The organism is [Limnothrix rosea] IAM M-220 (assembly GCF_001904615.1).
Taxonomy (GTDB): Bacteria; Cyanobacteriota; Cyanobacteriia; order Cyanobacteriales; family MRBY01; genus MRBY01.
Genome location: NZ_CM007612.1, coordinates 1 through 57,671 on the forward strand (window position 1 = coordinate 1; position 57,671 = coordinate 57,671).

At 45.2% G+C, this 57,671-nt stretch carries 45 protein-coding genes and 1 pseudogene (1 of these 46 running past the window's edge); 18 read left to right on the top strand and 28 right to left on the bottom strand.

Translation table 11 applies throughout. The annotated features are described in order from the left end of the window. Nucleotides 1-343: 343 nt before the first annotated feature. Both NIES208_RS00005 and NIES208_RS00010 read left to right on the top strand, forming a co-directional pair. Entirely contained in the window at nt 344-1,045 is a 702-nt protein-coding gene (locus NIES208_RS00005; protein ID WP_075888441.1) for a recombinase family protein, read from the top strand. A gap of 121 nt (nt 1,046-1,166) precedes the next feature. Then, nucleotides 1,167-1,454: a type II toxin-antitoxin system Phd/YefM family antitoxin gene (locus NIES208_RS00010; RefSeq protein ID WP_075888443.1), complete on the top strand. Its 288-nt coding sequence runs from the start codon at nt 1,167-1,169 to the stop codon at nt 1,452-1,454. 289 nt (nt 1,455-1,743) lie between these two features. Here the strand turns inward: NIES208_RS00010 and NIES208_RS00020 are convergent. The 6 genes and pseudogenes from NIES208_RS00020 to NIES208_RS00045 all read right to left on the bottom strand — a co-directional run bounded on the left by NIES208_RS00020 (nt 1,744) and on the right by NIES208_RS00045 (nt 4,548). Next, nucleotides 1,744-2,165, bottom strand: a pseudogene (locus NIES208_RS00020) (hypothetical protein). Further along, complete coding sequence (locus NIES208_RS00025; protein WP_075888530.1) at nt 2,158-2,373, bottom strand: hypothetical protein; 216 nt, start codon at nt 2,371-2,373, stop codon at nt 2,158-2,160. Before NIES208_RS00025 ends, NIES208_RS00020 begins: the two are co-directional and overlap by 8 nt. A 94-nt stretch (nt 2,374-2,467) precedes the next feature. Continuing rightward, entirely contained in the window at nt 2,468-2,677 is a 210-nt protein-coding gene (locus NIES208_RS00030) for a hypothetical protein (protein ID WP_075888445.1), read from the bottom strand. After that, nucleotides 2,677-3,174 carry a hypothetical protein gene (locus tag NIES208_RS00035; protein ID WP_075888447.1) on the bottom strand — a complete coding sequence of 166 codons (498 nt, stop codon included), beginning with the start codon at nt 3,172-3,174 and terminating at the stop codon, nt 2,677-2,679. Before NIES208_RS00035 ends, NIES208_RS00030 begins: the two co-directional genes overlap by 1 nt. Before the next feature lie 13 nt (nt 3,175-3,187). Further along, a complete protein-coding gene (locus NIES208_RS00040) occupies nt 3,188-3,547 on the bottom strand; it encodes a hypothetical protein (protein WP_075888449.1) in 360 nt (119 codons plus the stop codon). An 11-nt stretch (nt 3,548-3,558) separates the two neighbouring features. Next, complete coding sequence (locus NIES208_RS00045; RefSeq protein WP_075888451.1) at nt 3,559-4,548, bottom strand: ParM/StbA family protein; 990 nt, start codon at nt 4,546-4,548, stop codon at nt 3,559-3,561. Nucleotides 4,549-5,078: 530 nt separating this feature from the next. On the opposite strand from NIES208_RS00045, the gene mobF reads away from it, so the two are divergent. The 3 genes from mobF (at nt 5,079) to NIES208_RS00060 (ending at nt 10,657) form a co-directional block, all read left to right on the top strand. Beyond that, nucleotides 5,079-8,846, top strand: coding sequence for a MobF family relaxase (gene mobF / locus NIES208_RS00050; RefSeq protein WP_225875211.1), 3,768 nt, complete (start codon nt 5,079-5,081; stop codon nt 8,844-8,846). 138 nt (nt 8,847-8,984) lie between these two features. Then, the gene (locus tag NIES208_RS00055) at nt 8,985-9,695 is read left to right on the top strand and encodes a DUF6088 family protein (RefSeq protein WP_075888534.1); all 711 of its coding nucleotides are present in this window, start codon (nt 8,985-8,987) and stop codon (nt 9,693-9,695) included. Continuing rightward, complete coding sequence (locus NIES208_RS00060; RefSeq protein ID WP_225875212.1) at nt 9,680-10,657, top strand: nucleotidyl transferase AbiEii/AbiGii toxin family protein; 978 nt, start codon at nt 9,680-9,682, stop codon at nt 10,655-10,657. The genes NIES208_RS00055 and NIES208_RS00060 overlap by 16 nt, the downstream gene beginning before the upstream one ends. A 59-nt stretch (nt 10,658-10,716) precedes the next feature. On the opposite strand, the gene NIES208_RS19555 is transcribed toward NIES208_RS00060, so the two are convergent. From NIES208_RS19555 to NIES208_RS00120, 12 genes are all read right to left on the bottom strand, one after another. Beyond that, nucleotides 10,717-10,851 carry a hypothetical protein gene (locus NIES208_RS19555; protein WP_282956252.1) on the bottom strand — a complete coding sequence of 45 codons (135 nt, stop codon included), beginning with the start codon at nt 10,849-10,851 and terminating at the stop codon, nt 10,717-10,719. A 97-nt stretch (nt 10,852-10,948) separates the two neighbouring features. Then, nucleotides 10,949-11,140: a hypothetical protein gene (locus NIES208_RS00065; RefSeq protein WP_075888455.1), complete on the bottom strand. Its 192-nt coding sequence runs from the start codon at nt 11,138-11,140 to the stop codon at nt 10,949-10,951. Between the two features lie 2 nt (nt 11,141-11,142). Beyond that, nucleotides 11,143-12,264 carry a hypothetical protein gene (locus NIES208_RS00070; RefSeq protein ID WP_075888457.1) on the bottom strand — a complete coding sequence of 374 codons (1,122 nt, stop codon included), beginning with the start codon at nt 12,262-12,264 and terminating at the stop codon, nt 11,143-11,145. A 38-nt stretch (nt 12,265-12,302) separates the two neighbouring features. Beyond that, entirely contained in the window at nt 12,303-12,698 is a 396-nt protein-coding gene (locus NIES208_RS00075) for a hypothetical protein (RefSeq protein ID WP_075888459.1), read from the bottom strand. A gap of 115 nt (nt 12,699-12,813) precedes the next feature. Further along, complete coding sequence (locus NIES208_RS00080; RefSeq protein WP_075888461.1) at nt 12,814-14,661, bottom strand: type IV secretory system conjugative DNA transfer family protein; 1,848 nt, start codon at nt 14,659-14,661, stop codon at nt 12,814-12,816. Then, the gene (locus NIES208_RS00085; protein WP_139324939.1) at nt 14,627-15,184 is read right to left on the bottom strand and encodes a hypothetical protein; all 558 of its coding nucleotides are present in this window, start codon (nt 15,182-15,184) and stop codon (nt 14,627-14,629) included. The genes NIES208_RS00080 and NIES208_RS00085 overlap by 35 nt, the downstream gene beginning before the upstream one ends. After that, on the bottom strand, nt 15,132-17,096 hold the full coding sequence (locus NIES208_RS18325) for a M23 family metallopeptidase (RefSeq protein WP_084176463.1): 1,965 nt from the start codon (nt 17,094-17,096) through the stop codon (nt 15,132-15,134). The genes NIES208_RS00085 and NIES208_RS18325 overlap by 53 nt, the downstream gene beginning before the upstream one ends. Beyond that, nucleotides 17,093-18,043: a hypothetical protein gene (locus tag NIES208_RS00100; RefSeq protein WP_225875213.1), complete on the bottom strand. Its 951-nt coding sequence runs from the start codon at nt 18,041-18,043 to the stop codon at nt 17,093-17,095. Before NIES208_RS00100 ends, NIES208_RS18325 begins: the two co-directional genes overlap by 4 nt. An 11-nt stretch (nt 18,044-18,054) precedes the next feature. Next, nucleotides 18,055-19,422, bottom strand: a complete 1,368-nt coding sequence (locus NIES208_RS19285; RefSeq protein WP_225875214.1) for a hypothetical protein — start codon at nt 19,420-19,422, stop codon at nt 18,055-18,057. 2 nt (nt 19,423-19,424) lie between these two features. After that, nucleotides 19,425-20,174 (bottom strand): hypothetical protein, encoded by a 750-nt coding sequence (locus NIES208_RS00110; RefSeq protein ID WP_075888465.1) that lies wholly within the window; start codon nt 20,172-20,174, stop codon nt 19,425-19,427. Continuing rightward, entirely contained in the window at nt 20,171-21,358 is a 1,188-nt protein-coding gene (locus NIES208_RS00115) for a hypothetical protein (protein WP_075888467.1), read from the bottom strand. The genes NIES208_RS00110 and NIES208_RS00115 overlap by 4 nt, the downstream gene beginning before the upstream one ends. 81 nt (nt 21,359-21,439) lie before the next feature. Beyond that, nucleotides 21,440-22,678 carry a sigma-70 RNA polymerase sigma factor region 4 domain-containing protein gene (locus NIES208_RS00120; RefSeq protein ID WP_139324940.1) on the bottom strand — a complete coding sequence of 413 codons (1,239 nt, stop codon included), beginning with the start codon at nt 22,676-22,678 and terminating at the stop codon, nt 21,440-21,442. A gap of 1,035 nt (nt 22,679-23,713) precedes the next feature. On the opposite strand from NIES208_RS00120, the gene NIES208_RS00125 reads away from it, so the two are divergent. The 4 genes from NIES208_RS00125 to NIES208_RS00140 all read left to right on the top strand — a co-directional run bounded on the left by NIES208_RS00125 (nt 23,714) and on the right by NIES208_RS00140 (nt 32,835). Then, complete coding sequence (locus NIES208_RS00125; RefSeq protein ID WP_139324941.1) at nt 23,714-25,624, top strand: hypothetical protein; 1,911 nt, start codon at nt 23,714-23,716, stop codon at nt 25,622-25,624. A gap of 67 nt (nt 25,625-25,691) precedes the next feature. Continuing rightward, on the top strand, nt 25,692-31,937 hold the full coding sequence (locus tag NIES208_RS00130) for a strawberry notch C-terminal domain-containing protein (protein ID WP_225875215.1): 6,246 nt from the start codon (nt 25,692-25,694) through the stop codon (nt 31,935-31,937). A gap of 17 nt (nt 31,938-31,954) precedes the next feature. Further along, the gene (locus tag NIES208_RS00135) at nt 31,955-32,269 is read left to right on the top strand and encodes a hypothetical protein (RefSeq protein ID WP_075888473.1); all 315 of its coding nucleotides are present in this window, start codon (nt 31,955-31,957) and stop codon (nt 32,267-32,269) included. A 56-nt stretch (nt 32,270-32,325) separates the two neighbouring features. Next, nucleotides 32,326-32,835, top strand: a complete 510-nt coding sequence (locus NIES208_RS00140) for a hypothetical protein (protein ID WP_075888475.1) — start codon at nt 32,326-32,328, stop codon at nt 32,833-32,835. A 194-nt stretch (nt 32,836-33,029) separates the two neighbouring features. Here NIES208_RS00140 and NIES208_RS00145 read toward each other — a convergent pair whose 3' ends face one another. The 3 genes from NIES208_RS00145 to NIES208_RS00155 form a co-directional block, all read right to left on the bottom strand. After that, nucleotides 33,030-34,235 (bottom strand): MFS transporter, encoded by a 1,206-nt coding sequence (locus NIES208_RS00145; protein ID WP_084176464.1) that lies wholly within the window; start codon nt 34,233-34,235, stop codon nt 33,030-33,032. A 103-nt stretch (nt 34,236-34,338) separates the two neighbouring features. Beyond that, nucleotides 34,339-37,506: an efflux RND transporter permease subunit gene (locus NIES208_RS00150; RefSeq protein ID WP_075888477.1), complete on the bottom strand. Its 3,168-nt coding sequence runs from the start codon at nt 37,504-37,506 to the stop codon at nt 34,339-34,341. Nucleotides 37,507-37,521: 15 nt separating this feature from the next. Next, nucleotides 37,522-38,073, bottom strand: a complete 552-nt coding sequence (locus tag NIES208_RS00155) for a permuted SH3 domain-containing protein (RefSeq protein WP_225875210.1) — start codon at nt 38,071-38,073, stop codon at nt 37,522-37,524. Nucleotides 38,074-38,291: 218 nt separating this feature from the next. Between NIES208_RS00155 and rppA (NIES208_RS00160) the strand changes: the two genes are divergently transcribed. Both rppA (NIES208_RS00160) and rppB (NIES208_RS00165) read left to right on the top strand, forming a co-directional pair. Further along, the gene (gene rppA, locus NIES208_RS00160) at nt 38,292-38,981 is read left to right on the top strand and encodes a two-component system response regulator RppA (protein WP_075888481.1); all 690 of its coding nucleotides are present in this window, start codon (nt 38,292-38,294) and stop codon (nt 38,979-38,981) included. A gap of 186 nt (nt 38,982-39,167) precedes the next feature. Further along, nucleotides 39,168-40,517 carry a two-component system sensor histidine kinase RppB gene (rppB, locus tag NIES208_RS00165; protein ID WP_075888483.1) on the top strand — a complete coding sequence of 450 codons (1,350 nt, stop codon included), beginning with the start codon at nt 39,168-39,170 and terminating at the stop codon, nt 40,515-40,517. 854 nt (nt 40,518-41,371) lie between these two features. Here the strand turns inward: rppB (NIES208_RS00165) and rppB (NIES208_RS00170) are convergent. Next, nucleotides 41,372-42,724, bottom strand: coding sequence for a two-component system sensor histidine kinase RppB (rppB, locus tag NIES208_RS00170; protein WP_075888485.1), 1,353 nt, complete (start codon nt 42,722-42,724; stop codon nt 41,372-41,374). Then, nucleotides 42,721-43,410, bottom strand: a complete 690-nt coding sequence (gene rppA / locus NIES208_RS00175; protein ID WP_075888487.1) for a two-component system response regulator RppA — start codon at nt 43,408-43,410, stop codon at nt 42,721-42,723. Before rppA (NIES208_RS00175) ends, rppB (NIES208_RS00170) begins: the two co-directional genes overlap by 4 nt. 207 nt (nt 43,411-43,617) lie before the next feature. Between rppA (NIES208_RS00175) and NIES208_RS00180 the strand changes: the two genes are divergently transcribed. The 6 genes from NIES208_RS00180 (at nt 43,618) to NIES208_RS00205 (ending at nt 49,424) form a co-directional block, all read left to right on the top strand. Beyond that, nucleotides 43,618-45,327, top strand: coding sequence for a copper resistance system multicopper oxidase (locus tag NIES208_RS00180; RefSeq protein WP_075888489.1), 1,710 nt, complete (start codon nt 43,618-43,620; stop codon nt 45,325-45,327). A gap of 108 nt (nt 45,328-45,435) precedes the next feature. Beyond that, entirely contained in the window at nt 45,436-46,293 is an 858-nt protein-coding gene (locus NIES208_RS00185) for a copper resistance protein B (protein ID WP_084176466.1), read from the top strand. Nucleotides 46,294-46,615: 322 nt separating this feature from the next. Continuing rightward, nucleotides 46,616-46,762, top strand: coding sequence for a hypothetical protein (locus NIES208_RS18755; RefSeq protein WP_171971677.1), 147 nt, complete (start codon nt 46,616-46,618; stop codon nt 46,760-46,762). Nucleotides 46,763-46,825: 63 nt separating this feature from the next. Continuing rightward, nucleotides 46,826-47,107 (top strand): hypothetical protein, encoded by a 282-nt coding sequence (locus tag NIES208_RS00195; protein WP_075888493.1) that lies wholly within the window; start codon nt 46,826-46,828, stop codon nt 47,105-47,107. A 6-nt stretch (nt 47,108-47,113) separates the two neighbouring features. Next, a complete protein-coding gene (locus NIES208_RS00200; protein ID WP_075888495.1) occupies nt 47,114-47,395 on the top strand; it encodes a hypothetical protein in 282 nt (93 codons plus the stop codon). Nucleotides 47,396-47,414: 19 nt separating this feature from the next. Beyond that, a complete protein-coding gene (locus tag NIES208_RS00205; RefSeq protein ID WP_084176467.1) occupies nt 47,415-49,424 on the top strand; it encodes a heavy metal translocating P-type ATPase in 2,010 nt (669 codons plus the stop codon). Between the two features lie 61 nt (nt 49,425-49,485). Here NIES208_RS00205 and NIES208_RS00210 read toward each other — a convergent pair whose 3' ends face one another. Beyond that, nucleotides 49,486-50,052 (bottom strand): recombinase family protein, encoded by a 567-nt coding sequence (locus tag NIES208_RS00210; protein ID WP_075888499.1) that lies wholly within the window; start codon nt 50,050-50,052, stop codon nt 49,486-49,488. A 153-nt stretch (nt 50,053-50,205) separates the two neighbouring features. On the opposite strand from NIES208_RS00210, the gene NIES208_RS00215 reads away from it, so the two are divergent. Then, entirely contained in the window at nt 50,206-53,271 is a 3,066-nt protein-coding gene (locus NIES208_RS00215; protein ID WP_075888544.1) for a Tn3 family transposase, read from the top strand. A gap of 414 nt (nt 53,272-53,685) precedes the next feature. Here NIES208_RS00215 and NIES208_RS00220 read toward each other — a convergent pair whose 3' ends face one another. The 4 genes in view from NIES208_RS00220 to NIES208_RS00235 are tightly spaced (at most 6 nt apart) and all read right to left on the bottom strand, a layout consistent with a single transcriptional unit that may run on beyond the window. After that, nucleotides 53,686-54,402 (bottom strand): hypothetical protein, encoded by a 717-nt coding sequence (locus tag NIES208_RS00220; RefSeq protein ID WP_075888502.1) that lies wholly within the window; start codon nt 54,400-54,402, stop codon nt 53,686-53,688. Between the two features lie 2 nt (nt 54,403-54,404). Beyond that, on the bottom strand, nt 54,405-57,170 hold the full coding sequence (locus NIES208_RS00225) for a hypothetical protein (protein ID WP_075888505.1): 2,766 nt from the start codon (nt 57,168-57,170) through the stop codon (nt 54,405-54,407). A gap of 2 nt (nt 57,171-57,172) precedes the next feature. Continuing rightward, complete coding sequence (locus NIES208_RS00230; protein WP_075888507.1) at nt 57,173-57,511, bottom strand: hypothetical protein; 339 nt, start codon at nt 57,509-57,511, stop codon at nt 57,173-57,175. Between the two features lie 6 nt (nt 57,512-57,517). Then, nucleotides 57,518-57,671, bottom strand: the final stretch of a protein-coding gene (locus tag NIES208_RS00235) for a hypothetical protein (RefSeq protein WP_075888509.1). 368 nt of this gene lie beyond the right edge of the window; 154 of the gene's 522 nt are visible here — the last part of the coding sequence; its start codon lies off the right edge, out of view — the gene reads right to left on this strand; the stop codon is at nt 57,518-57,520.

Consider the following 57,671-nt stretch of genomic DNA (forward strand, 5'->3'; position numbering starts at 1 on the left):
TTGAAGCTTAGCACGATTATTGAAAACCAGTATTGTTGTCTGGTTATAAAGCTAACAAGTTGACAAGCTAACTTGGTTTGAAGCTTAGCACGATTATTGAAAACCAGTATTGTTGTCTGGTTATAAAGCTAACAAGTTGACAAGCTATAAAGTTTAGTTGACGGCGATCACCTCCCAGCACATTTTGGAAAAGCTTTATTTCTGACCTATTTCAAGCTCGTAAGTCAATAGTTTCGCAATGAATCGTGATGCTTTGGGGCATTGTCAATAATGAGGGCGTACAAGTTATTTGAATAATCTGTACTGTAGAATGCTGTTATTACAGATTGAGTAAATATTTCAAGTGAAATTGGTTGGCTATGTGCGGGTGAGCTCGGAGGGCCAGCGGGAAAATACCTCTCTTCCGGAGCAGATGAGACGGATTCAGGCTTATTGTGATGCCTATGGTCATGAGCTAGTGCATCTGTATCAAGAAGTAGGTAGTGGCAAAAATACAGAGGATCGTCCGCAATTTCTCGCGGCGATGGATCATGTCGCAATGGATGCAGATGGGATTATTGCGATTAAGTTGGATCGGATTGCGCGGAACTGTCGGGATGTGTTGACTCTTGTGGAAGATATTTTGCAGCCGAATAATAAGGTTTTGGTATTGCTGGATCTGAATGTGGATACGTCAACTTCGATGGGAAAGATGGTGTTGACAATGATGGCGGCGGTGGCAGAATTAGAACGTTCTCAAATTAGTGAACGGACGCAAGGTGGGCGAAAAGCGAAGGCAGAAAAAGGTGGATATGCTTATGGTGCGCCTGCGTTTGGATTTAAATCTGTGGATGGAGAGTTAGTAATTAAATCGGATGAAATAGAAGTAATTGATGTGATTCGTCGGCACCATAAATCGGGTAAAAGTTTGCGGGCGATCGCTGATTATCTGAATCAACAAGGTTATAAACCAAAGCGTGGAGATAAGTGGCAGCACACGAGTGTGAAATGTGTTTTAGATCGACTTTATTCCAGATATAAAGACCACAAAAAATTCAGGAAATAGAGTGATGTAATTTAAATTGAAGGTAATTTCTAGTAAAAATGGAGCCTTTTAGCAAAAAAAGTGTCCGAATCATTCATAATAGCAATAGCATAGAATTAAATGTGTATTGAATGTTTAAATTATGCTTGATCTAACCCAAGATATCCGCTCCCTGACTGAGTTCAAGCGCAACACCAGTGAACTCGTTGACAATCTCAAACGTACAAAACATCCCCTAGTGCTGACTGTGAATGGCAAAGCCGAGCTAGTTGTTCAAGATGCCGAATCCTACCAAGCCTTATTAAATGCTGCGGAACTGCTCGAAACTCTGAAGGGAATTAAGCGTGGTCTAGAGCAAATGCAAGCAGGACAGGGTAGACCTGCCGAAGACTTTTTCGCTGAAATATTCGAGCAATTGGATGATGTTTGATGGGCGAAAAATATTAAGTTATTATCCAGTCGGAGACAGAAATTCGGCAGCTTCTCTATGGCAAAGGGAAAAACGCCTATCGCATACTTTTCATCGTCGCCGAGCAAACGGTACAGGTTATCTATGTGCGACATGCAGCGCAAGAGCCTTTAGTTCCTGAAGAGGAAGAAGAGTAATTTGGTTGCGGACATCGAATGGAGGGGCGATCGCCTTTCTCTTTTCTCTTTCATGATGATGTGATTTCTTGCAAAGTAAAAAAGGGCAAGGAACATTAGGCGATCGCCAAGTTTTATGTCGTTTCTTTGGGTCGAATTGAGAACCGTTTTTGAGAGCGATAGAAACAGACATCGAACTCTAGAAAAAAGTTGACCTGTCCTAGAATTAGCGGTACTTGTGGAGCCTGTGTCCATGCCCAAATTAGATTTACTGGAGCAAATTCGCTGATGATTGTCGAGGTCATCACAACACGAGCTTCATACTGTGCAAGATTGCCGGTTAATTGGACAGTCGTTGTTTCGTTATTCCACTGTAAACCCAATATCAAGCCAGCTTCGTATGGCAAAACATTCACACTAGTCCGGTGTCGAGTAATCCGACTGTTTCGGTAGCTTGTTCGCCATAGATTAGTGTTAGGGGAAGAGAGGGGCGTAAGCTAGCTTCACCCAAATTTGAATCAACAGGGATGAAGGGAAAGGTTACATCATTATTCATGGTTTACTCCCTTAGCTGCGTCCAAAATTTGCAGCATTGTTGCAGCGGCTTCGGTTGCATTGTAAGGAGACCATACAGGATAGGCTTGATCTGCTGGAATAAGCTCTGGCTCTGATTCGGCAAGTTCGGCGATTAGGGTTTGAATAATCTGAAACTTATCGGCGCGAGGCAGATTTAGCAGGGTGGACATCAGCTTGGTAGTAACCATTGAAATCTTTTGTTCGTAGGATTCTTGTTCCATTTTACGAGAGAGACAATCAGAATTAGACTTTTTGCTTTAGGGCGATCGCCCTACTCATCCATCAAGACAAAAATAACTGTGTCGAGAAGATGCCGAGAACAAAGGCAATCGTCACCAAAACCAGCACCGAAAAAACAGAGCCAAACAAGCGATCAAATTCCCGCCGTTTGCGCCGCCGAAACGAGATGACCTGTTCAATCTTTGCCTGTTGAATGGCAAGTTGTTTTTCCTTGAGGGCGATCGCCCGTTCATGTTCCCGACAAAAATCCATCAAGTATCGGAGGAGGAACTCTCTGGCAGCGCAGGCGACTCCCCCGGCAAAATCTGCGCCTCAAGGGAATCCGCCCCCAAAACCCGCTCAAATGCCCGTTGCATCTCCCCCGAAGCCACTAAACCATTCAACTTTTCCCAATATTTGCGGACAATGTACCGCCTCACCTGCTCCTGTTGTTGCTTGATAATGTAGGGTGCTTCCCCCGCAAACCGTTGGGCGATCGCCGCCAACTGTTGATCAATTAGACTTGTGAGCTGCGGATCTAAATCCATATCCACTGCATCCATGCAATCAGCCGACGGATTTTTGATGAGGGCGATCGCCTCTTGGTAAGTCTTCTTTTCCTGTCGAACCAAATGCCAAATTTGATCAAGAATCTGGATTTGCTCAGGAGAAAATTCCTCCGTATCGATATCAATATCTAAAGCTCGGAGAACTTCATTAACCTTAGTGATCGAAGTGCTGTATTTCTCGACAATGTTCTGCTTATTCATGAGTTAATTACCTCTAAAAAGTATTTTTTGCGAATAATTGGGGTGTAAAAAAAGGCTTAGACTCAGCATCATCCATATCAAGATCTGTCTGCTCTTCCCCTGAATCTAGAATTGAAGATGTAGAAGAAACAGAATTAATTAGAGCCGTTAAATGAGTGATCTCTTGATGTAAACGTCGGATAGAAATTTCAGCTTGGCGACAAACCTGTTCAGATGAAGCCCCTTGTTTATGCAAGAGATGGGGATAATACAAAATGAGTAAGGTATCCTCCAATTCCTTTTGGAAACTTCGACCCTCACTTTGTTTGATGTCCTCCAAAATTTGTTGTAAAGGACTATTCTCTTCACTGCGAAAAAAATGTTTTTTAGTCATACTTATTTCCTCTATAAACTTTGCAGTAGTCCATAACAGTCGGCGAGGCGACGTGCCATCACCCGATCTTTAAGACCCGATTTCAAGACTGCACGAGATAAATGATTTGCCCAGCTAACTTTCCCCGACAAATGAGCAATAATTTTGTCTTCGAGGAGTATCGCTGCACCCCCACCACAGACCGCATAATCAATGGGTTGTTGCTCATCCAAAAACAGTTGAATTTGCTGCCAATAGAGAGGTAAACAAACCTGAACTGCCCGTTGAATATCTGCATGGAGATGTTCACCAGAGAAAATCATTTCCGCTAAAGCAATCTCATCCTTATGCCCAGTGCGTTGGCGTACCTCTTGGACTAACCAGCGAAAGCCGAGATTATTCGTCACCGATTCCGCCAGAGCCGGAGAACCATTTTCCGTGACGAGCCAAGATGCATTGCGATGACCGATTACCAACACCGCAACCCGTGCCGATTGTCGGTCAATTTTTGGTGGTAAACCTTGCAGAAAAAGCCCCGCCCCTTCCGGACAGATGGTGATCTCGTTAATCTCCAAAGAGAGCGATCGCCCACAATATTGGACAAGATCCTGAGCCAGCATTAACGCCTCTTCCAGCTGATCTTTCGTGACGTATTCATCAAAAGGCAGCAGAATACCCAGATCAATCGGGCGTTTTTCCCGCGTAATAGTCGTCTGTATATGGGCTAAAACCCCCAATATTTTGTAGAGAGCCTTCACATGTTTCAGCTCATCGTTCCGAATAGCAGAACCCTGAAATTTTTTGGCGATCGCCCCAAGGAGATAACAAGAATCAGCATGACTAACCCAAGCATTCTCAATATGAGTGGAGCCAATGCCCCATGAAGAAGAGCGCGGATAGTCAGGTGGTACAGCCGCACAATAGGGAGACATCGAGAAACATTGCGTGGAGCCATCATCCACTTGATAAGCCACTTTAGTCGCACTACTGCCGGGGTCAATCACAATTTTGAGTTTGGACATAAATTTTCCTCCTGAGTGTTAAGAGGAAAAACCCCGAAAAAAACAGATAAAGAGCCGCCAAGTTGTGACGCAAGTTTCCAAAGAGTTCTCCGATCAGACCGTCATCCCCATGAACTAACCTTGCCTTCCGGTAAAAACTTTGGCTCAAAAATTTTCGACATTGCGAAAAAAAATCACATCATAGGATCAAGTCTTGAGAAGTATATTTGTATTGCCGTTAGAACTGGTGGCTAAGTGCCGGCTGTTTGCCGCTCGTTTGGTCGTGATTTGCTAAAACTCAAGCAGATAAAAAATTTCTATTCGCAGTAAAGGCCAAATTATGTTGGCTTATTGAGAAAACCGACCAAATAAAGAGCAAATCATTACCAAATAATCACCAAATAGCTACCAATCAACAACCATTCACTACCCATTACTTACTAGTCATCCAGAGAAAATTTCCCCACACATTACGCACCTCTGGAAGTCCTTTTTTGAAATATCCGAATTTTCCATCAGATTTGCCCTAGAAAATTAGGACAGAAATTTTGATGATGCTAACAATTGCGACGATGACACCAGCAAAAGCTGGCAGTTACTACAAAGAAAATTATTACGAAGAAGAAGACCAAGTTGAATTTTCTGAGTGGTGGGGAAAAGGTGCAGAGTCGCTGGGGCTGTCAGGTCAGATCAACGATCCGAAAGTCTTTCGTCATATGTTGCAGGGTTTGACAGCAGATGGTCAGACAAAACTACGGGCAGCTCCACCGAGAGGAAAAGAAGCAAGGGCAGGCACTGATTTAACATTTTCAGCACCGAAATCAATCTCAATAGCCGCTTTGGTAAATGGAGAAAGGCAATTACTCGAAGCCCATAATCGAGTGGTAGACCGAATGTTGAACCTGATTCAAGAACGATATGCAGAAACTCGCGTCAAAAAACAGCATCAAAAAATTGATAATTTGTGCGTTGCTAAATTCCTGCATGATACGAACCGGGAGCTAGAACCGAATTTGCATACCCATTGTCTGGTGATGAATATCGCCCAAGATGAGTCAGGAGTATGGCGTTCCGCAGCTAATCGAAAGCTATATCGACACAGAATATTGTTGGGGAGAATGTATCAAAATGAGTTGGCATATGAAGTGCAAAAGCTGGGCTATGAGATTGAAATCAGAAGGGATGGTTATTTTGAACTGAAAGGCTACACGCGAGAACAGATAGAAGGATTCAGCGATCGCCACCAGCAGATCCTCGACTATCTCGAAACAGAAGGGTTAGAAGATACCACCGAGAACCGCATTACAGCCCTATTTGCCACCCGTAAAACCAAGCAAAAAAATGTAGATCGCCGAGAACTCCAGCAGCAATGGCAAGCCGAAGCGCAAAAATTAGACATCACACATCCCACCCCAAAACCATCACCTCAAAAAGTCGAAAGCAATGTGCCGGAGTTGGTGGCCCAAGCCATCCGCCATAACGAAGAACGCACCGCCATCTTCACGAGCGAAGATCTTGAAAGCTTTGTGGTGAGCCAACCTACAGGTCAATCCTTCGATGAAATAGAGACGGCGATCAAAGCTAATCCCCGACTCATTCGCCGAGGAGATCGCCCAGCTAAATTTGCAACAGAGGAAAGCCTAGAGCGCGAAAAAATGACCGTTGCAATCATGCTAGACGGTCAAAACCGACTGCCGCCAATACTCCAAAATCAGGAAATCCATCTTCCTGAAAACCTCACAATCTCCCAAACCGTTGCCATTAACCATGCCCTGAAGAGCCAAGACCGTATTGTGGGCTGGGTGGGAGTTGCCGGAGCCGGAAAAACCTTCACCCTGAAAACCTTGGTAAATATTGCCAAAAATCAAGGAATTGAAATATCCGGCTTTGCCCCCGATGCCAGTAGTGCCGAAGTATTAGGCGATGAAATCAACATCACGACCAATACTGTCGCGTACCATCTCCTCGAAAACAGTGAACCCTCAACCAAACGAAAACTGTGGATTATTGACGAAGCTGGAAAACTGTCCGCCCAAGAAGCCTATGACTTACTACAAAAATCCAGATTTTATAATGCCCAATTATTATTAGTCGGAGATCCCAAACAACTAACCGCCGTCAATGCTGGTGCACCCTTTAAATCCCTCATTGATAACGGTTTAAGCAGTAGCCAATTAAAAGATTTTCTCCGACAAAAAGACCCCATTTTGGCGCGGGCAGTCCAACTCACTTATTACAACCTTGGCGCAGAATCCATTGTCTGGCTAAACAAACATGACAAAATCACCGAAAGCGAATCCCTCGAAGCAAGAGCCGAACAAATTGCCGCGACTTATTTAGACCTTACAGAAACAGAACGGAGTCAAACCCTAGTCTTGTCAGGTACTCACCGCGAACGTCACGCCATCACTTCACGAATTCGGCAAGGATTAAAACAAGAAAAAAAGCTTACCGACCAAGACTTCATCATAAATATTCTCAGCCGTAAAAATATGACTGAAGAGCAGAAACAACATGCCCGATTTTATGAAGTGGGCGATGTCCTGATTCCTTTAAAAAATCATAATTGCTTGAAACGTTCCCAGCGTTATCAAATCACTAAAATCGAAGCCGAAAACATCACCTTAGATGACCGCATTACCCTAAACTTCAAAGGCTTCAAATATCCACTCTCAACCGAAGTTTTCACCCAACACCACCTGAATATCGCTGAGGGCGATCGCCTGAAATGGACGAGAAATAACCGCAAAGATAAACGCTTCAACGGGCGGGAATTCACCATTCAAGCCATTGACCCAGAAACAAGAATAGCAAAAGTTACCTACGATTCAGGTCGCCAAGATCAATTCTCCCTCGATGATTGCAACCATGTAGATCACGCCATTGTGGGCACAGTCTACTCTAGCCAAGGCAAAACCACAGACCGAGTTTTAGTCAGTTTTGGCAATGATCCGACCGTCAACCGCGAAAGCGTTTTAGTTGCCCTATCCCGCGCTAAATATGACGCACAAATCTGGACACCCAACGCCCAGAAATTAGCAGAACTAGCCGATATTTCCTATAACCAAACCAACCCATCCGAACTGCTCAAAGAACAGGGCATCAAATTACCGCCCCCACCTGCCCCTCTGCACATTGAAGAAAAACATTGGTTGGAGCGAGTCGAAGCCTCCGGCATTGCCCCAGAAGTTGCCGCATTAAATGCCATTTCCCTAAAAGAAATGGATGTCTACGAACACTTGCTAGATAAGCATTTAGCCACCTTGGGCAGTGGACAGTTTGTGACCCAACGAATGAAGCGGGTGATGGATAAATATGCCACCGTTGCCGAGGGAGGCGTTTGGGCAGATGGCGGCATCGATGCGACAAAACTCCCCCATTTGCAACCCGGACAAGTTCCCCCCGAAAAAGAATTTGGAGAGTTTAAAGCCGACCAGCCCCGTTTAGATGAATATAAAACCCAGAAAAAAGGCAGTGACCAGTACCGCAAATATGAAGCACCGAGAGGCATTCCTAAGGGAATTAGTTTCCCGAAAGTGCCCGATATTTTTGCCGAGAAAATCTATGAACGTTACGGTGTGAATCCCAGTGCTGAAGAGCGAAAGAGCGGTTTTTGGGCTTGCGTGTATTGGCATCCAGAAATAGCGATTATTCCGGTGGAAGGCAAGAAAAAAGCTGAGGCACTCATCAGTCAGGGCTATGGGGCGATCGCCTTACCGAGCGTGACAGGTGGATATCGCTCAAAGGAAGATGGGGTAGAACTACCAAAACGCAGACTCCATCCAGAATTAGAGGTCTTCGCAACAAGCGGACGACAACTCCTGATGGCATTCGATCAAGACACCAAACAAAGCACCGTGCAAAATGTGCGGCGAGATTTAGTGCGAACCGGAGAATTATTAGCCGAAGCAGGCTGTGAAGTATCTGTTCTCAAATGGCAGTCCCACGAAGGCAAGGGCATCGATGATTTGCTGGTGAATCAAGGCGTTGAGCGATTAACCGAGGTCATTAAGCACAGTATTCCCCTCGCGTGGGAAGCCGAAAAACATTATCGCAACGAGTATTTGAAGCTGCGAAATTATCTACTGAAAACCCAAGGGCAAGGGCGCAAACTTACTGAACTGATGATCGATACGGCGATCGCCTACATTGCGAAACCCCAAGATGTTTTCAAAATCTTGCACCAAAGCAATACTCTCGAAGTACGCCGTAAGCAGGGCATTCCCGAAGATTTTCAAACTTATCAAATGCAGATAGAACGAGAATTACAGCGTTTAGAACAGAGGCTAAATCCCAAGCAAAAATTGCGTTTGAAATAGTAGATGAGGGCGATCGCTAATAATCGATAATTTGTTGCATAGATTCCTTAGAGCCAAAAGAAAGTTTTTTTGCCAGAAAACTTGACACTAAAAAATTTGAAATTCATACTAAATAAAGAGTGTGCGCATAATCAAAAAATGTTGAGTAAAGCTGAAGCGATTCGCCACCGCATTGAAAAACAGGATAAACAATACTGGCAAATCCAAGATTTTCCTGATTTACCAATGACGACTGTCGCCAAAACACTGTCTCGCCTAACTCAGAAAGGTTACCTCACTAGGGTTAGTAAAGGCGTGTACTATCGCCCCAAAATGACGCGCTTTGGTCAAACTCATCCGAGTCAGACGGGAGTGCAAGAACTGCTTAAAAAAACAGGAGTTACGCTATATCCTGCTGGAATAAGTGCTGCAAACTTTCTGGGTTTGACGACGCAAAATACTCCCTACGGAGAATTTGCGACCTCAGCCTCTAGCCTGCCTTTAAAATTGTTAGGAGAACGAGCAAAACTACATACCCGTCGCCCTGCCAATTGGCATCAATTGAATGTAACTGAAGCCGCTCTGTTAGATAGTTTGCGTAATCGTGGCATCCATAGTGAATTTCCCCCCCAAGAAACGATGCAAAAAATTCTTGACTTACTAAATACAGAAGAGCATTTTGAAAATATTATGGCGATCGCCACAACAGAACCACCTAGAGTTAGAGCAATATTAGGTGCAATGGGGCAAACATTAAAAAAAGATTCCAAACAATTACAAAAATTAAAAAGGCAACTAAATCCCTTATCTAGATTTGACTTTGGCTTGTTTAAAGAACTGCCGTTTGCAGAAGAATGGCAAGCCAAATGAAACTATTTGAATCACCCGATTTTACTGATTTAATTCAAGCAACCCAAAACCATTTCGGACATATTGGCTTGACAGAAATGTTAGTAGAAAAGGACTACTATGTGACTGAAGCCTTGAGGATAATTGCCTATCAATACCCACAACAAGTAATTTTTAAAGGAGGAACAAGCCTATCAAAAGCATGGAATCTTATCCAACGATTTTCAGAAGATATTGATCTATTTTTGAATAAAAAAGCCTTTGATCCTCCCCTCGGTGAAAGCAAGGCAGATAAAACCCTGAAAACCTTAGAAAATATAGTGACTAGCCACCCTGCTTTTACCTTGGATAGAGAGAGAAAAGCGTCAAAAAGGGGAGTTTATCGCCATAGCTATTTTCACTATCCTCAACAATTTCCGAGTCTCGGATTAGTATCAAATCGAATTTTTCTGGAAGTCGGTACAAGGAGTGGAACATATCCCGTTGAAGAATGTGAAATTTCTTCTTATGTTAGCCAATTTTTAAAAGCAAAAGGAGAAAGCCTTAATGCTGAAGATGAAGCTTCTTTTACCATGTCAGTGCTGCATTATAGACGTACTTTTGTAGAGAAATTATTTGCAATTCACAGTGCTGTAATGGACTTCCAAAATCAGCAAAAAGCTCTTGGAAGTCAAGTGAGACATTACTATGATCTGTATTGTTTGGCGCAAACTAATGAAATCACTCAATTATTGACTAGTGATGAATACCAAGCAATTAAATTAGATGTTTACGAAATTAGTAAACTGAGTTTTCCACAACAAATTGATCTTCTCCCAGAAGCTTTAGACTTTTCCAAGAGTGTGGCTCTTTTTCCTGAATTAGATTTAGCGAAAGAGATCGCCAAAGAATATAAAACTCAATGTCAAAGCCTGTGTTATGGCAAATTTCCTAAATGGCAGGAAATTCAAGAGTGTTTTGCTGAAATTTGTGCTTATCTTTAAGATAAAAATTTAGCTATTGCCAGCACAATAGTCATGAATCTTAGACGTAAAATGGAACTCTATCTTGTCGAAAAATATTGATCTAACTTATTGAGTAATGCTAAACCAACGATGGGATTACCTTTTTTTGCTAATATTCTAAAGCGAACTTTTGCCTTGAGTTCAGCTAATTTAATATCAGAAATATTGTCCATAAATTAATCCATCAGAATCTCTATTCTTGTGCCAAGATAGCGTATTAATGAGGATTTTTGCCACAAAAAAGGCATCCCCGAAGATGCCAAAAAAAGCTTAACGTTTCACTGGACATTCAAGTGGAGGAGATGTCCTAAAAGCCATCCGCATGAAGGAACGATTGAGGACAAAACTACCTGTTCCCTCGATGATCAGTAGACAAATCCAGAGCCAGCGACCTCGATACAGGACAACTCCCACAAACGAGATCAATTGCTGGGCAAAATAGATGAGGGAGATCGCCTGCATGATTAAGCCTTTTGAGTGTGTTTATGTTGAGTGGTTTCCTGTTGAGGAGTTTGCATAACCTGCTGTGAAGGCGTTTGAGATAACCCATAATTTTGATTTGCCTTCATCACAAAATCCTTGATGACCCCCATTTCCTTGGAAGTTGCTGAAGTTGGCGTAATTATTTGATTGTCAGCCTTACGAGTCAAACTCACCCCACCATCCGGTGCAACACTCCAGGCGATCGCCTTCGTCTGAAAAGTTTTGGTTCCATCCGCCGCAAGATCAACCTCGCCGATTTTCTCCATCTGACTGACCACCACCTTGACCGCTGGTTCCACAAACTTATTCATGAAAACTTCTGCCGCCTGTTGACCCGTTTGACTCAGAGTTTGATGGAGCTGTTCTTGCACCTGACCCTGAGTTTGTGCCAACTTCTCAGAAGCCGTCACAGAAATCTGATTTGCCAAACCCCGCAACTTATCCGCAACCAGATTGCGCTGCTGATTAAACCATTGACCTAAACGCTGATTTGGAGTTTGCACCGGAACCGGATTTAATGCTTTTTCTTGCGTTAAAGTATCCAGTCTTGTTTGCAGTTCAGTGATCTTTTCATTCGTCAAATTAAGCTGAGTTTGTAACGCCTCAAACTGCTCCATCGAAAAAGTCTGAACCGTATCTTTTTTCTCTCCTGAAACTTCAACATTATCCAAAGGTGGAGCTTGGTCTGGAACTGAAACCGCTTCAGAACTGACTGGAGAATTAGTATTTTGCCCCTCCGTATTGGATTGGAGCAGAGCCAAATCATTCTTGAGAATTTGCCCCCCTTTGCTTTTAAACAAAACCTGATTCTGCTTGTCAATCACCCGCACAGAACCGGAATTCTCCTGAGGTGCAAATGCCTCACTGAGGGTTTTAGCCTGCATTTGAGTTAACTGTGTGCGCTTGCCATCCCCGTTGACTGTCCCATCAAAAACCTTTTTCGAGCCGACCCGAATTGTAATTTCTTGATTGGGATCCATGCCCAGTTGAGCTAATTTCTGCAAGAGCTGATCCAGAGCCGAGACTGCCATGGCTGAAGCCTCAACTGAATTATTGGTGATTTCACTGGCAGAGTGCTGATCACTAGATTGTTGAATATCCATATTTTTGGTCTCAAATTAAAATAATGAAGTGCTGAAAATTATTGCCCTAAAGTATTAGTTAAAAGAGAAATCTGAGCTGCTGGAGAAATGAGTACATCCGGTAATAAACAACCTCCCAAGGTGTCGAGAAGTAACTCCCCATGCACTTGGACATAACGAGGTAATTCATCAATGACGATGCAGAACGTGGAAGTAGTACGAGTTGCAAGAAAATCTGGGTCAATGTGAACTAAACGACCTTGATGGACGACAAAGCAAGTATCGTCAGCTCCGTTTGCATAGATCTCGACGCATTCAGGTAGATAATCTGGGGGTAAAGGTTCGCTGTGCCAACCCTGAGCCGTGAGCAGCGCCAGAGATTCCGAAAAATCAACCTTGCGCTGAATTGCCTCAGGTAGGTCATCAATGAGTAGTTGGTCTGAATCTAAAAGCATGGGTTCCTCCTAGAAATGGGGACTTACCGGAGCAATGGCAGCCGGAATAATGTCTCTATTGATTAAGGGGAAAAAGTCGTTTGAATTCGGATAAAACTTGGCAATCAATCTGAAATTACAGAACCGCAGACATTATTTCTTCGGCATCCGGTTCATCAATTTTTCTGAAATCGATGGCATCCTGCCGTAGTTGGGCAAGGTCAATCTCGTCATTTTGTGGTGGTGTTGCTTGTCCAAGATCAGGGCAAATCCCTTGATAGGCATTGATTAGAGCGAGATCTCGCTTCACAAAATCTTGCTGAGTAAAATGCGGTAAAGCTGTCCCTAAAAGCTGTTGTTTGAGGGTTTCCCAATCGGCGGTGGATTCTTTAAAAGCCTTCAGATCATGGTCTGGAATAGTGATGGTCTGAATTAAGGGAATACGGGAACCGTGGCGATCGCCGATACCCCGATTCCAGATAATGGCTTTACCCTGCGATAGTTGCAGAATTTCACTGGCTTCAATAATGGCGATCGCCTGTTTATGCTCCGTATCACTGGTGGAATTGCCGCCCTTTTGCCGAGATCGCCCTCTGGTGTCGTACTCCACATCCCGATTGCCCACCGATTTCGAGTATTTTTCCGCATCCGCAATATCATTCGCCTGAAACACCAATTGCGTCGCACAAGCCTTTAACAAGCGACTCGCCCCATCCTTGCCATAGCGTTTTTCAAGGACTTCAGGGAATTGCACCCCAATCGCCATCACCAAACCCGCCGAGCGGTGAATGTTCGGCCAGTCTTCCGCCGAGGGAAGATAAATTTGGGAAATCTCATCCAGCCAGAGCAAAAATGGACGTTGACGCGGTTTCAGCAAATTCCGGTTAGTCAAAAGGTGAATCACCGTCGCCAAAATCGGATTAACAATTTCACCCCGCTCCGCATCACTGCCAAAAATAAGTACTTTACGCTCATCCAAATCCAGAGGAATCGTCGTTTTACCGCAGATAGACGGCAGCAAATCCGGCATCAATAACCCGCTCAAAAGATTAGCAAAAGTCGCTTTGATACTGCCATAGGTTTCCTCAACGCCAAACACATCAACCACCGCATCAAAAACCATGCGAATCGCCTCCGGTTGGGCATCGACAATCATCTGTAATTGGTCACTCGGTAGGCGCGTCAACGTCCGACACATCACCAAATCAGGGCAGTCCGTTTGTTTTGCCAGCAGCATCACCCCCGCTAAAAATGAGGTTGTTGCCTCCGTGAAAAACGGATTAGAACCGCCTTTCAGAGCTTGGGGATTCAAATTCAAATAAAGGACTTTCGCAATTTGTCGCGCCATCGCCGCGTCTTCAGAATGACGGATAAAATCGAGGACATTGCAACAAAGAGATTCCGGTTTACCCGGTGCAAATAAACCAACTTCATAGTTCAATCGCTTGGCATAACCTGCAATTAAAGCAGTGGGTGATGGGTCTTCTGGCGAGTGGGTGGAATATTTGATGTCAAAATAAAGCCCCGGAATGCCTTGCGCCAAACCCGACAAAAAGAGCGGATTTAATGCCGAAAAACTTTTACCAGAACCTGCGCCACCCAACACCGAAATCCCAGAAGTGCAGTCGCTGAGATAAAGCGTTTGCGGGTCATAGCAAAGATCGATGTGCCATTTTCCTTTTTGACAACAAAAAACAGACCCTTTTGGCGTGCCAACCCAGAGACCAACATCAGCCCGTTTGGCAGCTTGAACCTGTTTTAGCGTCCGCAATGCGCCATTTTTGATCTGTTGCGGTGTCGCAATTTTGCCCTTACCAAGGACGACCGATTTACGGCGATCGCCCTTAAAGGTCATGAAGGCTAACAAAACCCCACAACCCAATAGCAGTAAACCTAGTGGCGAAAAAATTAACTCACTAACATAGGCATTAAGGTCAGGTTGAGAAGGATTAGAAGGAGGGAGGCTCGTCTGCGGGTTGGACATTTTGTGGAATCTCAATTTCTAAGTTTTCAAGGGCTTGGTAACGGTCAGAAGGCATATACAAAACCGCGTCAGATTCTTGGGCGAAGGTTGTGAAACCCGCCTCAAACTTGACTTTGCCGCCCTGTGCGTCGATCTTGCGTTGCCAAAGTTGCTCATTGAGGGCGATCGCCGCTGTTTGGTCGATGTATTTGCTGAAGGGATAATCGTTGTCACTGGGCGGATTGAGGCGACTACAAATACCGTTTTGAACAGTCACCAAAATCTCTTCAGGATGATGTCCATGCCCATCAAGATCAGTCGCCTGAATCACTTGATATGAATCATATTCAGCGAGAACGGCAAAAGGTTCAGTCATGCAAGAAACTTGGAGCTGGGATTCAACCGAATCAGAACGCACCGAGAATATTGCCACGATGAAACCGAAGAGAATGAAAACGCCAAACAACAGGACAGCGCGTTTTTTTAAAAGCTTAAAAATTGACATAATTTCTAGGGTTGAGAGGTTTGCCAAAGCGATCGCCATCACGAACTTCAAAATGGAGATGCGCCCCCGTACTGCCGCCAGTGGAACCCTCCAAGCCAATCAGTTGACCCTTTTTGACCGTTTGATTTTGCGCCACTTTCTGATAACTCATGTGGGCATAGCGCGTGAAAAGGTTGTTTTGATGTTTGAGAACCACCACATTGCCGTAGCCTGATTCCCAACCCACATAGATCGCCTCACCACAGTCCGCTGCAAGGATCGATGCATTCATACCCGCACTGACATCAATGCCCGCGTGCAATTTCCAAGTGCCATAGATTGGGTGAAGGCGATTGCCCATTTCGCTGGTGACGACTCCTTTTGAGGGACGCTGCATTTTGCCGCCGCCACAGGAACCACCAAAGAAACAATCTTTTAGGATCGCCTGATAGTCAGAGGCTTGGTGGGCGAGGGTTGTGGTCTTGTCTGAGGGTAAATTCAGAGCTGTACCTACCCCGAAAAAATCAACCTTGGTAGCTGTGATGAACTGTTTCAGTTGAGGAATAATTGTCTGCATGGATGCAGTACTATTTGTCAGTTGGTAGGCGATCGCATAGGCAGTTTGGGATTCGGTCAAATTGAGTGTTTCAGCCTGTTCCAGCAATGACGGCAGACGAGATTCAACCCCAGAACGTTGGTCAAGGGGAACCGTTTGCAGCATTTTTTGTAGACATTCATTTTCATTTGCCGGAGACGAATCGCTGTATTTTGCCTGTGCCGCCTTGAGTTGTGATTGAACCTCTTCTGGGACATTAATCTGAGGATTGGGCAGCGCATTCATATCATCGAAACCGAGAAAAATCCCATCCCCTTCCTTGGCTTGAAAGAGTGACCATGTTCCGAAGACAAAGGGCGTACAACCGAGATCAACCAAACCCCGCTTACAGAAGCGTGTCGATAGTCCGAATTCCGCTGTCCCCGTGGCTTCGTCCGTATCCATCAGAATCAATTTAAATTCCGAGCCGAGCATTCGTCCAGTAGGTTCCATGCCGCCGAAAGCTTTGCTCAGTAAGCCAGAACCCCCCGGAACCATTTGCCCACCTGCCTCTGGATCACCACCTTTAATCCAGCGATCGCCCTTGTGTCCCTGACCCGAAAGTTCGATGTATGCACAGCGTTCCTGTTGGCAAGGATATTGAAAGCCGACCGTTGTACTGCCGGAGATGGGCTGAAATGTGGCTTGTGATTCTGCTGCACCCCAAACGACATCCAATGTGGCGATCGCCGAAGGAGACAAAATGCCCAGCTCGGCGAGGGGAATTTGATCCAAACGGGGAATATCCTTGAGGCGAATCTCTTGCCACCCCGCAAATTCCTTGAGGGGAGTCTCCGCCAAGGTTGGAATGTCAGCCACTGAAAAAGTTTGCAGATTGGGAATTTGGGAAAGGGGCAGTTGGGCGATCACCGAATTGTTAACTAATGTGCCAATATTTTGAGAGAGTAAATCCTGTATTCCTTCCGTCAACTGACTTTTAACTAAATCCGCGAGAGGTGGAACTTCTCCTAGAGGTAAAGTTTTTAGGACAGGTAAAGCCTCAAGCAATGAACCCAAAGATTGCTTAGTAAAGTGGGCGATCGCCGACAGAGCAATATCTTGTAAATTAAGCTGTGCAAGGGTTTCAATCTGAATGAGTGATAAATCTGCAATCCCAGTTTCCGCCATGTCACCCAGCGTAAAAATATCCGTTAGGCGATCGCCCGCCTGAATGTTTTTATCGAGAGAATAGCCCGCCTGCTGCGATAAACCCGTATCAACCAGATAGGAATCACTCTGCTGAATCGGCGGCAAATCAGCCCAGCGTAACGTTTCTAGATTAACTGTCGGGACAGAACTGGCAGTGCTGGGGGTTCCCCAGCCAAAACTGAACAGCAACATTAATAAAAGAGTGACCCAGAGAATTGGCGATTTCATAAACCTGCTGCCTCCGGTGAAACTCCCGCATTTTCCAAGACCAACTTCACATGGGCGAGCTGAAGATTGCTGTGCTGTGCCGCTTGAATGAGCGTAGAACCTGTCCGTAGACTGCGAATCATGGTCTGATAACGGAGATACAGCCGACTACTGTAGGGTGTATCAGGATGAGTGATCAAACCTCTGGCGATCGCATTAGCAAGCTGATAACTATCCAAACTGTCTGCCTGAGTTTCCAGCACTGAAAGCCTTGTCTGATAAGTATTTGGAGCCTCTTCTCCTCTCACTAAAAGTGGTTCCTGACGAGTCGGATTTGGTGATGGAAATGCCTCGAACTGTCCCATTTGGAAGAGCTGTTCTATGGTGCGGGAATTGAGATTGGAAGCCGCCGCTACCTGTTGCATGGACATCCCTTGATCCACCTTGGCGATCGCCTCCTGAATTGCCAGATGTAACTCCGAATTTTCAACCAATAACCGCCGCTCAATGGCTAGATCAACACCTCGCTGAAGCTGCTTAGCATTATTGGCGATCGCTAAAATATTCGGGTTGCCGACAGGATTGGCGGTGATATTGACGATGCTATTGCCTTGGGATCCCGCGACTAGCTTAAACACATACAACGATTCAACCTGATTAGCATCACGGGTGACCAAACTGAGTTGTGTTTTTCCTGCCTGAGAGGCGACTAAATGGAGAATGGATGCACCCTGTTCAAACGGGTGATCGCCGTCAATTTGCACCATCGAGCCATCATCAAGCCAACCCTTATAAGCCAAAATCCCATCCGGTAGATTGAGATTAATCCCCTGATTGACTTTGAGAGTAATGGTCGGAACCTGATTTTGTGCCGCCTGCGCCGAAATCCATTGCGTTTGGGCGAGGACAGGCGATCCTGAGAACCCAAAAATCAGCATGAAAATAGAAAGCTTTGACAGAAATTTCATGGCAAATTTCCTCATGGAGAAACAACAAAAGCCTGATTAATCGTTAACTGGACGGGAGTATTGGGCTGAACCAGTTGCACCGCCGACTCCGAATCGGGTTCCGCCAGCAGCGAATCCGCCAAACCCTTGAGCGCCGCACTCCCCAAACTTGTCCAATCCTTATCGCCCCCAGCCCTTGTGATGGAGGTACTCGACTCATTCTGAAAGAACGTTTCTGAGCGACTAATGTACTGATCTGCCAGCCCACGACCCGCTCCCAACAACGCCCGACCGACTTGGGTTTGCAAAAAACTCTGATCCGTTTTCGCCTTTAAGAGCCGTCCATCCAGCCCCGAAACCGTCATCGTTCCCGCCGGAAGGAGCATGGCAGGGCGATCGCCTTGAAGAATTGCCCGCACCTCCGCCACGAGATAACCATCCGTAAACTGAGTAATTTCAGCCAGAAGCTGTGAATCCGCAGGCAAACCCAAGATCGCCTCCGTCGTGCGAATGTTGAGAATTGCTTTTTCTGCCGCAATCATCTGTTGCGTAATCGTGCCAGTGAGAGACTGACCCCCTTCCACTAAAAATTGGCGATCGCCCCGCAAAAAAGAAGTTTCCTGCTGCACCAACAAAATCGAATCATCATTAACAATCCCCTCAGATGAACGAGGAGGAGCGTCAACCCTTGACTGACTAAGACTTTCCGGCAATGCCCCAAAACTCACCATCTTTTGCTGAGGAGCCGTTGGCGCAACCGCAGCAGAGGGCATAGAACCCGTTGGTGTTGGAGGAATAAAAGTTTGTCGTGGCGGAGGAGTATAGGCACGAGATGGGGCGATCGCCCTCTCAGGACTCGTTGAATTAATCGGTGGGAGTGAAGCCGAAGCCGCTGACTCCTGTTGCTGCTCATCCAATTGACCCGTCAGAACCTGCTGTTTTTTCTGTTCCTCCAAAACCGCCGCCCGATTTTTCAGGGTGCTAAAAGCAATTTCCCCCTCCAGCTCCGAAAGTTTGGCTTGCTCAGGATCAACCTCATCCTCATCCTCTACCTGAGAAACTTCCGGGGCGATCGCCTCTGGGTCAGCATTGCCAAGTTTGACATTTGTCCCCTGCGTTAAAGCCGTCCCAAGGAGCGCACAAATCAGGAGAACACCCGAACCAAAAAATAGCCCTTTGATGTGAGGACGCTTATAGAGAGGAACCTTGCCCACTTCAATCTCTAAATCTTGGTAAGCAGGCGGTGGCGCTGGAATCTCATCTATAGCTTCATTTGTCGTTAATTCTTCCGAATCAGGCGATGCATCTTCCGTCGTGAAAGAATCAGGTGCTGTGGAAGCCGCTTCAAAATCAAAATTAGCCCAACGTTCCAACGTTAAAGACTCAAAATCCTGTGACATTATTAATTCCTCAATTTTTCAGGCATGGATTCGATGACCAGCCCAGAACTGCGCTCTTCCATGACAACCCGCTGAATGTCTGAGATTTGGGGATTTGCCATGTCTGCATTTACTGGCACAAGCGGATCAATGACGCGGACATAAACCTCATGCTCGCGAACCACCTGATCGCCCAAATTGTCACCATTCGCAAAAACCATCAGAAGTCCGGTGTAATCAACCTTCCAGAGATCCGCCTCAACCTTTTGAGGCACACCAATAATGGGGGAAGTCATCGCCGTTTGAGTGCTGGGTTGGTCTGTAAAAATATCCTGCGGTGTCAGGATCGCAATCTGAGTGAGAATATCTTGGCGAATAGCATCATTGAGACGAAAACCCGCCCGCCAAGTCGCCGTTGTAATCTTGCGATCGCCATTACCAGTCGAAATCGGCACACCGAGGTCAGGTTTAGGCGAACCAACATCCTCCGCCGTTTCCGGGGGGAGAATACCGCGCCAATCATAGAGACTGTAGAGAGTTGCAGCCACAAACTGGCGAATCGATTCCGGTGTCGGCTCCGCATGGTCGAGGGCAACCACATTGCGAGTGACCCCATCCGTTGTTTCCACCAGACGAGGTGCAGGTTTGTTTGCCAGACTGCCCAGCGCCCCAATCACACCGAGACTAATCAGAAGATTTAACCCACTCAAAACGAGACAGCTAACCACACAGAGCGGTAGAAAATTCTTGGATTTTTTGGGAATAAAATTCATAAGCCTTTCCTCAAACGTAGAAGTTTAACGCCCGTATTCATCGCAACTCCCGAAGCCGCAAAGACTGCTGAAAAGCCCATGCTGCCAGCAAAAAGAGCAAGGAAAGGATTAATAAATCCGCCTAAAAATGGGTACAGTAATCCATGAATTCCTAAAGCCGCACTCTGTTGACTGGCGAGGGCAATTTGGAGGATGGTGAACATCCAGATGCTCAACATGGCAGCGAACAAACCACTGACAAAAATTTGTAGACTACTTTTCGCCGCCGGATAGAGGGCGATCGCAATCCAGATGGGTGCAGAGGAAGCCCAAACCGCCAGAGCATAAGCCATGATGAGGTGAAATGTCCCTGCCATAAAGCTCAGAAAGCCAGTGACCACCAGCTGCATGAAATCATTAAACATGCGACCAACCGGATTGAACGTCCAACCCGATGAGGATTGTTCGCCCAGCTTTTCCGCCGCCGCCTGCATTTCCGCCTCAACTTCCTCAAGACATTGCGTTGCTTCTTGTCCGTTCAGGGCGAAACAAGATTCTCGTTTCTGTTGATAGGTATTGTTGAGACCCTGTTGAAGATTGGCATTTTTAATTAAGTCGCGCCCCGAAACCCCGTTATAGGTTTGGGTCAACATATAGTCATTTGCCCCATAAACAAGATTTTTGTAGGCTTGCAGACCGAGTAATGTAAGCTGACCGCCATTTGCAAACAGAAAAACGACCAATAGCGGCGTGTAGATCATCTGCCATGGAAACTGTTTGTAGCTGGATGTTTGCCATTTATAAACAGCGGCGATCGCCCAGAGCATAAAGCCCACCGCAACGATGTAAGTCGTTGCCTGAAGCAAAATAGCGAAATAGGGAGAATCCAGTGAGAGGTAAGTATCCCAGAGCGTATCAAAAGTGCCAGCTACCTCACTAATCCATGCCTGAGACTCCAGAGTTGCATCCCCAGCCATGCCATCCGTACCCGTACCAGCAGCACCAACCGGAAAAGGTACACCCGACTGAGCCAGAACCGGGAGAGGACGTAAGCTGAAGACCCCCGCAAACCCCAAAAAGCCCCATTGCAAAAGCCAGCGAACTCGGTGGCAAAATCGCATCCATGCAGAAGGCATTGATTGCCAAGTCTCAAATAAATTAAGTTGAATAGCGTGATGAATCGCTTTATTCAGAGTAAAAAACATGCCAAAACTATCTTTACCCGAAACAGGTAAAAGCCCGTAATTTTTAGAACAAGACAAAGCCAATCAAAAAGTCAAAAGCAATTAGAGAAATGGACTACCCCTGACAGGTCTGAAACAGGTAATAGACCATAGTGAGATCTGCCAATACAAATCAGCAAATTTCTGAAAGTAGAGAATAAGCCAGTCAATTAAACCTTGGATTTTTTCTAAAATGTCAGTCTGAAGATAGAGCCAACTGATCTTTTTATCTATTATTCTCACCTTGAATAGAAAATAAGCCGATAAATCTCGTCGAGTCGATTTAGACTGAATTGGAATGCCAAGCTGAGGGGGAGTAAAACAGATATCAGTTACGCTGCGTGAAAATACTTGATTGGTGATGTCAGGAGACTTAAATAATGGATAATAAGGCTTGTCCCTGAACAACTTAGAATAAATCTTTCCGAATCCGTAAGTCGGCTGAGTAAAGTTTCTCCAATTAATAAAACTATCTGGATTAGCGAGAGGCTGTAAAAAATGAACAACCAGCTTCCCTAATACAGAAATAGCTGAATCTCTACTTTCAGAACGCTTAATCCGAACTTTTATACCGCCACTAGCCTTCCTTTCAAGTGCAGAGCTAACAGGGTGATTGATCGGATCCTGAAAATAAGCTTTGAGAAAATCTAACCCAACTGAATGATGTAGATTGCGGATGATTTCAGTATTGTTCTTGAAAAAATCTTGAAAATAATTCCAAGTCCGCTGTGCACTTGCTTTAGAAAGATTCAAATATGCTGCTAGCTCTAAAACTGTGGGAATATCTCCCGGAGTTTGGCAGATAAACTCCAAAATTAACCGTTGTCTTTTCGTTAAATCTTTTTGACATATTGCCTTTAAAGAATGCCACCCAATGTCATCAAAAGTATCCAGTTCAGAGCGAGGTTCCGAAACAAAATCAAGATCCTTAGAGAAAGAATTAGATTGAAGTTTTTGTGCAAGATAGGGACTAACAGACATCGGATAGATATTCTTAGCAGCCCCTGTTCTCACAGCATTACGGAGATTCCAATAAGACTCTAAATCAGCCGGGTTATCAGTGTGAAGAGCCGTTTCAAAAAAGTGCATGACCGCTTCCTGATAGGCATCCTCAAAGCCCCATTGCTTTGCCCAGACTGTGGAGCGGCACATCGCCGCAATATTATCAGCATGGGCTTGAAGGAGAGTATTAAAAGCTTCTGTTCTGGTGTGGGGTTGTTTGACATCCTGAAGCAGTTGATAAGTCGATTCCCAAGATAGAAAAACTTTTGATTGTGTAGGCTTAATTGAAAAATTAGGCACGATAAATTTCCTCAAATTGCATGACAATTAAAGGACTTCGCCTATATATCCGGTATAATGAAAATAGGCAAATGAAGTACTTTTATTTGGTTTGCCGAGATAGAGGCTCTCATCCAGAAGGTTTCCAGGCTGTATGGATGGGAGTCTTTGTTTTATGTCATATTCCAGTGGATTTGATCAAAAAAATTAGGATTTTAGTGATACTACAGGAATACTGAGAATCTCAATAACCCAAGTTTTGACCATCTTTTGAGTTGCTTTTTTTCCTCCACTAAGCTAACAGAATAAAAAAAATTACGAAATTCGAGTGATCTCAGACAGGAGATCCAATCTAAATAGAATTTAGCGTAAATTATTCTGTTTTGGTTTTTTTTATGAATTTTTAGCTTAATTTGAGATTACCAATAGAAAGCAATTGTGAAATCTTAAAATTTTATTAAAATGATTTTCGAAAAATTGCTTTTGTAAATTTATTAGATTGAATGGAAACTTTTTTTGTGATTAAAAGTCTGGCAAGTGAAATGCTAATAGATTGTGATCTAGGTCACTGAATGTATGGTAATTTTATAGCTACTTTCGAAGAATAAATGCTTAACTATTGCTTGTTGTTAGAGAAGAGCTACTCGAAAATGCAAAATTTTTCAAGTGCTATATTTGTGGATTTTGATCTGTCTATATTTTGGAAATAAAAGCCTTTTGTGATGAATGATTGTGTTGATAATCCTTCATTTCAAGTTGAATTGAGACAGTCCTTAAAGAACTGTCTGATTTGATAATGTCTTTCTGCCGGAATTAGAGCTGAAACGAATGATGTCAGTGTTATCAACTAGGGATAAACCATAACAACGTAGTCAATGTGCCTAAGGTCTGTCTGCGATCGCCTGCTTTAGACGTTTCTCAGTAGTAAGTGCGATCGCCTGAAAAGATTATGGTAATGTTACTAGGAAGGGATCTAGGCTTTACTCGAAGCTAGAAAACCCTATAGAAAGCACAAAACCGCTGGTTGTTAAGCGACGAAACTTGTAACCAACGGCTTTGAAAACATATCAATTGCGGATTCGCCTTGCAGGGCGGGTGCGCAGCACCTATGCGTCTGGGGCGCATATGCCTACCATGTTAATAGATTTAACGTTCCCTGAAAAGAGTTTTAGGGAAATTTCAGAAAATTTTTTAGAAATCTTTGCCCACCGTTGGGAGTGGATCTACGCCGAAAGCCTTACAGAGAAAGGAAAAGCAGCGTGGAAGACAATAAATCGACGAACATGGAGATTTTCTAAAGAACGGGAATTGCCGCTGGTATTAACGGATGAAAAACTACTAGAGCTGTGGAAATCCGAACACCAAGTAGTCGGAGTGGGGTTCGGAAAGAAGACAAAGTACCTGATGTTGGACATCGATGTAGATAGTCCCTACCATCCGAGTAAAGGAGCTGAACTGCAGGGGATAAAAGGCGAACTAGAAGACATCGGACTAATTAGTAGCTTTGCAGTGCAATCGAGTAATAGTGGCGGCATACATGTGTATTACCCTTTCTCAGAAGAAGTGGGAAGCTATGCCTTGGCGCGGACAGTAGCGGAACATTTGATAGCAGCCGGATATGAAGTCGCCAATGGAAAACTAGAGATCTTTCCCAATAGGAAAGCATTAGGGAAGAGAGAAGACCCAACGACATGGGCGCAGTACCAGCGACATCGGCTACCCCTGCAACAGGGGAGCGTTGTACTAGACAAAGACTACGAACCAGATAGCAGCATGTTATCCGTGTTTATCAGGCGATGGGAATTTTGTGCGAGTAGCCAAGATCATGAAGCATTATCGGTGGCAATGTATGGCAGAAAGTCATACAAAAACTTCAAAGGAACAAGCACAGGACTGCAACCAATAAAAGCAGAATACGAAAACCTACTAAAAAATGGGTTCACAGCAGCACATCAAACAAACGATATTTTGATCCAGCTCGGTAGACAGACACGTATTCTCGAAGGATACGGAGGAATAGAACTACGAGATCGCCTGATAGAACTCGTAACCGAATTACCAAACTACGGAAAATATTGTCAGCACAAAGAAGACATTAACCAGCGATGTCAGGACATAGCGCGGTGGGCAGAACGGCGATTCAGTCCAGCAGGCAGCAAAACAAAAATCAGTGAACCGCTGCCATTACCCGGCAAGAATAACGAAGAGAAAAAACAGGACGCAATCCAGCGCATCAAACAAGCATTAGCCGAAGTTCTAACCGTCGAAGAAGCATTCAAGAGTAAGACCAGTTTCTTGAAGGCGATCGCCAAGATAGCAAGCAGTTCGATGAGTACCCTGACAAAATACTGGCAAAAACTACTGGAACCCATATTTAGCAAACATCACAACCAAAAAATCATCACAGAAAAGCCCAAAGAAATCAGCAATGAAATCGTGTGTAATTCCAGTCACAGCAATGGTTCCAGCCATTCTAAACCAAAAAATCAAGACCCTCAAATCGCCTGTAATCCCTTACCCAGCAAAGAATCTAGCGATTTTAATCAAAAACCCCATACTAAGCATGTAGGGCGAAGCCCTAAACCCTTAGTTGAAATAAATAATGCCTTTAATCTTTCAGACACTAAAAAATCATCTTTCTTACTTAATCAATCGGAAAAGAAGAACTCCGTAGAAGTAGTGGTGGCGAAACTGAGACGTTTACAGGAAAAGATCAGCAAAACTTATGGTGAAAATCCGGAGGCGACCGAAAAAAAAGAGATTAGTGGAGCTTATGAATTAGCGAAACGGAAGATCCCGCGTTGGTTATCAGAATATGGATTGCATCGAAAGTATTGGTACTTGCATGGGATGGCAGTGCCGGAGAATGGATTAGCGGAATGGTGGATATTGGCGAATAAAGCACCACAGGGAACGCCGCCAGAGAAATTGGAATTAGTAGAAGTGGATGTTCCGGTTCCGAAGTAAAGATTAGTGGCAGAGCTATCTGAATGGTGTGGGGTGTTTTCTCTTATGAAACACAGGAGGAAACACCATGGAAGAGAAGATTGCCATTGAAAAACCAGCCATTGCAGAATATTTCAGCAGTCAACTAAGTCAGGGAGTTAGATTTGGATCAATCGCAACAGCTAGAAAAGCAATAGAGCAAGAGTTTGGCATCAAAGTTTCTGCGGGAAGTCGAACGGCGAAGGCCGTGGATGAAGTGATTGAACTTTCATTGGTGAAGGTGGCGCGGGAGATTGCAAAGCTTGAAAACCGATTAGAAGCGTTTGATCTGTTGGTAGATCTGTATGATCGCCAACCCCGTTTAGGCGTGAGATCTTCCACAAGTGTCCGGCAGCAAGCTTATAGTACAGCTTTACCAATTGCTTATCTAGCTTCGACTTTAGCTGGAATTAATCAGACATCACGGGTGTACGAACCGACGGCGGGAAATGGGGCTTTATTGCTGGGGGCATTGCCGGAAAATTGTACGGTGAACGAACTCAATCCTGACCGAGCCGAGCAACTCAGGAGCCAAGGTTTTACGTTGTCAGGGCATGATGCAACGGAATATCTGCCTGAAAAATTGCATGATGTGGTGATTATGAATCCGCCGTTTGGTCGGGTGAAGGGGAAACGATTTTGCCTCGCCGGAGATGCAGGGACAACCAGCCAAATTGATCAGGCGATCGCCCTCCAGTCGTTACAAGCGATGAAAGACGATGGACGGGCTGTGTTGATCCTTGGCGGCAAACCAGAAATCACTCTGTCAGAACGCTCTGAAGCCTATAACAGTCTGGAAACCCGGCGCTTTTTTTACATCTTGCAGCAGCAGTATAAAGTAACGGATCACTTCACCATCAGCGGCGATTTGTACCGGAAACAGGGCGCGGGTTGGGCGATTGACATTATTCAAATTGCTGGACGAGGCACATCAGAACGTCCATTACCCGCTGTGGAACCGCCCAGAATTTACACCAGTTTTAACCAATTACGAGACTTTTTAAATGAATATCTCCAACGTGATCCAATTGCCGAGCTACGAAGAGTATCAGACCCACGACCGAGTGTGGATTCCAATGACAGAAGGGGATCAAGCCCTATTTATGGTGCGAATTCCGCCAGAGTTAACGAGTCTGGATTTTCCGACCTACCTCGAATTGATGAAAGTGCGGGTGGAATGGATGTGCCGTCAGTGGATCAAGCGCAACAGACCGGAGGCATTGCAAGCCGAATTAATGGAAACGCTGCGACAGCTCAATCCGATTCAGACAGCTCCTTTGCTCTATCAAGAGGAGGAGGCAGAACAGATTTGGATTTGGGCATCGGATTGGGCAGAAAGTCTGGTGGAATTCGACCCGACATGGCTGAACTGGTGGCAGGTGACCAACTGGGCAATCGAGTTTCCCGTCCAATTAACGGAGCTAAAACCGGATCCCAATCAAATGGCACAGCACGACGCAGTGACGATCACCCAGTTTCTGTCGGAACTCAGAACCGATTTCAAATAGAAGACTTTGAGAATATGAGTGAAGAATTTAATATTGCCTATCAACCGAGAAGTGAAGGGCGATCGCCGCAAACCCTCATCCCCACCAATATGGCGGTTGCCGCTCAGAAAGCTCTGGATAATTTAGAAGCGGAATACGGCAATCTCGATGATTTTGTGCGGGAACGGTTGGGTTATGAATCCAAAGCAGCAATGTATGCAGTGTTGTATGCCGAGCAAATTGATGCCCTTGCCCTCGCATTTTCCCAGAAGGATAAAGGCAAAATCTTTCTCAATGGTGACCAGACAGGCAATGGCAAAGGTAGATTTGGTGCTGCCAATATCATTGATGCTCAACGACAGGGCTATATTCCCGTATTTGTGACCCAAAAACCGAATCTCTATGCTGCGATGCTGGAGGATTTGGCGGATATTGGGCATGGTGGACTTACGCCGTTTATGACCAATAACAGTGAAAAGCTCACCCTGAAAAATGGGTTGGTGTTGACCACCGGAGATAAAGCGAGTCAGGAAGCAGAGATGTTTCAACTCGCTAAACGCTTGGATTTAGGCAGTTATGGCGCAGTGTTCACTACCTATAACCAATTGCAAACGGTCAGTAATCAGGAACCCTATCGTCGGGAATTCTTGAGGGCGATCGCCCATCGTTCAGTCTTTATTTTTGATGAAGCCCATGAAGCAGGCGGCGGTCAAGCTGAAACATGGAATGTAGGACAAGCTCCCAACCGTGCCGAATTTGTGCGGGAATTGGTGGATCTCAGTGCAGGCGCAGTTTTCATGTCCGCCACTGCCACGAAAAATCCCGCCGTGATGGATTTGTACGCCAGAGGAACCGATGCAATCCATGCCGTGGACAGTATGTACCGTTTGGAAAATACCCTGAAAGCAGGTGGGATTCCATTACAGCAAATGATGGCAACCCAGTTTGTCAGCGCAGGGAATATGCTGCGGCGGGAAAGGAGTTTTGACAACATCAGTTTCGATGCCAAGACAGTCCCCGTGAATCAAGAAATTGCCGACAATATTTCAGCGGTGATGCGGGCAATTGATCGCTTTGATGCCACTAAAACCGAGGCTATGAAGGACTTACGCAAGGAGGTAAAGGCAGAAGCCAAAAGTCTCGGCGAGGATAATTCCATCGGTAAAGCTGGTGTAAAATCCGTCAACTTTACCTCCCTGATGCACAACGCCATCGAACAAGGTTTACTCTCTCAAAAAGCTGAAGCTACAGTCCAAGAAGCGATCGCCGCCCTAGAGCGAGGCGAAAAACCATTAATTGCCCTGTCCAACACCATGGATAGCTTCATTGGGAACTATGCCAAAGACCAAGGTATCGAAGCGGGCGAGGCCATAGAGGTGACGTTCGGCGATGTGTTAAACCGTTATCTTGAACGTTCCCGCGACGTAATTATCACCGACTACCTCGGCAAACGCACCAGAATTCCCATGACCCCAGAACAGTTGGGGGAAGAAGGGATCGCCGCCTTTGAGGAAGCCAAGGAAATCCTTGCAGAAGCCGATTTTTCAAAAATTCCCCTCAGCTCCATCGATTACATGAAATATCGCTTGGCACAGGAGGGCTATCGCGTCGATGAAATTACAGGGCGTAGCAGTATTCTCCAGTACAACGACGAAGGCATGACCTATGCCCTCCGTTCCGCTAAAGACACCAGTCCCCAAGCCAAAATTGATATCGTCAATCGTTTCAACAGTGGACAGCTCGATGTCGTCATTTTGAATCGCAGTGGTGCAACTGGAATTAGTCTCCATGCCTCCGAAAAATTCACCGACCAACGTCCCCGCCACATGATCGTTGCCCAAGCCGAGCGGGATATTAACCAGATGATGCAGATGCTGGGACGGGCTAATCGCTTTGGACAGGTCATCGAACCAAAATTTACCTTGGTGATGGCAGACGTTCCCGCCGAGAAACGTTTGGGTGCAATCTTGGCGAAAAAAATGGCTTCCCTTAATGCAAACACCACCGCCGGAAGGGATTCTGCCCTGAGCGTCGGAAATGTAATTGATTTTATGAATACCGCAGGGGAGGAAGTGATCACCGAATTATTGGAGGAAAATCCTGAACTCGATGCGATGCTGTCCTATCCGACCCGTGGCAGTCTGGATGGTGAAACGGCTCTGATTGAAAGGGTTACAGGACGAATTCCACTCTTACCCCTAGCGGATCAAGAAGAACTGTATGGCATCATCGAAGCCGAAACTGAAGCCCTCATTAAACAAAAAGAGGCGATGGGCGAGAATATCTTAGCCGCTGATAAACTCGACCTCAATGCCCGCACGGTGGCAAGGATGGAAGTTGTGGCAGCTGATGCCAATATTGTCAGCGAATTCACTGGGACAGTAATGCTGGAAGTGATGGATGCCAAGGTGATCAACAAACCGCCCTCCCAACTACAGGTGATCAATTTGGTGCGGGAAAGTCTTGGGCAACCCAAAGTAAAAGCCATTGAAGAGCATGATTTAGAGACGATACAGGCGATCGCCCAACAACAGGGTAGTGAAAAACTCCAAGCCCTCCAAACCGCGATGACTGCCTATCAGGAACGGGTATTGTCCCAACTAAAATCGGCGGAAACGGTAAACAATACTCGGGAAAAACTTGATCGCCAATTCGACAATGTACAGAAGCTGATTGAGCAATTTTCCCCCGGTGAATCCGTGCAGTTTTTTAGCCTTGGGTTAGAGGATGTGAAAGTTTCCTCCGGTGTGGTGGTGGGCATTGCCCAGAAAAGTCGGGCGATTGGCAGTCCCAGTGCGCCAACGAATTGGACAATGCAAATCATCAGCCTCGAAGGAAAATTGCTCTCCTTGCCCTTCTCCAAAATCAATACGGAACGAGCATCCAGCATTACCCTTAATCCGGTGGATTCAGACCGCAATATCTATGGAGAATTTGATCGCCTGCAACAGGCACAGCGCACAGAGATGCAGGTTTTTACGGGGAATTTGCTCAAAGCCTACGAGAAATTCCCCAAGGGTAAGTTTGTGAATTTTACAGACAATCAGGGGCAGACAAGACAGGGACTCTTGATGCATCAGGATTTCGATATTGTCGAGCAGCTCCAGCAACAGCCCGTATTGTTTGAAAACCCAGAACAGGTAGGGCTTTTCCTCACTGAATGGAGTCATCACCGAGGGATTGTGGAGTCTTTGGAGCTGGATTTGGCGATTAAGGCGAATGGTAAAGCCCGCTTGAATGGCGATGCCGCTGAATATTATGTGGTGCAAGTGCCAGAAGCAACGAGTCGTGGTGGTAAATATTTCCTCAACGAGTCCCTACTCCAAGCCGCTAATGATGAATTCTATTCAGTCGGTGGACGGATGGAAATGCGAGTACATCCCGATGATTTGGCGGCAGTGGTCAAAGTCTTGATGGAGGAGCTACAGGTTAAATTGGCTGTCCATGACCTGAGTTACAAGGAGCTGTTACGGGGGCATTTGGGACAATCTTTGCCGACTTTACAGGAGGTTACGCCATCGGTTGGACAACGGGAAGTGACGGAACAATTGCAACTTTTTAACGCTGTGCCAGTCGAACCAGTCGAAGCAGTTGCCCCACCGATTCCAGAGGCAGCGATCGCCCCCCAAGAATTTATACCGGAAATCCCAGTCTCTGAAAATCCTGCTCCGGTGCAACCACAACCATCGACAACCCAAATGCAGGGAATTTTATCGTCAGAAAAACAGGGAAGTAAGGCGGCGAAGCAGATTGCCCAATTGCTCCATGAAGGCGGTTTAGCGGCTGAGATTTTGCAAGGGGAAAGCTTTCATCAGCGATTTGAACAGCAAAGTTATTTACCCTTTGTGATTGAGCGGCATGGAGAGCAGGTTTATTTGAGCCATTACGCCGAGCTGAATGGGGATCATTATATTGATGCTGAAATGGTGTTTCAGATTGGGCAGCGGGGCAATTTATCGTTGCTGGAAACGGCGAGTTATAACCCTTTGACGGGGGGTGAGCTGCGCAATAAAGATTACAGTTTTGCGGATTTGTTCTCTGGAAATTTGTTGGCGCAGGGTTGGGCGGAGGTGATGCAGGCAAGTCGGCAAAGTGTGGCTCCAGAGCCAGAAATACCGGAACCGATGGAAGCTGTTGTTGAATCTCAAGAACTGACTGTTGCAAAATCTGAGCAACCTGTGGAGGAAACGGCTCAATCGAGTGCAAAGGATTTGGTGGCGAGTCCGAAGAATTGGCTGACCGTGGCACAGGCGATCGCCAAATCTCCGGCATATTTACAACGAATTCAGGAGGTGACCGCTCAACCCTTGCAGGAAAAAGCTGTGACGGCGATGGAAAAAGATTTTGCCATGTTTCAGCAGTCCATGACGGCATTAAGGCAGTGGTATCATTGCGCCCGTTGTATCGATAAAACCGCAACATATTTACAGGGAATTCAGGAGATCGCCGAACAATTCAAAGCAGGTCAACCCTTACCAGAATCGATTCAGCACGCTATGTTGGAAGACCGCCGCGTGGCAACCTTTGAACACTTGGCGACAGGATTAGACCGACAACATCCCGAAACTTTTCTCCAAAATGTTGCCCGGAAAGGCTTACAGAAGGGAATCCAATTACAGGAACTCGCCGCGACCTTACTACAGGGAGATCCAGCCCTGCGAGATATTCATAAAATTCAGCCCCAATCGACCCAAACCTATCTGCAAAAAATCTTGACTTCCGCCGAGCAATTATTCACCAGAGAACAACGACAACCTTTGCCGATTCAAGTTTCCAGCGAACAAAGTAACCATCATCCTAAACTGTAAAAGTACGAGGTCATTCCATGTCTAATCAACAAAAAACTGTCCATGAATTAAATCAAGCTGTACTCGCCACTGCCTTAAGTAAACTATTCAGTAATGTGCAATCCTGCCAATCTCGATTGGATTATGCCTACGCTAGAGCCGCCCGTTCTCAAAATGTCCATATTCAAGGCAAGTTATCAGCGGCATCGTTAAAGCTTTCGGAAATGCTAGAAATTCTTGATGATGAAGCAATTCAAGCATTGGTAACTCTTCAGCCAGAGCGGAATTTATTGCGGGAGTTTACGGCAGACATAACCATTCAACAATCAGCCCACGAAGAGATAAACTTCTAATTTTGCATATTCGGAATTTGCGAATATAGAATAGAGGTCACGGGAGGGCAAAAAAAATGCTCAAATCTCAAGACATCGTGATCTTGCTTCAGGTTCATTGTCTCGGCACGGCATGGACATATAGCGAATTGGCTAAAAGTTTAAAAATGAGTGCTTCTACGGTGCATGAAGCTTTACAACGTTGTGAAATAAGCCATCTATACAATCAAAAGAGAAAAAAAGTTTTAAAAGGAGCATTAGAGGAATTTTTAGTGCATGGTTTAAAGTATGCTTTTCCCGCAGAAGCCGGAGCTATTGTGCGAGGAATTCCCACGGCTCATTCCGCAGAACCTTTGAATAAATTGTTGATGGTGGATGAAACAAATCCCTACGTTTGGGCTTCGGCGAAAGGTAAAGTAAAAGGCCAAGCGATTATTCCTCTCTATAAATCTGTACCAGAAGTAGTGGAAAATAAAGAAGACACTCGATTGTATGAATTATTCTGTTTGGTGGATAGTTTACGAGTGGGAAAAATACGAGAACAGGAACTAGCGGGGATGGAGTTAAATAAAAGATTGTATGCTTAATCCGCAGATTGAAAATTTAGAAAAAGTCGCAGCCATTCTATCGAAAATTCCAGAACAATTTGTGTTTACAGGCGGTGCAATGATCGCCCTTTATTTAGATGAAATATTGTGGGATGAGGTGCGCCCGACAATTGATGTGGATTGTGTGGTTGAGATTGCCTCTCGCGTTGAATATTATGCGTTAGCAGATCGCCTCAGAGCTTTGGCTTTAAAGCGAGCTGAACTACTACTAAGAATACTAAAGCAATTAGACTGCCCGAAAGAAAAGGCAACTCTTTTTGGTAGCTGCCAAGCCAGCCAGCTAAGGGATAAGCAAAGACCCACCAAAGATGACTCCAAGCAAACTGAGCACCATACACTCGGCCTTGAAATTTGATAGGGGTACAATCAGCGATCAGTGTTTGAGCAGAAACATTCACTAACGTTTGCCCAGCACCAGCTATAAACCACAGCGCTAATAAAGGAGATAGTCCAACATAGCTAGCGGGCAGTAATGCACTTACCACCAAAACAGTACCCGCAAACATCAGGTTTAATCGTTTCGATTTCTGGTCTAACAGCCCAAAGATAAAAGCTGCGAAGGTTGCGCCGATACCTAATGCACCCATCACCCAACCGTATTGCACACTGCTCAGTTGGAGTGTTCCTTGAATGTAACCCACTGTGTTGACGAGAATTTGTGCTCCAGCAATAGAAACAACAAACTGCATCGCTAGCGCGTAACGCAGAGAGCAATCAGAAAATAAACGGTTGGTTCCCTCTCGAACTTCTGACCATGTTTTACCAGATGGACGTCTCTGGTCAATAGCCTGATTAACCCGCAGTTGCCCCGGTAATGTAGCGATAAGAATAGCTGCTATCAAAAATGTGAGTGCGTCTATAAAGAAGATTTGCCTCATCCCAACAAAAGCCGCGATCACCCCTGCAATACCAGGGCCAAGTACGCCTAAGAGCTGAAAAGTTGCACTGGAAAGGGCGATCGCCTGTGGATAGTCTTGCTGCCCTGTTACCAGTGGAATCGTAGCCTGGTAGGTCGGTGTAAAAAAAGCGTTGAAGACATTCAAGGCAAAGACAATCGCATAAACCTGCCAAACAGCACTCACAAAAGGTAAGAAACTGATAATACACATCCGAGCCAGATGAGTGATGACCAAAATAGTTTTGCGATCAAAACGGTCAGCAAGCACGCCCGCAAACGGTGACAGTAAAACGAATGCAGTGACCCTTAATGTCAAAGCCCCCGATAACACGACGGCAGAATCCTTCCCTGCTAGTTCAAAAGCAAGCAGTGCTAGTCCTAACCACGTTAGAGCATCACCCAGTAGGCTAGTCGTTTGCGCAGCATATAAGCGGGCAAAGGCTGGGTTGTGCAGACTATGGAATAATTTAGATACCTGCATGACTTTATACCCCTCGTCTATCTCAGAACAATCGCAGATCGTTAGGTCAGCTCAATACTATTGAGCTGACCTAAACTCAACACTGTCAGTCCAATTCAGAGACTTAGAACCGGAGAGATGCAGGTGTTGGCGAAGACGAGCTTGGAGAGCTATCCTCGAAAACGCTATCAAACTGAGTCTGTATCTGGCGAGATTTGGGTATCAGTCGCTTACCAAACTGAGCATAAAGAGCAGGAATCACCAGCAGTGTCAGTGCGGTAGAGGTAAACAATCCCCCTAAAACCACCGTGGCTAAGGGTTGTAAGATTTCGTTTCCGGCTCCAGTAGCAACTGCCAGAGGCAACATTCCTAATGCAGAGGTGAGAGCTGTCATCAAAATGGCATTGACTCGTTCCATAGAGCCGCCGACAACTGCTTGACGTAAGGGAACGCCCGCTGCAAACTTACGATTGTAATTATCCACAAGCAACAATCCATTACGTACTGCGACCCCAAACAGCGTGATAAAGCCGATGAGAGAGGCTACCGAAATCACACCACCTGTGAGGACAATTGCTAGAATGCCACCGACAATCGCCAAGGGTAGATTAATCATGATCGCCAAAGTGGCGGGTAGTGACTTCACCGAGAAATACATCAACACCGCAATCACAATCGCCGCCAGAACGCTAAATATCGTCAGGTTGCGACTAGCCCGCTGCTCTGACTCAAACTGCCCGCCATACTGAATGAAGTAGCCTTGAGGCAGAGATACTTGGTCTCGAATCTGGGCTTGAATATCATTAACTACCGTGCCTAGCGGTCGGTCTGCGACATTCGCTGAGACCACAATCAGCCGGGAGACATCTTCTCGATTGATCAGGTTTGGCCCCGTACCATAGTCCACTTGAGCAACGCTGCCTAAAGTGGTGGTTTCGCCCGTGGGAGTACTAATAGGAATGGCACGAATGGCATCCAAATTGCTTCGGGTTTCGGGCTGTAGCCAAACTAAAATATCGCTGCGCTGCTGGGCTTCGACCACCTGTGAGACGACTCGACCATTCAAGGCCGTTTCGATTACGTCGGATAGTTGAGCCATGGTCAACCCATAGTCAGCCGCCGCTTGACGGTCTAATTTGATGTGAACCTGCCGGACGGGGACTTGCGGTTCTAGCTGTAAATCCACAACGCCTGAAATCGGTTCAATCGTATCTCTGACCTGTTCGCCTAGTGCGAGTAATTGGTCTAGGTCGGGGCCAAATATTTTGATGGCGATCGCACTTCTTACCCCAGAAAGAACCTCATCCATACGATGGGAAATAAAACCGCCGACATTAGGCGCGACTCCCGGTAACGTCTTAAAAGATTCCCTTAGTGCTTGCACACTGGCCTCACGATCCTTCATCGCTTCATCGCTGAGTTCCACATCAACGTGGGCAATATTTACCCCAGCGCCATCGGCATCACCCGGAGTACGACCAGCTCTGATCTGTACCCACTCGAAAAGAGGATTGCCTTCAAGGGTTTTTTGCAACGCGACACCGGCTCCAGTGGTCATATCCAAAGAGACTCCCGGAAACAACACCATGGAATTGACCAGAGACTTTTCTTGAAACTCTGGCAAAAAGACCCTGCCCAGCGTGGGCACGAAGGAAACAGTTGCAACCAAACCAGCCAGCGCCACACTCAAAATCACCTTGGGCGCACCCATCGCCAACTGTAAGCAAGGTCGATAAAGACCTTCAGCCCAGCGAGAAATAAATGAGCCTTCTTGGGGAAGCTGTTGGTTGCTCAACAAAATAGCGCAGAGGGCTGGGGAAAGGGTCATCGCTACCAACGTAGACGCGCCGATACAAATTAAGTAGGCAATGCCCATCGGTGCAAAAATGCGTCCTTCCACCCCGGTTAAGCTAAAAATTGGCGCAAACACCACCACAATAATCACCGTGGAGAAAACAACGGCTAATCTCACTTCTACCGAGGTGTCATAAACGACGCGCAAAGGATGTTTGGGGTTACCCTGAGCTTGATTGTTCCGGAGTCCGCGATAGCAGTTTTCCATATCGACAATGGCATCATCGACCACAGAGCCAATAGCCACCACTAAACCGCCTAACGTCATGGTGTTAATGCCCAGACCAAAGGCGTGCATGAGCATTAACCCAATGAGTAGAGACAAAGGGATAGCACTCAAGGTGATGATCGCTGTTCGCCAATTCATCAAGAACAACAACATGATCACTGAAACAATGACGATGCCTTGAAGCAGTGAACCGCTAACATTCCGAACGGCTGTTTCAATAAAGTTTGTCTGCTGAAATGTTGTGGCAACCTGCACGTTATCGGGAAAGGTCGGCTGCAAATCGGCAATCACCGTTTCGACACCCCGGGTGACGGTGGGGGTATCGACTTGAGGTTGCTTGGTGACTAGCAGTACCACGGCGGGTTGACCGTTAAAGCTAGCGTCACCACGCTTTAGGGCTGCGCCCATTTCTACCGCTGCCACATCCGATAAAAGAACCGACTGGCCATCTTGAACAGTAACTACTGACTGCCGTAAATCTTCAATCGAAGAGACTTGGCCCATGCCTCGAACGAGCAACTCTTGTCCGCCGCCAATCAGGAAGCCACCGGGGGCGTTGGCACTGGATTCTTGGGCCGCAGCGGTCACCTGATCAAGGGATATATTAAGCGCCGTTAGCTTACTTAGATCGACCAGTATTTGCGCTTGGCGATCTTCTCCACCGTAGACAGTGACTTGGGTTACGCCGGGAACAGAAAGAATGCGATCGCCCACTGTATTTTGAACAAACTGCCGCAGCGCCATCAAATCAGTCTGGCCACCCTCTTGAACGGTGAATGCGTACTGTAAAACGGTTCCCAACGGAGACACCAAAGGCGAAATCTCAGGGGGGGTAATTCCTTCCGGGAGCTGACTGCTCACTTCCTGCAAGCGTTCGGCGACTGACTGCCTCGCCTGGGAAATATCGGCGGACTGCTCAAAGACTACCTGAACAATAGAAAGACCGACTCTAGAAGAGGAGCGCACCACGGTGACTTCTGGTAGACCATTCACAACGCTCTCAATCGGTACTGTAATTTGAGCTTCGATTTCTTCGGGCGCTAGGCCAACAGCTTCGGTCTGAATTTCAACTTGGGGTGGTGCAAATTCAGGAAAAACATCCAGCGGCATTTGGGTGACGGTAAAGCTGCCCCATAGGCTCACCAAAACAGCGCAGCCAACAATCAGCCAACGCTGAACAATTGACCACTTTAAAATTCGATTAATCATTTTAAGTCGTCACTCCTAGCGGCGCTTGCCATTATTTGCGACAGCCAATGCACCGCCTACAAGAAGTAAAGCAACCGTTCCGACTCCAGCCACAGGCAGTAAAGGAAAGCCTTTAGTTGGAGTCGGAACGCTTATAACACTACTGTCTACAGGCTCGGCAGGTGCTTCTTCTTGTGCGGCTGTGGCAGGCTGTGCCCGCAGAGACTGGGCATAGAGCGTGAGTCCGCCTTGGGTAACTAACTTCTCTCCCACTGAAAGTCCTTCAGTAATTTCAATCAAGTCTCCTTGACTTGCACCTGTGGTCACGGGTACAGGCTCATAGAACCCCTCGTACTCGACAAAAGTATAGGTACTGCCATCAGCTTCGACTAATGACGTGACTGGGATGAGGACGGCAGCACTACCATCGACGGCAGGTTCAATGGGGACGACCTGAATGCCCAGTGCTCCATCGGTTTCTGCATTGATCTCAACTCGCTGAACATCGCCAGTCGCGTTAAATTCATCCCCATGGCCGACGTGGGCTAAGGCGGGTGTACTCACCGCCAAGATGGTAGCTAATGCCATAACTTTTAAAAGGGAGCTTTTCATTTGAAGTTTTCCTCACTGCATTAAAAAAATTGAAAGGGATCTTAGTCGGCAGATCTCATCCTGCTGAAAAAAGAGGTAATAAAATGCTTACTCGTTGGAAGCAAGCACAGTATCTCAGAGGTGAGATGAAAATCAGGTGAAGTGGCGATCGCTTCTGTAAAATCGACTGAAGTGGCCAGCAAAGAAGAAGGGTTATGCGAGTTTTATTAGTAGAAGATGAATCAGCTTTAGGTGAAGCCATCAAGCGGGTGCTTGTGAACGAGAACTATGTGGTGGACTGGGTTCAAGATGGACTGGAAGCTTGGCATTATCTAGAAAATCCTTGGACAGAGTACACCGTGGTTGTGCTGGACTGGTTACTGCCGGGTCTGTCCGGGTTGGAGTTATGTCAGCGGCTGCGATTTCAGCAAAATTCACTTCCTATCCTCATGCTTACTGCCCTTGGCCAACCCGAAAAGCGTATCGAAGGGCTAGATGCTGGAGCCGATGATTATCTAGTCAAACCCTTTGTAATGGATGAGTTGTTAGCCCGACTGCGTGCCCTCCAGCGGCGATCGCCCCAAGTCCAGCCCCAAACATTTTCCTTAGGGAACTTCAGCCTCGATCCAGCCAGCAGTACCTGCTCAGTACATCTACTAGAAGAGCGAACAAAGACATTGGCGTTAACTCGAAAAGAATTCCAAATTATGGCTTACCTCATACAAAGACCCGGTCAGATCATTGCTGGTAGTAAGCTGAGGTCACAACTTTGGGATGTAGATTCTGAGGCGATGAGCAATGTTGTTGCCGCTCAAATCCGTTTACTGCGACGAAAATTTGACGCAGAGGGCTGCGTTTGTCCGATTGAGACAGTGCGTGGCAAAGGATATTGTTTTTCGATTTAACGCAGGGCAAACGCATACTCCTTAAAATTCTCAATACCAGCATGAATTTGGTAGCTTATTGAGAAAAATGAAGTCTCAATCCAGCGGACAAATTTCTGAAAGCCTTATTCTTTCGTTGGAACAAATTTAGTATGCGTTTGCCCTGCGATTTAACGGTTCTGGCTTGACAGCTTTATTTTCTTAGACATGGCTAAACAATCTCTTTTTCGTAGCAGTCGGCTACGGCTTTCTCTATGGTATGCCGGGATAATGGCCGTGATTTTAAGCTTGTCGGGCTTGGGGGCTTACCGCGCAGTCATTCAATCAAACTGGGCAGCACTAGAGCGAGAGATTGAATCAAGCGCGGGCACATTACATGACAGTGTGGAGCCTTTGCTGCCTTCTAACGAAGAGACTGTCAAGATCTTGCAAAAAATATTTCCTGAACTATGTCTTGTAGGGCAACCGTGCGATCTATCCCCTACTTTGATCCAACGGCATACCATTGGCGTCAGCGATCGCAGCACCTATTACATTCGACTGTTTAATTACGAAGAGACACTCCTCGGATTCTCTCCTAATCAACCCGCTGAACTGCCAGCAACCCTAGTCAAAACACCGTGGCAAACCTTTAAAACTGAGGATGGTAGCCGTTATCGCCAATTCACCATTTTGCTCCATGGCGACGAAACAGGCTCGTCTCAAGCTAATTGGGGATATCTGCAAATTGGCCGCTCATTGGCTGAATTTGATGCTGAAAACACCCGCATTCAAAAGATTTTGCTGATTGGCTTTCCGTTAATGCTAGCCGTCATTACGGCTTCAAGCTGGTGGCTTTCGGGTCTTGCTATGCGGCCCATTTATGTTTCTTACCAACAACAACAGCAGTTTACGGCTAATACTGCCCATGAATTGCGAACACCCATTGCTAGTTTGTTGGCAACGATTGAAGCATTACAAAAAGTGCCTCCTACTTCTCCAGAAGATGCCAATACCTTGCTCTCTCAGATTGCAAAGCAAGGCCGCCGTATCAGTGAGCTATTCACTGATTTGCTCAATCTTACCTACATTGAACAAACACTCGTTTTGCCGTTACAACGCTGCTGTTTAAATGACATTGTGAGTGATTTGATAGAGGAGTTTTCTGAATTAGCCGATGGGGCGAATTTCCAGCTTGCTAGTCATATTCCTGAACGTTCTATTGACGTGATGGGCAATGAACCACAACTCTACCGCCTCATTTCAAACTTGATAGTCAATGCGATTCAGTACACACCTGAAAAAGGGACAGTAACTGTAAGTCTTGAGCGGCGTGATCGCATGGCTTATCTGAAAGTGAGTGATACGGGCATTGGGATTGAGTCTGATGAACAAAAACGTATTTTTGATCGATTTTATCGGGTCAACCGTGATCGCTCACGCCAAACAGGTGGCAACGGACTAGGCTTAGCCATAGCTCAAGCGATCGCCCAAGCTCACCACGGACGGTTGACTGTCGAGAGCCAACTCGACAAGGGCAGCACGTTTACCCTACAGATAGCGACAGCAGATGGTTAATGTCTCTGAACATTCCATGAGCAAAATCGAAAAAAATAATAGCTATTTCAACAAACGTTTGAAATCTTAAAAATATTCAGGAGATACGCCGTGTGCAACTAAGTTGTAATCTTTGCAAAATAAGGGTTTCAAGAAGTGGGTTAAGTTACAAAATAGCCTGAAACCCCTACTCTGCCGTTTTAAGTTGCACATCGCGTGAGGAGATCGCTCCTCAGATTCCTCTCTCACATAACCCAAGATTTCCCACAAGATTTATAGCGGCGGCGAGGTTTTCCCTTATAGAATCTATTCCCTTTTGTGTCTGTAGAGCCGCATTCAGGGCAGGCTATCGGGGCTTGATTATGTCCCTGTGTCTGTGTGTATGCTGGCTGAATATCCGGGCTATACAAGTAATTCAGCCATTGTGTTGGGTTTGTGTCGGTGTCTAATGGTGTGTCTACGGTCGTAGCTTGGATAGAAGGGCGATCGCCGTTGAGAAGGAGATTAACCGCCGTCGTGATGGTGAGAAGTTAAGCAGTGTGAATGGCTGTTATGCATCAAGTCAGGTAAGAAGGTTCACTACTACTGGTATCTGCGATATCGGCAAGATGGAAAGGGGAGCATCCCCTGCTTTCCACTTTTCAGACTCATCTAAGGCACTCGCACCTAGCAGAATCAGCATAAAGTTATTACGTCGCTTTTTACTAATCTCCATGTCTTTTACATTCTGAGAATGACAGATCCTAAGGCGATCGCTCTGAGGAAAACGAAATCGCACATAACTCTAGCCAGATAGAGTAACTACATTGAGATTAAATCTAGATGCGACGATGACTAAAAAAGTCAGATAGGTAACGCTACTTTATTCAGAATGATTATTGTTGTTTGCAAGGTAACCGAATAGTAAACTTACTACCATGGCTTAATTTACTATTGACTTCAATTGAGCCACCGTATAATTTTGCAATAGCATCGGCGATCGCCAAGCCGAGACCAGAGCCTCCTGTGTGACGAGAACGATCATGATTAACACGGTAAAATCGTTCAAATATCTTAATCTGTTCCGTTTGTGAAATGCCAATCCCTGTATCAGTAACTTCAATGACTGCCTGACGATTATGCACAGATAAAATCAATGTTACGTCCCCATTTTCTGGAGTATATTGAAGGGCATTCATGATTAAATTTGCCAACAAACGATAAATTTGGGACTCGTCACCATCAATAACTAGTAATTGACTAATATCTTTTTTGATTTCTAAATTGATTTTTTTTGCTAGAGCTAAAGCCGCAAATTCTTCTGCAATATCATCCACTAAATCATTGAGAATAATGGCCTGATTTACGGCGTGATTCGCCTTGCTATTAAGGCTTCCATCTATACGAGATAAAGTCAGTAAATCATTGACTAGGCTGCTCATGCGGTAATTTTGTCTTTCAATGCTTATCAGTAAATTCTGGATTTCCTCTTGTTGCCATTCTGGCTGCATAAGTACTGATTCAATTGTTGCCCTAATCGTTGCTATAGGCGTTCTTAATTCATGGGCAGCATCCCCAGTAAATCGTTGTATTTTTTGATAGGAATAGTAAATTGGTTTAATAGCTAAATTAGATAAATACCAAGCTGCAATCGAAACTAAAATTAAGGCAATAGGAAAACCTAATATTAAGACCCAAGCAATACTTGCGACATAATGATCAAAATCTTTAAGGTTTCGTCCTACGATTAAATAGCCCCAAGGTTGACCATTTACTGTCTGGAGTTCTATCGAGATTTGATGATAACGATTATTTTGAGGATCTTTAAAATACTTCCATGGATCTTGTTGAGATTGTAATCGTAATTTTGATGGCTTTGTTTCTGTGACAGCTAATGAGTTTTTAGAGAGGTCAATAATTTCTATATAGTAGTTACTAGATACACTTTCATTTAGTGATGTTAATATTTTTTGTTTTGCCAAAAGACAATCACTATGTTCTATACAGAAGCTTTGAAATACATGATTTATTGTATCTTCAAGGTTCTCCGATTTTTTGAAATGAATTTTTAGATTTTTATGGAATGTATGGGCAATTGATTCGATTTCTCGATGAATCGTTACGCGATGGGCATGGGAAACTGTCTCATAGAGTCCGATGCTACAAACACCCATAATCAGGCTCATTGTTCCCGCATACCAACAAGCTAAATGCCATCGAGTTTTTTTAAATAATTGATTATTATTCACAATAAATTAGGTGAAAAACGATAACCTAAACCATAAATCGTTTCAATAGTACCTTGGGCATTATAAATAGCTAATTTCCGTCGTAATAAACGAATTTGTGCAGCTACAACATTACTAATTGGGTCAGTATTCCATTCCCATAATTGTGCCAAAATTTGATCACGATTTAAAATCTGGTTAGGATGGCGCATAAAATACTCTAAAAGCTTAAACTCTTTTAACGTCAAGGTGATTTCTTGCTTGTTATTTTCTAAATAAATTTGATTATTTGCGTAATCTAAAATAAACTTTCCCACCACGAGATTTGAAGGCATCAAGTTTTGTGATCGCCGCTTTAAAGCTCTGAGTCTAGCTAGCAGTTCCTTCATGCCAAAGGGCTTAATGAGGTAATCATCAGCACCTGCATCTAATCCTTGAACACGATCATTAATGCTATCTTTTGCCGTCAACATAAGAACAGGTAAATTATCTTCACGTTGACGTAATTTTTGTAATAACTCAACCCCAGATAAATTTGGCAGCAACCAGTCAAAAATTCCGAGATTATAGATTGTCTGTTGGTTTTCTAAATATGACCAAGCCTCTGCTCCATCCTGCACCCAATCAACAACATAAGTATTTTGAGCTAATACTCTTTTTATTGCACGACCTAAATCCGGCTCATCTTCTACTAACAAAATTCGCATTTTATTGAATAAAATTTGGTTTCAATAAAACTTATGTTAATCCATAAAGACTTATTTGTGTTTAACAAAAACTGAGTATACTAGATTTCCCGAAAACCATGTTTGCAGCTATTATTCTTGGCTCAAAATAAAAATATGAGATTTCATCCTTATTTCATATTGCTATTACATGATGATTTGGTAAGTCTCTCATTGAAATAAGAAGCTATGGTTTTTCACACTACATCTTTGTCTAGACGTAATTTTTTGCGCTTTACCACTGGGACAGGGGTGGCGATCGCCTTAGATCAATTAATCCCAAGAGCATTGCAAGCAAGCGTTAAACAATTAGAAGGTGAATATCCTGAAATCATTAATCTAACAATTCAAGAGACAAAGCTGGCGATTGGTGGTCGAAAAGCAACAGCCCTCACTATAAATGAAACTATCCCCGGTCAATTAATTCGCCTAAAAGAAGGTCAGACTGCCACTATCAAAGTGACCAATAAGCTCAAAGTAGACACATCGATCCATTGGCACGGCATTATTTTGCCTCCCAACATGGACGGTGTACCGGGCGTAAGTTTTGCCGGTATTAAACCCGGAGAAACATTTACTTACAAATTCGATGTTAATCAAAATGGCACCTATTGGTATCACAGCCATAGTGGTTTGCAAGAACAACAGGGTCATTTTGGAGGATTAGTCATCGATCCAATCGAGCCAGAACCGTTTAACTACGATCAAGATTACTTCGTTTTACTTTCCGACTGGACATTTGAAGACCCTCATGATGTCTTGGCAAACCTGAAAAAAATGTCACCTTTTTATAACTATCAACGACGTACTATTAGTACCCTCGGAGAAGATAAAGAGTGGCGCAGGATGCGAATGGATCCTACTGACATCGCAGATGTGACAGGGGCAACTTACACTTATCTTATGAACGGCACAGCTCCCGATGATAACTGGACAGCATTATTCAAGCCCGGAGAAAAAGTTCGCTTGCGGTTTGTAAATGCTTCGGCGATGACTTTCTTTGATGTCAGAATTCCCGGATTGAAAATGACTGTTGTGCAGGCAGATGGGCAAAATGTTGCTCCTGTGACTGTAGATGAATTTCGTATTGGCACAGCCGAAACCTATGATGTGATTGTGGAACCAGATGATCGCCAAGCCTATACCATTTTTGCGGAGACCATGGATCGCAGCGGTTTTGCAAGGGGCACTTTAGCCGTTCAAGCTGGTTTAACAGCAGCTATACCTCCTCAACGAGAGCGACCATTGCGCACCATGGCGGATATGGGAATGGATCATTCCAGTATGTCCGGAATGGATCATTCCAGTATGTCCGGAATGGATCATTCCAATATGTCCGGAATGGATCATTCCAATATGATCGACAATACCCCAGTACCTCACGGGATGGATGATCATGGCATCGGTAATTCTGGTGTACCGATGATGGTTAAAAATCGCTTAAACGAGCCGGGGATTGGCCTAGAAAATACAGGAACCAAAGTTTTGGTTTATACAGATTTAAGAAGCCTAGCGCCTTGGGGTAAACAACGTACTCCTGATCGTGAGCTAGAGCTACATTTGACGGGCAATATGGAGCGATATATGTGGTCGTTTGATGGCAAGAAATATTCTGAAGAAAAGAACCTAATCTTTTATAACGGCGAACGATTAAAGCTGACTTTTGTTAATGACACGATGATGGAACACCCAATACATCTCCATGGCATGTGGATGGAATTGGACAATGGGGCTGGTGCGTACAAACCACGTAAGCATACTTTGATCGTTAAACCAGCTGAAAAATGTTCTACGGAAGTTGATGTAGATGCTCCGGGTAATTGGGCTTTTCATTGCCATCTTTTGTATCACATGAAAGTGGGGATGTTCCGTACGGTTGCCGTAGTTAATCGAGCTTAGGCAAATTCTTCGGAAGTTTTCTTTTCACTCATTTTTCTAGGGATGACAGCGAAAGAAAGCTTCCAGCAAAACAGGCAGTAGAGCAAAATCATCTTTATCGATAAAAATATGACATTTAAGCAAAGTCCGTTATTTTGGGTATCGATTTTCATGGTGGGTGGTTTCGGTGTATGGGAAACTAATCCGGCGATCGCCCAATATCAAGATCACAATATGCTGATGACAGAAGAGAACAATAACAACTCTTCTAGCGAGAGCAACCAAGACATTGATTATGTAATAGAAGAAATTCCAGACGAATGGGGAGAACCGATCAATGACAGCCAATCTTTTTCTGTACTCATTTTTGACCAACTAGAATATCGAGTTAACGATGGAGAAGACAGTTTTAATTGGGATGTTATCGGTTGGAAAGGAGGAGATTACCAGCGAATTTGGCTAAAAACAGAAGGAGATGTTGGCTTAGATACAGGAGCTGGAGAAGCAGAAATTCAACTACTATACGGTAAATTAATCGCTCCCTTTTGGGATTTCCAAGCAGGCTTAAGATACGACCAAGAATATGGCGAGGCTGAAAATGCTGGTCGAGCATTTGCCGTAGTAGGCGTGCAAGGATTGAGTCCCTACTTATTTGAAGTTGATGCAGCATTATTTCTTAGTGACGAAGGAGATGTTTCCGCTAGATTGAGTGCCGAACAACAATTGTTGATTACCCAGAAACTAAGCCTTCAACCAGAAATAGAGATGAATATTGCTGCCCAGAAAGTAGAAGAATTTGGCGTTGGTTCGGGCATTAATGATATCGAACTTGGCTTACGATTGCGTTATGAAATCAACCGTAACTTTGCTCCCTACGTAGGTATAACTTGGGGTACTAAATTGTTTGAGACAGCAGATTTAGCACGCTCTGAGGGAAAAGAAGTGAGTGATTTTTCAGTAGTTGGAGGCGTAAAACTACTGTTTTAAATTTTGATTATTAAAAAAAATATTGATTCTATTCAATATTTCATCAGTAGTTCATATTTAGAAAACATAGTTGAATAAGACAAAAATAGTTTTCAACCCTGTCTATCACATTAGATAAAACCTCATTATAAAGAGTCACCAAACAAGCAGTATGAATATTAATTTTCTAAAAAATCTAAAAAAACTTACAATCAGTGCAACTGTTCTAATCTTGAGTACTCAGACTGTCAGCCTTGCTTCAGATCATTCGATGCCTACGGAACATGAGATGCCGATGAATCATTCGATGCCTACGGAACATGAGATGCCGATGAATCATTCGATGCCTACGGAACATGAGATGCCGATGAATCATTCGATGCCTACGGAACATGAGATGCCGATGAATCATTCGATGCCTACGGAACATGAGATGCCGATGAATCATTCGATGCCTACGGAACATGAGATGCCGATGAATCATGAATAGAGCTGATTCAATATTTTCTTAAAACATTTTATTGACACAATTTTTGATTATTCAGGAGACTCAATGCTTATTGCGCATGTTGATCATATTTCTGATGAGAAAGAATCATTGCCTATGGAAATGGAGAATGAAGCTGATGAAAAAGAAGGGACAACTGATGCAGAATCTGGCGAGCATCTGACAGAAACAAAAACTCATATTGAAACAGTTGAGGATTCTGATGCACCTATATCCAACAATATGGGATTGATGAATTATGGACTGGGTGAAGTTGTTTTTGTTCTACTCTTAATTAGTCCATTTTTGTTGTCCATTCTAAAGCAAAAAATGTTTCGTAAGGTCTAAAAAATTATGTTGAACAACAAGCTAATCTTTCGTCAACTGCATTATAAGCTGGCTCCGATTATGCTTTTTCCAATATTCTTGACAGCAATTACAGGATCTTTATTCCAAGTATCAATGTTGACTGGCAAAAGTAGTGATTTTTTATGGCTATTAGAATTACATAGAGGAAAGTTTGGTGTCATTAATCTCGAAATCATTTATCCTTTTCTAAATGCTTTTGGTGTTTTATTTTTGACTTTTACTGGGATAGTAATGTGGTTTAAAACTAATAGAAAAATCAAGAAATAAAGATACAACGGTGAAAAATATGACAGATCATCAGGCATCCAATCATCAGCACCATGCAGGACATGATAAACATGCAGGGCACAGCCCCGCTATGTTCAAACGGCGTTTCTTTATTTGCCTAGCACTCACGCTACCTGTTCTCTATTTCGCGCCATCGTTTCAGGAGTGGTTTAATTATCAGGCGATCCAGTTTCCTGCTTCAAATTGGGCAACGCCTATTCTCTCCACCGTTATTTATTTCTATGGCGGTTTGGTTTTTCTGAAAGGGGCTTACCACGAAATCCGCAGCAAAATCGGCATGATGACGCTGGTTGCCCTTGCCATCACCGTAGCGTTTGTCTACAGCGTGGCAGTGTCTCTGGGATTAGAAGGAAATTCCTTTTACTGGGAACTGGCAACCCTAGTCGATATCATGTTGCTCGGTCACTGGATTGAAATGGCTTCGGTGCAAGGAGCCAGCCGTGCTTTAGAGCATCTCGCAAATCTAGTGCCGTCTGTAGCTCACAAACAGGTCAATGGGCAGATCGAAGATGTACCTGTCAGCGCATTAGTTGAAGCTGATCAGATTCTCATTCGTCCGGGTGAACAAATCCCCATTGATGGTGAAGTTATCGACGGTAACTCCAGTGTTAACGAAGCGTTTCTAACTGGAGAGTCGCGCCCGGTGGTCAAAAAAGCCAGTGATGAAGTTGTCGCCGGAGCAGTGAATGGAGAAGGCGCTTTGACAATTAAAGTCACTCGCATTGGAGATCAGACAACTCTGAGCCAGATTATGCGACTGGTTAAGGAAGCGCAGGCATCTAAAAGTCAATATCAAAACCTAGCCGATCAACTAGCTGGTTGGCTAACTTATACGGCGATCGCCGTTTCTACGCTGACGTTCATTGTTTGGCTATCGGTGGGAACAGGAGGTTTAACGTTTGCCATTAATCGGGCGGTGACGGTGTTAGTCATTACCTGTCCTCATGCGTTGGGTTTAGCGATTCCCTTAGTCATTATTAACGCCACGTCAATGGCTGCGAAAAATGGAATTTTGGTACGAAACCGCGATGCGTTTGAACGAGCACGAGGCATTAAAACCATCGCTTTTGATAAAACAGGAACTTTGACCAAAGGACAGTTCGGCGTACAGGAAATTTATGTTGACGGTATTGATGAGTTACCAGCCTTAGTGATTGCGGCCTCTTTAGAATCCCTATCAGAACATCCCCTCGGACAGGCGATCGTTCAAGAAGCACAGAAACGCGATCGCCAGCTTGATCAAGCGACTGATTTCAAAGCTGAAGCAGGTCAAGGCGTTGAAGGTGTAGTTAATAATCAACACTATCGGGTTGGCAGACCAGAATGGGTTGAGGAGTTGAAATTAAAGTTTCCTCCAGCCCTGAAAAAAGGGTTGCAAGAAAGTGAATCTCGTGGGGAAAGCGCGATCGCCCTGATGGATAATCAGCAAGTCCTTGCTGTCTTTGGATTAGCCGATCAAGTGCGCGAATCGGCACGAGAAGCAGTGAAAAAATTACAGGAAATGGGTGTGCAGGTGGTGATGATTACAGGCGATGCAGAAGCGGTTGCAAAGACCGTTGCTGAGGATTTGCATATTGATCGCTACTATGCTCGTGTTTTACCAGAGGATAAAGCTACGTTGATTCGTCAGCTCAAAGCTGAACAGCCGACTGCTTTTGTGGGTGATGGAATTAATGATGCACCTGCCTTAACTGAAGCAGATTTAGGACTGGCGATCGGCGCTGGAACCAATGTGGCGATTGAGTCGGCTGATTTAGTGTTAGTTAAAAGCGATCCACTGGATGCCACCTATGGGCTGAAACTGGCAAAAGCCACCTATAACAAAATGATTCAAAACTTATTTTGGGCGACTGGATACAACATCATTGGCATTCCCTTAGCGGCAGGAATTGCAGCACCGTTCGGCGTTATCTTATCGCCGGCAGTGGGTGCAGTCCTGATGAGCATTTCGACGGTCGTTGTTTCAATTAATGCCATGTTGTTACGGCGTGTACGTTTGCATAATTAGATGTAGGGGTTTTTTGCATATCCCCCCGAAAAGGTATATTCCAGAAAAAGAAGGCTCAATATCAGTCTGCTGCCTGAGCAACCTGAGTACCCTTGAGATAGCGATATATACTGGCTTTCGAGAGTTTATACTCCTCCATGAGAGTCTTCACGAGAACACCTTGCTGCCGTTTGAGCCGCAGCTCTAAACATTCTTGGTCAGTTAAGCGCTTTTGCCGACCCAACTGAACACCACGAGCCTTAGCATTGCGAATGCCATCCATTTGGCGCTCTGCACGGATTTCCGTCTTAAACTGAGCGATGGCAGCCAACATATTGAACAAGAGCCTTCCAGTCGCATCACCCGTGTGAATATTTTGGTCAAGAACCTGGAGAGCAACCTGCTTTTCTTCCAACTGTTCAGCGATCTGACAGAGGTGCAATGTGGAACGAGCTAAACGGTCTAGGCGGGTCACCACCAAAGTATCCCCTTCGCGCACATATTCAAGACAAGCCTGTAAGCGGACTCGCTTGCTGGAAGAGCCGCTGTGCTTTTCCTGGAAGAGCTTATCGCAATGACTTAACTTCTCAAGTTGAACATCAAGACTTTGCCCAACAGAACTGACCCTGGCATAACCAATAATGGCCATCAGTCGCCTCTACAGTTATCAAAAAGCCTAAAACCTTCCGAGATTTTTATATTGAGACATGAAATGAGATTATAAAAACCGTAGGTCTCAGAAGGTACACCTTCTGAGATTATGATAAACGAAAAAAGTGCCTTGGGCGACAACCATAAATTTATGTCAGCGCAGATAATCGCTCCCCACGCAAAACGTCTGCAAATCTTAGGCAATGATGAGATTGATAAGCTATATGGACTGCCCCATTTTACTGCTAAAGAGCAGGGGAAATACTTCGAGCTATCGCCGCTAGAACAAGCAGCAATTGAGCAATTACATAGCCTTAAATCTCGAATATACGGCATTCTACAACTGGGATATTTCAAAGCTCGCCACCTCTTTTTCGTCTTCAAATTTTCAGATATCGCCTTGGATGCTAAGCATATCCAGGAACGCTATTTCCCGGAATTCACACTGGCTGAATTCGAACCTACCAAAGTCACAAGACTCAAACAGCAGCGTCTGATTCTGGAGCTATGCAACTATCGCCTTTGTGGAGAGGAAGAACGCATCTTGCTGAAAAATAAGGCCCAACAGGCTGTCAGAGTTTGTGGAAAACCCTTCTATATTTTTCGTGAGCTAATGTACCTCCTGGAAGAGCAGCATATTGTTGCGCCTGGCTATAGCTATATGCAAGATGTTGTCGGTCAAGCCCTCACCTATGAACAAAATCGTTTGATGGCGATCACTCAAACGCATCTAGATGAGGATGATATCAAAGCTTTAAATCGCTTGATGGAGAATGAAGCTGGGTTATATGAGATCACCCAACTGAAGCGAGAGCCCAAGGATTTTGGTCTCACTGAGGTGAAGCGGGAAATTAGTCGGAGTGGGAAAATCCAACTCCTCTATCATCGCGCCAAAACGATATTACCTGAGTTGGCGATCTCCGAAGAAAGCATCAAGTATTATGCCTCACTGGTGACTTACTACTCTGTCTACCGTCTCAAACAACTGGCCGAAGGCATGGTTCATATGTATTTACTATGCTTTGTGTATCATCGCTACCAGCGAGCCCATGACAATCTCATCAATAGCTATATATACAAGCTCAAGCGCTATGTTGAAGACAGCAAGACGGCAGCCAAACAGCAAGTATATGAGCAGCAAATTGAGAATAACCAGGATCTGCGAAAAGCTGGTCGAGTTTTAAAGCTATTCGTTGATGAGACTATTGCTGCAAGCACTACCTTTGAGGATGTGAGAGCACAAGCTTTTGAGATCTTGGAACGGCAGAAATTGGCCTTTATCGCCGAGCATATTGCCACTGAGGCCAGCTTTGATGAGATCGCTTTTCAGTGGGAGTATGTGGATAGCCTCGCCCACAAATTCAAGTGTAATCTGCGGCCAATATTGCAAACTGTCGAGCTGGCCAGTACCTCTAGTCAAGTACCGATCCTTGAGGCGATTCAATTCTTGAAAGCGGCTGCTCTAAAGGGGCGTCCTTTAAGCCATTATTCTGAAGAGTCCTTTCCAACGCAGTGCATCCCAGAATCTAGCAAACCATATCTCTACACTTCAGAGGCAGAGAGGGCTAACCTGCTGCGAGATCGCTATGAATTTTTGGTTTATCGCTTGTTGCGTAATGGCTTAGAATCTGGCGATATTTTCTGTCATGACAGTGTCCGTTTCCGCAGCTTTGAGGATGACCTGATTAGTAGGGAGCAGTGGCAAGCAAAAGATGGGTGGATTGCTGCAACAGAACTCCCGCTTCTCAAACAACCTATCCAAGCGCATTTAGCAGAGCTTGAGGAAAAACTAGAATCTTGCTTAGCTGAGGTCAATCAACGGCTGAGTAGTGGCGAGAACCCCCATTTTGAGATCAAAAAGTTAGGCTCTTCTCCCGAGTGGACATTACGCTCACCAAGTCTGCCAGAGTCGGTTAATCATCCCCTCTTCAGTACGCTTAAGCAGGTAGATCTTAGTAGTGTCTTACACTTCGTCAACCAGCACTGTCATTATGCGGAAGCCTTTGAACATCGCTTGGCTCGCTATGGGAAGCAAAAGTTGGATGAATCTGTGTCCACTGCTTGTTTAATCGCCTGGGGCACCAATATGGGGTTAGGCCGTATGGGGGATACTTCAGATATTGGCTACCATGTTTTGAGCAATGCATCGGATAATTTCCTTCGTCCAGAAACCCTGAGAAAGGCCAATGATATTGTCAGTAATGCCATTGCTGACCTCCCCATTTTTCAGCACTATAATATCGATGGTGCTCTTCACTCCAGTAGTGATGGACAGAAGTTTGACAGCCAGATTCAGACGATTAATGCCCGTCATTCCCCAAAGTATTTTGGTCTGAAGAAGGGGATTGTCTCTTACACCTTGGTTGCCAACCATGTACCGATCAATGCCAAGATCATCGGCGCGAATGAGCATGAGAGCCATTATGTGTTTGACCTCCTTTTCAATAACACGACGGAGGTTCAACCCACTATCCATTCCACGGATACCCATGGCACTAATCAAGTGAATTTTGCCATCTTGCACCTATTCAATTATCAATTCGCTCCCCGTTATCGCAACATTCATAGCAAGATCAACAATGCTCTTTATGGGTTTCAGCACCCCAGTCAGTATGGAGACCTTCTACTCAAGCCAATCCGCAAGCTTAAGCCCCAGCTTGTTGTGGATGAGTGGGACAATATTCAACGGATTATGGTTTCCTTGGCTCTCAAGACTACGACCCAAAGCATCATTGTCAGCAAGTTGAGTACCTATGCTCGCAGAAATAAGACGCGCCAGGCTTTATGGGAGTATGACAACATCATCAAAAGTCTATATTTCCTAGACTATATTGATTCAGTCCCTCTGCGCCAGCATGTTCAACGGGCATTGAATCGTGGTGAAAGCTACCATCAATTACGTAGGGCTGTCTCCTATGCTAATTTCGGCAAGCTCCGCTTTAAAACTGAATATGAGCAGCAAATATGGGGTGATTGCGCTCGCCTGTTGACCAACTGCGTGATTTACTACAACGCCTTTATTCTTTCTCGTCTCTTGAACCATCGCGAGCTCCTCGGTGACTCAACCAGGATTGCTCAGCTCAGTCTGGTTTCACTTGTAGCCTGGCAGCATGTCAATTTTTATGGTCGCTATGAGTTCAATAGGAAGCCTGAAAGCATTGATATAGAAGCGATTCTTCAACAATTGATGCAGCTTCCAATCCCCTCAGATGAGTGAGCCTTTTTTCTGGAATATACCTTTTCGGGGGGATATGCAAAAAACCCCATGTACGACTAGCGGGGGCATTTGAACAGAAAGCTACGGTTTCGCTGAAAAAGCTTGTCACATAAGGATTTCAGGCTCTATAATAGCTTTAAGATAGACGAAATAGCCCGTAGCTTATGATAATTTACTCCTTAATTCCAATCAAAACTATATATATCAATACTTTCAGCGATTTCAGATAGCTTACGATAATACGCCTTAAGAGTAGCTTGAGATCTTATTCGAGTACGATTTTTACAAGTTTTGTTGTGCCTTCAGGTACTCTTAATTCCAAACCGTAACTTTCTGTTTAAATGCCCCGCTAGTCCAACATAAAAAAAGACCTCTCGATCTGAGAAGTCTAATCAACCTGTAAAAAGCTTGGTTCTATAGGTCGTCAACAAGTGCGTTATTAAACTGCACCTCCTGCAAAATTTGATTGGCAGCGCGATCTTTTTCCGCTTGCTTGGTTCGTTCTGCACGGGTCATGGTTTTAGCGACATTGGCTTGGGTGATATTATTCGCAGCAAGCTGTTGGAGAATTTGCTGATTTTGATTAATTTGAATGCGGGACAATTGTGATTCATTCGCCATCTGGAGCGTCATACATTTCATCACTTCCTGCGTAATTTTTAAGCCTTGGCATTGTTCAGCGAGTTCACCCGATGTTGTGGAAATTTGCGTGGAAGTTTCAGCCAATTTTTCGGTACTTTTCTGACCCTCCGCTGAAAAGACAATTTCCCCAAGGGTGCTGGAAGTACCAGCGGCAACCTCTGCTTGTCTTAAAATCCCTTCCGAAATGTCGTTGATGTCGGTTTGATTGAGAGCAGCATCCTCACGAATGTCGGCGAAAATTCCACTGGGATCTGGCAGTCCTAACACACCTGTAATCGCTTCAATGCCTTGGGGGACATAAACCTGAAGAAAATCTTCAACATAGCTTCCCACATAGGTCTCAAAGGTGGATGAGACCATTTGGGAAGTCTGATTCCAAGCGTTTTTCAGAATGTTGAGGACGGAAGCTTCACTTTTGGCAGTGGAAATCAAGACGATGCCTGTGGCGATGGGCATGATGATAAGTAGTTTTTTAGTGCGGTTTTTCATGGTTAAAAATCCTCTAATTTTTTGCCTTGTTGCATACAGATTTGGAAATGTGCGCCCCACCGTGCGGCGGCTTCGAGGGGATTGGGATACTGCTCAAAGAAGCGATCGCGGGCAATGACTTGTTCTTTGTTGTTGGCTAATAAACCGACGAGAATCGGACTGGCAAAATAACGCCCGTGGGTATAGCGGCGATCGCCATCGACTAGCCATTGGGAAGTACCACGACGGCGATCAGCTTTGAAGGTGCTGGCGACGTTTTCGCTGATAATCGCTTCCGGTGTGCGATGGATGCGTTGGTAATTGTCGATGTCGTCCCCATTAATTCGTCCCGTAATGCGTAACGATAAATTCGTCCGCATCTTGGCACTAGCGGCATTAGTTTCGATAATCACCGGATCTTGGGTGGTTAAAATGACCGTTAAACCAGACTTTCGCGCCGTTGCCATTTGTACGCCGACGTATTTCGCCAGACCCGCATATTCGAGCCAGATGGAAGCCTCATCAATGTAGAAAATGGAGCGGGAACATTGCAGGGCGCGACGTTGGGCAATATTGCAAATCATCAACCCTAACACCCTTGCCTTTTTCTCCGAACTAGGTTTGAGACAGGAAAATTGCAGGTAGGGCGTGTGGAAAAAATCAACGCTGGAGGGTTGGGCAATTTGCTTGCCCATTGCGCCTTCAATCCAACTCATCAGGGCGGAACGGATGAAATTTACCGCCTGTCGTTGCCCCTCATCGTCATTCTGCACCAGCGAATAATCGACCCGTTCGTAGAAATCCTGAAGGGTCGGATAGGCTTGCCATGCAGCAGAATTAATCCCATTTTTCTGAGCCGTGTTAATGCGTTCGAGAATGGCTGGGTCACGGTAAAAACGGGCGATCGCCGTCGTCAGAATAAACTCAACCTGCGTGGCTAAACCCGAATCCGTCACCCCATCCAGCACCAAGGCTTGCATCATTGCCTCGATGGATTCCACAAACGCATCCCGTCGTTCCAATTGTTTCTGGGGCGAAAAGTGCGATAAATCCGGCAATTCCAAAATATTGGAAGCCTCACGGGAAGGGTCAAATTCAGTGCCACCGAGAAATTTAATCAGCGCAGAATAGGTCGATGAAGTTTTTTGCGCCGCATCATCTGCCTCGGTTTCAGACGGTACGACTAAATCCATCGAGGTAATTTGCGCCCCCGTAAACGCCGCCTCCACGAGCATATCGCCCACCAAAACCGACTTTCCCGAAGCCGTTCTACCGTAAACAACCCCGTGGCGCGGACTACCAAATTCATCCTCCAAACTGACGCGAAAGGGTACGCCCCCCTGAATGCTGATAAATTCCGTGCCTGTTTCCGCCTGATTCACAATGCCCGTCAAATTCACCAAGCCTAACGCCGCTGAAGCATTGATGGAGAGTCGATAATCGCCTGTCACAAAACCCGCACAACGCCATAATAATTCCAGCTTGGTCGGTAACGTTTGCAGCCAAATCCGCCAGACATAATCGCGTTCCTGAAACAGGCGAGTGGGACGATTGAAACCTTTACGAATCAGGGTGAGTTTGTCGCGGAGAATGTCCAAATCAGGGGCATAAACGAGAATTGCCACACCGACATAAACCGGATAATCCCCTTGCTGAATCAGTCGTTGCGCCTCCATCGCTTCCTCGGATGTGACCACCGCCGTTTGGTCTGCCTGCCCGTTTTTGCTGGAGGTACGGAGCTGCTGCTTGGTGTAATTTTGCAGGGATTTACGCACCCCATCCACCGAGGCATAACTGTACTGAGTGATCAGGTCATAATCGCTGAGCTCCAGTGCAATCAAGCAATCCCAGAGCCAGCGGTATTTATGTTCCGGTGAAGCGAACTCGTCGGGTAAATCTTCCAAACCTAAAATCGCGCAGTACTGTTGCCGTGCCGGAAGCCAGAGATGTTCCTGATGTGCCCGTGGAAAATTCTCGTCGGTAAAGAGCTGCGACAATAACGCTAACGGTTGTCCCGTCAGACTTTCACCCGTTCGATTGAATTCCTGAATTTCGGGATGGGGATGATCGAGATCGACAAATAAATAGTAGGGCAAAGCTGAATTGCCACCGATCGCCTGATTGAGTAAATGCCAGAGGCGATCGCCGTCATAGAGTTGTGCCTGATCCAGTTTTAGCGTGGCATAGAGGGTTTTCTCAAACTCAATCCCTGCACGGTAAGCAGAATTAAAGAGAGTCAAAAGAGCAGCATATTCCCGTTCGTACTCCGTATCAGTAAAGAGAGATTCCCAACGGCGAATTACTTTCGAGAAAAACTTTTCGACCCCATTATCCGAGTCAACCGCCGTCCCATCCACGGTGAAAGTGCTATCAATGCGATAGGCAATCTGTTTGCGTTGCTTACTGTGGGCGAGATTACGGCTTGTGCTTTCTTTGTTTAGCCAGAGTAATTGTGCCGCTGGATTCGGTAATTCTGAAACCCCTTGACTCTCAAAATGGGAATTTACCTGCGTAGAAAAGGTGAGTTTTTCATGCTCGGACAAACCTTTCAGCACCGACAACAAACCCGCCATCGAAGGTTCATGGGCTTCGTTGGCATGGATGCATTGATAACTGGCACTAAAGGAAAACTGCGTTAAATCGCCTTGGCTGTTGGCGATCGCCCAAATATCGTGACCCCCTTTCCGCAGACAAACGATATTGGCGAGATCCAAAAAATTCTCAATCGCAGGCAAATAATCCGTGGGAACTTCACCCCGTAAGGCTTGGATTGCTGTTGCTAAACCCATAATTATGACCTCTCCTGAATAGAAACCTGTTGACTAATTGCGGGTGCCGGATTGCGTTTCAACCAAACTCCATGACGACCCCGACCACGCCGCCAACGGGGAGGATGGTGATATTTCGCCGCAGTTCTTGCCGGAGATTTACCCGCAATAATCAGCCAAGTGATGAACGGAGCGCAGGTATAGACCATGACCCAGATAAAACCCGCTTGGAACCAGACCCCGACGACGATAAACCCAAAAAATAGCGATAACCCAAACGGGATAATGTGTTCCGGGCTGAAGATGAAAAAATTAGCGCGGCGACGAAAGGACTTATTAACCTTGGTATTTTTGACAGACATGATGCCTTAACCCCCGCAACCACTGCCCATGATGAGCGGTTCAATTGCCCCGACCACCACGATGGAGACAATCGCATAAACGATAGTTTTGATTTGCTCCGAGGAATCCTGCTGTTTCCGTTTTTCCTGCCAAGCCTCAAAAGCAACGAACGCTAGACCG

Coding starts and splice junctions, on each gene's coding strand:
- NIES208_RS00195 (WP_075888493.1), top strand. CDS start 46,826: ATGCTTATTGCGCATGTTGATCATATTTCTGATGAGAAAGAATCATTG.
- NIES208_RS00140 (WP_075888475.1), top strand. CDS start 32,326: ATGCTCAAATCTCAAGACATCGTGATCTTGCTTCAGGTTCATTGTCTC.
- NIES208_RS00215 (WP_075888544.1), top strand. CDS start 50,206: ATGTCAGCGCAGATAATCGCTCCCCACGCAAAACGTCTGCAAATCTTA.
- NIES208_RS00155 (WP_225875210.1), bottom strand. CDS start 38,073: ATGGCATTAGCTACCATCTTGGCGGTGAGTACACCCGCCTTAGCCCAC.
- NIES208_RS00145 (WP_084176464.1), bottom strand. CDS start 34,235: ATGCAGGTATCTAAATTATTCCATAGTCTGCACAACCCAGCCTTTGCC.
- rppA (WP_075888481.1), top strand. CDS start 38,292: ATGCGAGTTTTATTAGTAGAAGATGAATCAGCTTTAGGTGAAGCCATC.
- NIES208_RS00025 (WP_075888530.1), bottom strand. CDS start 2,373: ATGGTTACTACCAAGCTGATGTCCACCCTGCTAAATCTGCCTCGCGCC.
- NIES208_RS00205 (WP_084176467.1), top strand. CDS start 47,415: ATGACAGATCATCAGGCATCCAATCATCAGCACCATGCAGGACATGAT.
- NIES208_RS00115 (WP_075888467.1), bottom strand. CDS start 21,358: ATGTTTTTTACTCTGAATAAAGCGATTCATCACGCTATTCAACTTAAT.
- NIES208_RS00150 (WP_075888477.1), bottom strand. CDS start 37,506: ATGATTAATCGAATTTTAAAGTGGTCAATTGTTCAGCGTTGGCTGATT.
- NIES208_RS00055 (WP_075888534.1), top strand. CDS start 8,985: ATGTTGAGTAAAGCTGAAGCGATTCGCCACCGCATTGAAAAACAGGAT.
- NIES208_RS00010 (WP_075888443.1), top strand. CDS start 1,167: ATGCTTGATCTAACCCAAGATATCCGCTCCCTGACTGAGTTCAAGCGC.
- NIES208_RS00060 (WP_225875212.1), top strand. CDS start 9,680: ATGGCAAGCCAAATGAAACTATTTGAATCACCCGATTTTACTGATTTA.
- NIES208_RS00185 (WP_084176466.1), top strand. CDS start 45,436: ATGACATTTAAGCAAAGTCCGTTATTTTGGGTATCGATTTTCATGGTG.
- NIES208_RS00045 (WP_075888451.1), bottom strand. CDS start 4,548: ATGTCCAAACTCAAAATTGTGATTGACCCCGGCAGTAGTGCGACTAAA.
- NIES208_RS00080 (WP_075888461.1), bottom strand. CDS start 14,661: ATGTCCAACCCGCAGACGAGCCTCCCTCCTTCTAATCCTTCTCAACCT.
- NIES208_RS18325 (WP_084176463.1), bottom strand. CDS start 17,096: ATGAAATCGCCAATTCTCTGGGTCACTCTTTTATTAATGTTGCTGTTC.
- NIES208_RS19555 (WP_282956252.1), bottom strand. CDS start 10,851: ATGGACAATATTTCTGATATTAAATTAGCTGAACTCAAGGCAAAAGTT.
- NIES208_RS00085 (WP_139324939.1), bottom strand. CDS start 15,184: ATGGCGATCGCTTTGGCAAACCTCTCAACCCTAGAAATTATGTCAATT.
- NIES208_RS00220 (WP_075888502.1), bottom strand. CDS start 54,402: ATGAAAAACCGCACTAAAAAACTACTTATCATCATGCCCATCGCCACA.
- NIES208_RS00225 (WP_075888505.1), bottom strand. CDS start 57,170: ATGGGTTTAGCAACAGCAATCCAAGCCTTACGGGGTGAAGTTCCCACG.
- NIES208_RS00070 (WP_075888457.1), bottom strand. CDS start 12,264: ATGGATATTCAACAATCTAGTGATCAGCACTCTGCCAGTGAAATCACC.
- NIES208_RS00110 (WP_075888465.1), bottom strand. CDS start 20,174: ATGAATTTTATTCCCAAAAAATCCAAGAATTTTCTACCGCTCTGTGTG.
- NIES208_RS00200 (WP_075888495.1), top strand. CDS start 47,114: ATGTTGAACAACAAGCTAATCTTTCGTCAACTGCATTATAAGCTGGCT.
- NIES208_RS00065 (WP_075888455.1), bottom strand. CDS start 11,140: ATGCAGGCGATCTCCCTCATCTATTTTGCCCAGCAATTGATCTCGTTT.
- NIES208_RS00180 (WP_075888489.1), top strand. CDS start 43,618: ATGGTTTTTCACACTACATCTTTGTCTAGACGTAATTTTTTGCGCTTT.
- NIES208_RS00075 (WP_075888459.1), bottom strand. CDS start 12,698: ATGCTTTTAGATTCAGACCAACTACTCATTGATGACCTACCTGAGGCA.
- NIES208_RS19285 (WP_225875214.1), bottom strand. CDS start 19,422: ATGTCACAGGATTTTGAGTCTTTAACGTTGGAACGTTGGGCTAATTTT.
- rppB (WP_075888483.1), top strand. CDS start 39,168: ATGGCTAAACAATCTCTTTTTCGTAGCAGTCGGCTACGGCTTTCTCTA.
- NIES208_RS00035 (WP_075888447.1), bottom strand. CDS start 3,174: ATGAATAAGCAGAACATTGTCGAGAAATACAGCACTTCGATCACTAAG.
- NIES208_RS00030 (WP_075888445.1), bottom strand. CDS start 2,677: ATGGATTTTTGTCGGGAACATGAACGGGCGATCGCCCTCAAGGAAAAA.
- NIES208_RS00230 (WP_075888507.1), bottom strand. CDS start 57,511: ATGTCTGTCAAAAATACCAAGGTTAATAAGTCCTTTCGTCGCCGCGCT.
- rppA (WP_075888487.1), bottom strand. CDS start 43,410: ATGCGAATTTTGTTAGTAGAAGATGAGCCGGATTTAGGTCGTGCAATA.
- NIES208_RS00135 (WP_075888473.1), top strand. CDS start 31,955: ATGTCTAATCAACAAAAAACTGTCCATGAATTAAATCAAGCTGTACTC.
- NIES208_RS00100 (WP_225875213.1), bottom strand. CDS start 18,043: ATGAAATTTCTGTCAAAGCTTTCTATTTTCATGCTGATTTTTGGGTTC.
- NIES208_RS00040 (WP_075888449.1), bottom strand. CDS start 3,547: ATGACTAAAAAACATTTTTTTCGCAGTGAAGAGAATAGTCCTTTACAA.
- mobF (WP_225875211.1), top strand. CDS start 5,079: ATGATGCTAACAATTGCGACGATGACACCAGCAAAAGCTGGCAGTTAC.
- NIES208_RS18755 (WP_171971677.1), top strand. CDS start 46,616: ATGCCTACGGAACATGAGATGCCGATGAATCATTCGATGCCTACGGAA.
- NIES208_RS00210 (WP_075888499.1), bottom strand. CDS start 50,052: ATGGCCATTATTGGTTATGCCAGGGTCAGTTCTGTTGGGCAAAGTCTT.
- NIES208_RS00130 (WP_225875215.1), top strand. CDS start 25,692: ATGGAAGAGAAGATTGCCATTGAAAAACCAGCCATTGCAGAATATTTC.